This is a genomic window from Pseudonocardia terrae, assembly GCF_021343995.1.
Lineage (GTDB): Bacteria > Actinomycetota > Actinomycetes > Mycobacteriales > Pseudonocardiaceae > Pseudonocardia > Pseudonocardia terrae.
In genome coordinates this window covers 57108-111902 of record NZ_JAJTTE010000017.1, presented here as the reverse complement: position 1 = coordinate 111902, position 54795 = coordinate 57108, and the positions used below count along the sequence as shown (strand labels likewise).

Genomic DNA, 54795 nt, shown 5'->3' with positions numbered 1-54795 from the left:
TGACCGAGCTGCCGCTCGACGTCCCGGCCCCCGAGCCCGTCGCCCGGCACGCGCCGGACTCCGCGTTGCTGATCACGATCGGCTCCGCGAGCAAGGTGTTCTGGGGCGGGCTGCGGATCGGGTGGATCCGCACCTCGGCGTCGCTGGTGCGGCGGCTCGCCGCGCTGCGGCCGTCGATCGACCTCGGCGGGGCCGTGCTCGACCAGCTGGTGACGGCCCGCCTGCTGGGCGAGGTCGAGACCGTGGTGGCCGAGCGGCAGGAGAGCCTGCGGGCCGCCCGCGCGGACCTGCGCCGGCGACTGGCCGAGGACTTCCCCCAGTGGCGGCCCAACGACCCGACGGGCGGGCTCAGCCTGTGGGTGGACCTGGGCGAGCCGGTGTCGAGCCTGCTCACCGGGGCGGCCCGCCGACACGACGTCCTGCTGGCCGCCGGGCCCCGCTTCGGCGTCGACGGCGCGTTCGAGCGCTACATACGGCTGCCCTACACGCTCCGGCCCGAACGCGCCGCGGCCGCGCTCGAACGGCTGACCGCGGCCTGGCAGGGTCTGCGGCACCAGCCGGACGGCGCGGCGGCGGACCAGATCGCCGTGGCGTGAACGGGCCGGTGTCGTCCGGTGTCGTGTGGCCCGGGCCGCTGACCTGACGGCCGCGGACCCGTAGAGTCCTGAACGATCGATCGATGAGGAGGATGGAAGTGGGCACTCGCAGCGGACCCCTCGCGGGCGTACGGGTCGTCGAGCTCGCCGGTATCGGACCGGGGCCGCACGCGGCGATGATCCTCGGTGACCTGGGCGCCGAGGTGGTCCGGATCGACCGGCCGGGCGGGCTGAAGATCGGCGGCGACGCCGACCCCACCCTGCGCGGGCGGCGCCGGGTGGCCGCCGACCTCAAGACCCCCGAGGGTCGCGAGACCGTGCTGAAGCTCGTCGAGAAGGCCGACGTGCTGCTCGAGGGGTACCGCCCCGGCGTCACCGAGCGGCTGGGCGTCGGCCCCGCGGACTGTCACGCCCGCAACCCGAAGCTCGTCTACGGCCGGATGACGGGATGGGGCCAGGGCGGCCCGATGGCCGACCGCGCGGGCCACGACATCAACTACATCTCGCTCACCGGCGCGCTGCACGCCATCGGCCGCGGCAACGGCGAGCGCCCGGTGCCGCCGCTCAACCTGGTCGGCGACTTCGGCGGCGGCTCGATGCTGCTGGTCATCGGCGTGCTCGCGGCGCTGTACGAGGCGCGCGGGTCCGGGGAGGGCCAGGTCGTCGACACCGCCATGGTCGACGGCGCCAGCCTCCTGGTGCAGATGGTGTGGGGGATGCTCGGGCAGAAGTTCTGGCAGGACGCGCCGGCCAGCAACATGCTCGACGGCTACGCGCCCTTCTACGACACCTACACCTGCGCCGACGGGAAGTTCATGGCCGTCGGGGCGATCGAGCCGCAGTTCTACGCGGAGCTGCTCAAGGGCCTGGAGATCGACCCCTCCGACCTGCCGGCGCAGATGGACATCCCGTCCTGGCCGGCGATCAAGGCACGCTTCACCGAGGTCTTCAAGACCAGGACCCGCGACGAGTGGGCCGCCGTCTTCGACGGCACCGACGCGTGCACCACCCCGGTCCTCGCCTTCGGCGAGGTCGCGCAGCACCCGCACATGGCCGCGCGGAACACGATCGTCAGCCCGGAGGACACCCCGCAGGCCGCGCCCGCGCCCCGGTTCTCCCGCACGCCGACCGAGGTGCCGGGCCGCCCGGCCGAGCCGGAGTCCGTCGACCAGATCCTCACCGACTGGTCCTGACGGCCGGCAGGAACGACTGCGGGAACGACCGCGGTACGACGAAGGCCCCCTCCGGGATCCCGGAGGGGGCCTTCGTACGAGGGACGATCAGACGGTGTCGTCGACCAGCAGGTTGCGGGTGCGGTTCGGGTCGACCGGGATGCCCGGGCCCGTGGTCGTCGAGACGGTGATCTTCTTGATGTAGCGGCCCTTCGCGGCGGACGGCTTGGCCCGCAGGATCTCGTCGAGGGCGGCGCCGTAGTTCTCCACCAGCTTGTCGGTGTCGAACGAGGCCTTGCCGATGACGAGGTGCAGGTTGGCCTGCTTGTCCACCCGGAAGTTGATCTTGCCGCCCTTGATGTCGCTGACGGCCTTGGTGACGTCCGGGGTGACGGTGCCGGTCTTCGGGTTCGGCATCAGGCCACGCGGGCCGAGGATGCGGGCGATGCGGCCGACCTTCGCCATCTGGTCGGGGGTCGCGATCGCGGCGTCGAAGTCCAGCCAGCCGCCCTGGATCCGCTCGATCAGGTCCTCGGCGCCGACGACGTCGGCACCCGCGGCCTCGGCCTCGGCGGCCTTGTCGCCGACGGCGAAGACGATGACCCGGGCGGTCTTACCGGTCCCGTGGGGCAGGTTCACGGTCCCGCGGACCATCTGGTCGGCCTTGCGGGGGTCGACGCCCAGCCGCATGGCGACCTCGACGGTCGCGTCCATCTTGCTGCTCGCGGTCTCCTTGGCCAGCTTGGCGGCCTCGAGCGGCGAGTACAGGGCGTCGCGGTCGATCTTGGCCGCGGCCTGCTCGTAGATCTTGCTGCGCTTTGCCATCTCTGTCCTTCGAAGGTCAGTCCGTGGTAGGAGCCGCGCCCGGCTCTCCCACGCGTACTAGGGGGTCAGTTGACCGTGATGCCCATCGACCGGGCGGTGCCGGCGATGATCTTCACGGCACCGTCGAGGTCGTTGGCGTTGAGGTCGCGCATCTTCGTCTGCGCGATCTCCCGCACCTGGTCCATGGTCACCGAGGCGACCTTGGTGGTGTGCGGGGTGCCGGAGCCCTTCTCGACGCCGGCCGCCTTCAGCAGCAGCTTGGCCGCGGGCGGGGTCTTGAGCTCGAAGGTGAACGAGCGGTCCTCGTACACCGAGATCTCGACCGGCACCACGTCGCCGCGCTGGGCCTCGGTGGCGGCGTTGTAGGCCTTGCAGAACTCCATGATGTTGACGCCGTGCTGACCCAGCGCGGGGCCGACCGGCGGCGCCGGCGTGGCCGCGCCGGCCTTGATCTGGAGCTTGATGATCGCGGAGAGCTTCCGCTTCTTGGGTGGCATCCTTGGTTTCCTCGTGATCGTCCTACGCGCCGCGGACCTGCCCGCCGCGACGGAGTTCGTGCACCGTCAGATCTTGGAGACCTGACTGAAGGCCAGCTCGACGGGCGTCTCGCGGCCGAAGATGGACACGAGCACCTTCAGCTTCTGCGCGTCGACGTTGACCTCGTTGATCGTGGCCGGGAGGGTCGCGAACGGGCCGTCCATGACGGTGACCGACTCGCCGACCTCGAAGTCGACCTCGACCGTGGCCGCACCGCCGGTGCCGGCGGCCGCGCCGCCCGTGCCCGCCGCGGCGGCGGCCTTCTCCTTCGGCGCCTCCTGCTTCGGCAGCAGGAACTTCAGCACCTCGTCCAGGGTCAGCGGCGAGGGCCGCGACGTGGCCCCGACGAAGCCGGTGACGCCCGGGGTGTTGCGGACGGCGCCCCACGACTGGTCGTTGAGCTCCATCCGGACCAGGATGTAGCCGGGCAGCACCTTGCGCTGCACCTGCTTGCGCTGGCCGTTCTTGATCTCGGTGACCTCTTCGGTGGGTACCTCGACCTGGTAGATGTAGTCCTCGACGTCCAGGGTCTGCACCCGGGTCTCGAGGTTCTGCTTCACCTTGTTCTCGTAGCCCGCGTACGAGTGGACGACGTACCAGTCGCCGGGGGCGCGACGCAGCGCCTCCGTCATCTCCGCGACCGGGTCGACCTCCTCCTCGGCGGCGGTGTCGACGACCGCGTCGGCGCCGTCGGCGCCGGCCTCGAGGTCGCCGGGGTCGGCCTGCTCGTCGGCGCCCGCGACGGCCGCGGCGGCGCCGGCCCCGAGGTCGACGTCGGCCTCCTCCTCGAGGGCGTCCTCCGCCTCCTCGGCCCCGACCGCTTCGGCGGCGGTGTCGGTGTCGGCGGGGTCGATGGTGCTGTCCGAGCTGTCGGAGGCCTCGGCGCCGTAAGCCACCTCGACGTCGGTGTCCTGCACCGTCGTCTCGTCCTCGGCCGGCCGGCCGTCTGGGGAGGTCACGTGCTTCTCGCTTCCTTCGTCAGCGTCGTCGTGCTCGATCGGGGTCCCGGGTCTCGGGCTAGGCGCCGAACAGGGCGTTCACACCCAGGCCGAACACCCAGTCCAGGAGCGACACCAGCGCGATCATGAAGGCGACGAAGACGAGCACGACGATCGTGTAGGTCACCAGCTGCTTGCGCGTGGGCCAGATGACCTTGCGCAGCTCCGCCACGACCTCGCGGAGGAAGCGGACCAGCCTGGCGAACGGCGACGCCTTGCGCGGCGCACCGGCGCCCCGCGAGGGCGTCGGGCGGCCCTTGCCCGGCGTGGTGACCGCACCGGCCCCGGACGAGGACGGCGACGTGCGCCGCCCGCGGCGGTCCGCCGCGGACATCGGGCGCTCCCGCCCGGGCTCCCGCTCGTCGCTCACTCTCGTCCTCACCGGCGGGCAGACGCCCGCCCCTCGTCTCGTTCCTGCTGTCGTCCCAGGTGGCAGGGGTGACAGGACTTGAACCTGCAACCTGCGGTTTTGGAGACCGCTGCTCTGCCAGTTGAGCTACACCCCTACGCTGCCCCGGCCCGTCACGTCGGGGACCCGACGGGTTCGGAGCAGGCACACCGGAAGATCCGGTGCGCCCGGCGAACCGAGTGTACGGCACCCGTTCCGGGGCCCCGCACCCGCGGCCCCCCGGGGAGCCCGGGCGGGGTCCGCGGGGCCGAAACCCGCTCGCGCGAGGCGACCCGCAGTGCGCGAGGATGAGGGCCATGTCCGCACCGACAGCATCGACCACCGGGACGTCGCAGAAGCCCCGGATCTCGACCCGGATCGGGAACATCGCCGAGTCGGCCACGCTCGCCGTGGACGCGAAGGCCAAGGCGCTCAAGGCCGAGGGCCGCCCGGTGATCGGCTTCGGGGCGGGCGAGCCGGACTTCCCCACGCCGCAGCCGATCGTCGAGGCCGCCGTCGCCGCCGCGCAGGACCCGAAGAACCACCGCTACTCCCCCGCCGGCGGGCTCCCCGAGCTCAAGGCCGCGATCGTGGAGAAGACGAAGCGGGACTCGGGCTACGAGATCGCCGCGAACCAGGTCCTGGTGACCAACGGCGGCAAGCAGGCCGTGTACGAGACCTTCGCGACCCTGCTCGACCCGGGCGACGAGGTCATCCTGCCCGCGCCGTACTGGACCACGTACCCCGAGGCGATCGCGCTCGCCGGCGGCGTGACCAAGGTCGTCGTCACCGGCTCGGAGCAGGGCTACCTGCCGACCGTCGAGCAGCTCGAGGCCGCCCGCACGCCGGCCACCAAGGTGCTGCTGTGGTGCTCGCCGTCGAACCCGACCGGCGCCGTGGCCCCGCGCGAGCTCACCGAGGCCGTCGGCCGCTGGGCGCTCGAGAACGGCATCTGGGTCGTCACCGACGAGATCTACGAGCACCTGGTCTACGACGGCGCCGAGGCCGTCTCGCTGCCCGTCGCCGTGCCCGAGCTGGCGGACACCTGCGTGGTGCTCAACGGCGTGGCCAAGACCTACGCGATGACCGGCTGGCGGGTCGGCTGGATGGCCGGCCCCACGGACGTCGTCAAAGCGGCCACGAACCTGCAGTCACACCTGTCGTCGAACGTGGCGAACGTGTCGCAGCGCGCGGCGGTCGCGGCCCTCACCGGCCCGCTCGACGCCGTCGCCGACATGCGCACCGCCTTCGACCGCCGCCGCCGCACCATCGTCGAGCTGCTCTCGGCGATCCCGGGCGTGCAGTGCCCCACCCCGAGGGGCGCGTTCTACGTCTACCCGGACGTGCGCGAGCTGCTCGGCACGCAGATCCGCGGGCAGAAGGTCGAGACGAGCCTCGACCTCGCCGCCGTCGTGCTCGAGCACGCCGAGGTGGCCGTCGTGCCCGGCGAGGCCTTCGGCACCCCGGGCTACTTCCGGCTCTCCTACGCCCTCGGTGACGACGACCTGAAGACCGGCGTCGAGCGGATGGGCGCGCTGCTGCGCGAGGCCCGGTAGCGGTCTGGACACACACGAGGGGCGGGCGCCGGACCCGGCGCCCGCCCCTCCGTGTCTGGAGGACCTACTTGTCGAGGTCGGCCAGGGCGGCGAGCGCGGAGGCGCGCTGGAAGTACTTCCACTTCGCCAGGTCGCCGACCGACTTGATGCCGAGGGCCGCCAGCGCCTCGTCGTGCTTCTCGGTCAGACCCTCGAGGGCCGACGGCGGGGCCTTGAGGACCTCGGCGGCCGTCTTCTCCTCCCAGGCCTTGTCCACCAGCTTCCCGAACTTCACGTGGTGCTCCCTCCGTGTGGTACGGGCCCTCGCGGACCCGGGACGCAGGCAGCATCGACCCACTCGGCGATCACGGCAACCGGACACGCCCCGGGCTCAGCCGGGGAGGACGACCTCCGCGGTGGCCCTACCCAGCACCGACTTGCCGTCGAACACGGCCTTGACGTCGATCCGGGCGACGCGGACACCGTCCGACTCGGTGACGTCCCCGACCGTCCCCGTGATCTCCACGAGGGCGCCGGTGTCGTCGTCGGGCACCACGACGGGGCGGGTGAAGCGGGTGCCGTAGCTGCGCACGAGCGAGGCGTCGCCGACCCAGTCGGTGACGACCCGGCCGGCCACGGCCATCGTCAGCATCCCGTGCGCGATCACGCCCGGCAGCCCGGCGACGCCGGCGACGCGGTCGCTCCAGTGGATCGGGTTGAAGTCGCCGGAGGCACCGGCGTAGCGGACCAGGTCGGCCCGGGTGAGGTGCAGGCGCAGCGGCGGGAGCTCGTCGCCCTTCTGCGCCGCGGCGGGGTTCGACGGGGTGCTCATGCCTGGGTCACCAGCAGCGAGCTCGTGGTGGCGACGGGCGCACCCGCGGCGTCGGCGACCTCGCACCGCAGGGTCAGCATGTGGCTGCCCGCGCGCGTGCGCAGCTCGTCGACGTGGATCGTGGTGAACAGCTCGTCGCCGCCGTGGATCGGGCGGTGGAACGTGATGCGCTGGTCGCCGTGGACCATCCGCGTGTAGTCCCAGCCGAAATCGGGGTCCCGTAGGAACGCCTCGATCAGCGGCATGGTGAACGTCGTCGAGAACGTCGGCGGCGCGACCAGGTCGGGATGACCGGCCGCGCGCGCGACATCGAGATCACGGCTCAGCGGGGACGCGTCCCCGATCGCCACGGCGAACTCGCGGATCTTCTCCCGGCCGACCTGGAAGGGACCGGCGGCCGGGAGGGAACGGCCGACGAAGGACTCGTCGGGCACTGCCGTCAGCGGGTCTCGCGGTGGGCGCGGTGGGTGCCGCAATTCGGGCAGAACTTCTTGACCTCGAGCCGGTCGGGGTCGTTGCGCCGGTTCTTCTTGGTGATGTAGTTCCGGTGCTTGCACTGCTCGCACGCCAGCGTGATCTTCGGCCGGACGTCGGTGGCCTTCGCCATCGCGGGTGCCTCCTGCTTTTCCTGCTTCGAGCTCGGGATCGTGTGTGTAGCGGTGGCCGGACTTGAACCGGCGACACAGCGATTATGAGCCGCTTGCTCTACCGACTGAGCTACACCGCCTCGCGAAGCCGGTCACACCTACCTCGCTGGAGCCCCTTTACGGAATCGAACCGTAGACCTTCTCCTTACCATGGAGACGCTCTGCCGACTGAGCTAAAGGGGCGGCACGGCCCTCCGGGGACTTCCCCGTCGGACCTGGAGAACTCTACACAACCCTCTCCACGGGCCGCCAACCCGGGGGTCCCCCTCCCCGTTTCCGCAGCTCCACCGCCCGGGAGGGCCGGCCGGAGCGGGTGCGGCGCGCCCCCGAGCGACGACCACCGTCGGAGCGACCGTCGCCACACGAGGCCCGCCGCACCCCGCTGCCGCCGTGCCCAGCGGGCCCCGGATCACCAGGAGGACGTGGTGACGCCGGGCAGCATCCCGGCGTGGGCGAGCTCGCGGAGCGTCACCCGGGAGACGCCGAACTTCCGGAGGTACCCACGAGGGCGGCCGTCCGTCGAGTCCCGGTTGCGCACCCGGATGGCGCTGGCGTCGCGAGGCTGGCGGCGCAGCTCGCGCAGCGCCGCCGCCCGCTCGGCCGCCGGGGTGCCGGGCCGGGCGATGAGCCGCTTCAGCTCCCGGCGCCGCTCGGCGTAGCGGGCCACGACTTCCTTGCGGCGCTCGTTGCGGGCGATCTTCGCGGTCGTCGCCATCGGACCTTCTCCCCCCGCGCGCGGATGCGCGCCACCGCGGCCTCGACGCCGATCCGGTCGACGAGCCCGATCGCCCTGGCCGACAGCCGGAGCCGCACGTGCCGGTTCTCCGACGGCAGCCAGTAACGGCGCTCCTGCACGTTGGGGTCGAACCGACGCGGGCTACGCCGCTGCGAGTGCGAGATTCGCCGCCCGAAACCCGGCTCCCGGCCGGTCAGCTGACACCTGCGCGACACGGGCTCACCACCGCCCGGCGTGCGGGTACGACAACAGGACACGGCCCGGCCGTGCCGGCTGGGCCGAGGACCGGCTCCGCGTGGTCGGCATCAGCGCTCCTCGCGGAACTCGACGTGCCGGCGGACCACCGGGTCGTACTTGCGCAGCACGAGCCGGTCGGGGTCGTTGCGGCGGTTCTTGCGGGTCACGTAGGTCGTGCCCGTGCCGGCGGTCGATCGCATCTTCACCACGGGACGCACGGCGGCGGACTTGGCGGCCACGCCACCCTCCTCTCGTATCGGGAACGATTGTCATTTACGGTAATGCTCGCCGACCCCGACCCCTTCCCGAGGAGGGCGCATGCCCGGCACCGAACTGCTCGTGGCCACGGGCCTGAGCGCCGAGGGGGTGGAGCGCGTCCTCACCCGGCTGCGCACCGCCGACCCCGACGTCGTGGTCGTGCACCACGACCTGCGCGACATCGCCCGCGGGCGGCTGCACCGGCGGATCCGCGACCGCGACTCCGACACGTGGACCGAGGTGGAGCTGGCCCACGGCTGCGTGCCCTGCACGCTGCGCGAGGACCTCCTGCCCACGCTGCGCCGGCTCGCCGGCCGGGTCCGGCGCGTGGTGCTGCACCTCGACCCCGTCCTCGAGCCGGAGCAGGTGTGCTGGGCGCTGGCGCACGTCCTGGTCGACGGGGGCGGGGCCGACGGCCGCCCCGGCGTCGTGCTCACCGAGCTCGTCGACCTGCGCGGCGTGATCACGGCCGTCGACGCCGCCGGCTGGCTCGACGACGCCACCGGCGACGAGCCCGTCGCCGAGCGCGGCCTCGCCGACCTCCCGCACGACGAGCGCACGATCGCCCAGGTCGCCGTCGCGCAGGCGGAGTTCGCGGACCTCCTGGTGCACACGGGCACCGCCCCCGCCTGGGAGCTCGCCCGGGTCGACGCCGTTCTGGAGCGGCTCGCCCCCACCGCGCTGCGGTCCCGGCTCGCCGAGCTCGACGACGACGCGGTGCTCCTGCGCCGCACGCACGTGCAGGCCCGTCGCGGCCGACCCGACGACGTCCACGTCCCGCTGCTGCGCGGTGCCCCGCCGCTGACCACCGACTGCGGGGTGCGCCTGCTCGTCTTCTCCGCGCGCCGCCCGTTCCACCCCGCCCGCCTGCACGAGGCGATCGACCTGCTGCTCGACGGCGTCGTGCGGACCCGCGGGCGGATCTGGCTCGCCACCCGGCCCGACGACGTCCTGTGGCTGGAGTCCGCCGGCGGCGGCCTGCGGATCGGGCAGGCCGGGGAGTGGCTCGCCGGACAGGACCCCGAGGCCTGGGACGAGGTGTCCGACGAGCGCCGCGCCCTCGCGGCGCTCGGCTGGCACCCCCGCTTCGGGGACCGGGCGCAGGACGTCGTCGTGCTGGCCCACGCGCTCGACGCCGACGGTCTCGACGCGGTCGAGGCCGGCCTGCGGTCCGCCCTGCTCACCGACGCCGAGCTCGCCGCCGGCGAGGAGACGTGGCCGGCGCTGCCCGACCCCTTCGGGTTCTGGCACGCCGACCCCTGCGGCGCCCCCGAACCTGCAGGCCACGAGCCCGCCGGCCGGGACGGCGAGCGGTCCCGTCGGGAGGAGTCCTAGACGGGAGACCGGGGACTTCTGCACCCCGAGGGGTAAGGCGACCCCTCAGGTCGGGCGCGCGCCGGCGGCGTCGGGACCGCGTGACCGACCGATGTCCGGGGGCACCCCTCAGGCGGAGTGTCATCGTCATGCTCTTCCTGGAGACGATGGTCGACGAGCACCGCAGCGCCCTCCTCGCCGAGGCCGACCGCAGCCGGCTGGCGCGGCAGGCCCGGCGCGGGCGGAAGGGGCGGCGCGAGCCGCCACGGATCCCGGTGCCCCCGCCGGTGCCGCACGAGAAGTCGGCCGTCGCGGGGCGGTGCCGCGCGGCGTGAGGGGGAGGCCGGCGGAAGGCGCCCGGAACCGTCGGGGGTCCGTGCGAGCATGACGCCCGTGCCACGTCCGGGGGTGGGGATCGGTCTGGTCGGTCGGGGGGCCGAACGGGCCGTCCTCGCCGCTGCGCTCGATCGGGCGCGCTCGGGGCGGGGCACGGGCGTCCTGCTGTCCGGCGACGCCGGGGTGGGCAAGTCCCGGCTGATCGCCGAGCTGTCCGCGCAGGCGGGCGAGGCGGGCGCGCTCGTCCTCCTCGGGCGGTGCATCGACACCGCAGGTGTGGAGCTGCCCTACCTGCCCTTCACCGAGATCGTCGGCCGGCTGCTGGTCGAGCGTCCCGGCCTGGCCGAGCGGCATCCGGGGCTGCTGCGGCTCGTCCCCGGGGAGTCGACCCCGGAGCGGGGCGGGCGCGAGCTGGGGCAGCTGCAGGTCTTCGAGGCGCTGCTCTCGGCCCTCGACACGGCCTCGGGCGAGGGGCCGCCGGTGCTGCTGCTCCTCGAGGACCTGCACTGGGCGGACCGGTCGAGCCGCGACCTGCTCGTCTTCCTGCTCTCCCGGCTGGGCGCCGGGCGCCTGCTCGTGGTGGCCACCTACCGCGCGGACGACCTGCACCGCCGGCACCCGTTGCGCCCGGTGCTCGCCGAGCTGGTGCGGCTGCCCGCCGTCGAGCGGCTGGAGCTGGCGCCGCTGCCGCCGTCCGACGCGCTCGCCCTGGTCACGGCCCTCGCCGGCGATCTCGGGCTGCCGGAGCGCGCGCTGCACCGGCTGGCCCGGCGCAGCGAGGGCAACGCGTTCTTCGCCGAGGAGCTGGTCTCGGCCGCCGGGGGCGGCGCCGGGCTGCCCGAGGCACTCACGGACGTCCTGCTGGCCCGGTTCGAGCGACTGCCCGCGCCCGCCCGCCAGGTGCTGCGGGTCGCGTCGGTGGCCGGGCGCAGCGTCGCCGACGCCACGTTGGCCGAGGTCAGCGGCCTGGCCACCGCGGAGTTCGAGGAGGCCGTCCGGGAGGCCGTGGCCCATCACGTCCTGGTGCCGGACGAGCGGGGCGACCTCACCTTCCGGCACGCCCTGCTGCGCGAGGCGGTCTACGGCGACCTGCTGCCCGGCGAGCGGGCGCGGATCCACTCGCGGTACGCGGACCTGATCGCCGCGCGACTGGCGGAGCCGGCCCCGACCGGCCGGCCCGCACCCGTCGCAGCCTCCCCCGCGGCCGCCCTGGCCCACCACGCCCTCGCCGCCCACGACCTGCCCCGCGCGCTCGCCGCGTCCGTGCGCGCGGCCCGGGAGGCCGATCGTCTCGGGGCGCCCGCCGAGGTCCTGCGGCACGCCGAACGGGCCGTCGAGCTGTGGTCCGCAGTACCCGACGCGGCCGCGGTCGCGGGGGCGGACGAGATCACCGTCACGCTCTGGGCGGCCTGGTCGGCGAGCGCCACCGGCGACCCGGACCGCGGCATCGCGTTGAGCACCCGCGCCCTGGAGCTGGTCGACGCCGGCACGGACCGCGAGCGCGCCGCCGAGGTCCGGGTCCGGCACGCCATCCGGCAGCTCGAGCGCGCCGAGGCCGCCGTGCCCGCGGCCACCACGGCCCGGGAGGCGGTCGACCTCCTCCGGGACGGGCCGCCCACCGCCGACCTCGCCTGGGCCCACGCGATCCTGGCCCGCGCCCTCTGGCGCACGGACGACGTGCCGGGCGTGCGCGAGCACGGCGCGGCGGCCCTGCGGATCGCGCGGAAGGCGGCCGCGGCCCTGCGGGCGGGCACCGCCGAGCCGCACGGTGAGCACGCCGCCGCGGATCCGCGCACGGCGCTCGCGGAGGCGCTGCAGGACGTGGCGGCGGCCGAGGCGGACGCCCTGATCAGCCTGGCGGTCGCGGAGGAGTTCGAGGGTCGCGGCCCACGCAGCCGCGCGCTGCTGTCGGAGGCCCTGCCCCTGGCCCGCGGCTCCGGGAACATCGGCGTGGAGCTGCGGATCTTCTACAACCGCGGGATGTCGTTCCTGGAGGAGGGCTCGGCGGCGGCCGCGGCGGCGGAGTTCGCGGCCGGGGGCGCACGGGCCACCGAGACCGGCACCACCTGGAGCGGCTACGGCATGGACATGCGGGTCGCGCGGCTGATGAGCGAGTTCGTCGCCGGCGACTGGGACGCCGCCGAGCACACGGCCCGGCTCGGCGGGGCGATGGTGGCGCCGGTCGTCGCCGGGCGGCTCGCCGCGGCGGGCCTGCTGGTCGAGGTCGCCCGGGGCCGGCTCGAGGAGGCCGAGCGGCGCTGGGAGGAGCTCGACTCCCGCGACCAGGAGGACGACCAGGTGGTCCTCCTGCTGGGCGGGGCCGGCGTCGAGGCGGCGCTCTGGCGGGGCGCGCCGGAGGAGGCGCTGCGCCGGGCGGAGACCGCACTCGCCGACCTCGAGCGGCTCCTGCCGCACCACATCGCGGCGATCATGCTCGCCGCCCTCGGCCTCGCCGCCGTACCCGAGGGCGCGCACGAGCCTGCCGAACGACTCCTCGCGTGTGCGGAGGAGGCCGCCGAGAAGGGCATCCCCCGGTCGGGCTCGCTGGGCGTCGAGGGGCGGGCGTGGCTGGCCCGGGCGCGCGCGGAGCGGGAGCGCGTGCGGGGGCAGGCCGACGCCGCGACGTGGACGGGGGTGCTGGAGGCGTTCGGCTACGGCGAGCCGTACCGGGAGGCCGAGGCCCGGGTCCGGCGGGCCGAGGCGCACCTGACCGCGGCCGGCCGCACCGAGGACCGGGCGGCGGCCGCGCGGCGGCGGGAGGCGGCCGTCGCGGACCTCGACGCGGCGGTCGGGGTCGCCGGCCGGCTCGGCGCGGCGCCGCTGCGCGCGCGGGCCGCCGACGTCCGGGAGCGGGCGCGTGCCCGCCGGTCCCGCCCCGAGCCCGCGTCCGCGGGCGCCGGGCCACTCACCCCGCGGGAGCGGGCCGTGCTGGCGCTGGTGGCCGAGGGGCGCACGAACCGCCAGGTCGGCGAGGCCCTCTACATCAGCGAGAAGACGGTCAGCGTGCACCTCTCGCGGGTCATGGCGAAGCTCGGCGCCGCGGGACGCACGGACGCGGTGGCGATCGGGTACGAACGGGGCCTCATCCCTCCCCGATCTACCGTTCAGTAACTATGGTGGGCGAGGCGCCGGTCACCGCGGACCGGCAGGAGGGACCGTATGCATGTCCACTGACGCGACCACCACGGATCACGCGGCCCTCGACCCGGGACGCCCGGACCTCTCGGACGTCGAGGGGTTCTGGACCGTCCCCGTCGAGGAGCGCGCCGCCGCCTTCGCGTGGCTGCGCACCAACGAGCCGATCCCCTTCTACCCCGAGCCGGACTTCGGCCATCTGGAGCCGGGCCCGGGGTACTTCGCGCTGACCCGGCTCGACGACGTCGTCGAGGCCAGCCGGACCCCGCAGGTCTTCACCTCGGGCTCGGGCTCGACCTCGGTCGTCGACCAGCCGCCGGAGTTCGCCGAGTTCTTCGGCTCGATGATCAACATGGACGACCCGCGGCACGCCCGGCTGCGCCGGATCGTCTCGCGTGGCTTCACCCCGCGCCGGCTCGCCCAGCTCACCGAGGACGTGCAGCGGTCGGCGACCCGGATCGTCGACGACGTGATCGACCGCGGCGAGTGCGACGCGGTCACCGACATCTCCGCCCGGCTGCCGCTGAAGATCGTCTGCGACATGATGGGCATCCCCGAGAGTCAGCACCGCTTCGTGTTCGACCGCACGAACGTGATCCTCGGGGCGCAGGACCCGGAGTACGTGCCGGAGGGCACGGACGTCATCACCGCCCTGCTCACCGCGGGCGGCGAGCTCGCCGCGCTGATGAAGGAGCTCGGTGCGGCGCGGGAGAAGAACCCGACGGACGACGTGACGTCCGCCCTGGTCAACGCGGAGATCGACGGCGAGCGGCTGACCCCGGACGAGCTCGCCAGCTTCTTCGTCCTGCTGGTGGTCGCGGGCAACGAGACCACCCGCAACGCGATCAGCTGGGGCCTGAAGTTCCTCACCGACAACCCCGACCAGCGCGCGGCCTGGCTCGCCGACCTCGACGGCGTGACGCCCACGGCGATCGACGAGATCGTCCGACTCGCCTCGCCGGTGATCTACATGCGGCGCACGCTGGCGAAGGACGCGGTGCTCGGCGGCAAGGAGCTGGCCGCGGGCGACAAGGTGGCCCTGTTCTACTGGGCCGCGAACCGCGATCCCGCGCACTTCGCCGACCCGGACCGGTTCGACGTCCGGCGCTCGCCGAACCCGCACGTCGGCTTCGGCGGACCCGGCCCGCACTTCTGCCTCGGCGCCCACCTGGCCCGGCGGGAGATGGCGGTGATGTTCCGCGAGCTGCTCACCCGGGTGCCGGACATCCACGTCACGGGCGAGGCGGAGCGGCTGCGGTCGATGTTCATCAACGGCATCAAGCACCTGCACGTCGCCTTCACCGCCGGAGGGGCCCGGTGAACTACCCCGAGGTGCCCGTCGGCGCCGTGCTGGCCGGGTCCGCGCGCCGCTACGGCGACCGGGTGGCCGTGCACTACTACGGCCGCGACCTGACCTACGCCCAGCTGTTCGCCCGGGCCTCCGCCTTCGCGCACGCGCTGCGCGAGCAGGGCGTCGGCCGCGGCGACGTGGTCGCGATCCACCTGCCGAACTGCCCCCAGTACGCGATCGCCTACTACGGCATCCAGCTCGCCGGGGCGACGTTCACGCCGGCCAACCCGCTGCTGCCGCCCGCGGACCTCGCGGCCCAGCTGGCCGACGCCGGCGCGGCCGCGCTGGTGAGCTGGGAGGCCGCGTACCCCGCCTTCGCCGCGGTGCGCGACCAGACGCGGGTCAAGTTCGCGCTGGTCACGAACCGGGAGCAGGCCGTCGACCCCGCGGTGCGGCTGACCGCGCAGGGAGCGTCGGACTTCGAGGAGTTCCACGCGCAGGCGCCCACCGAGCCGCCGGCCGTGGAGATCGACGTCCACCGCGACCTCGCGCACCTGGCCTACACCGGCGGCACCACCGGGCGGTCGAAGGGCGTGCAGCTGCCGCACCGCAACGTGGTGGTCAACGTCCTGCAGTACGCCTGCGCGGGCTCCGGCGCCCGGCCCGAGCTCGACGCCCACGGCGGCCTCGTGCTCGCCGACCAGGGCCCGGCCGAGGAGTTCCCGGTGCGGTTCGGCACCGGCGTCGTCGTCAACATCACGCCCTGGTTCCACGCGATGGGCACGGTCGGCGGGCTCAACATCCCGCTGCTGTCCGGCACGAGCAGCGTGCTGCACGAGCGCTTCGACCCGGCCGCCTACCTGGCCGACGTCGAGCGGTTCGGAGCCACCTCGATGGGCGGCGCGCCGCCGCTGTACGCCGCACTGCTGCGCCACCCGGACTTCGCGACGCGGGACCTGTCGTCGGTCCGGGCGCTGAGCTCGGGCGCGGCCCCGCTGCCCGTCGAGCTGATCGAGGCGCTGCAGCGGCGGCTGGGCGAGGACCTCGTGATCGTGGAGGGCTACGGGCTCACCGAGGTCACGATGGGCGCCACCCAGAACCCGACCGCGCGTTCCGGGGTGCGCAAGGCCGGGAGTGTGGGCCGGCCCGTCGCCGACACCGAGGTCCGGATCGTCGACGAGCAGGGCCGGCCGGTCCCGCAGGGCACCGAGGGCGAGGTCTGCATCCGCGGCCCGCAGGTCATGGTGGGCTACAAGGACCGGCCCGAGGAGACCGCCGCGACGCTGCGGGAGGGCTGGCTGCACACCGGCGATGTCGGCGTCCTCGACGAGGACGGGTACCTGCGGATCGTCGACCGCAAGAAGGACATGCTGCTCTACAAGGGCTACAACGTGTACCCCCGGGAGCTGGAGGAGCTGCTGTTCCGGCAGCCGGGCGTGGTCGGCGCGGCCGTCGTCGGGCGGCCGGACGTGAGCGTCGGCGAGCTGCCGGTGGCCTTCGTGGTGGCGCCGGGCCGCACGGAGGCCCAGGCCACGGAGCTGATGGAGGCGGTGAACGCGCAGGTCCTGCCCTACAAGCGACTGCGCGAGATCCGGCTCGTCGACGAGATCCCGGTGTCGGCGGCGGGGAAGGTGCTCAAGCGGGAGCTGCGGCAGCGCCTGTGACCGTCTCCCCACCCGTGGGGCGGTCCGGCGGACGGTCGGCGGGCGAGCGGCCGAGCCTCCGACCGGCACACGTCGTCGACTCCGACGACCCCGATCGGGTGGGCCGGCCCGGGGTGGGCTAACGATGGCGGGTGACGACCCGATGAACCGGGCGTGACCGTGCCGCCGCCCGCCCCGGCCCGCTGCTCCGTGCCGGCCCCGCGCGGGGCCGCTCGGGACGCACGCACCGTCGTCCTTCCGGCGGTTCCGGGCCGGCACCCGCAGGGGCACGGTGGGGGACGCGGCGTGAGCCGCCGGGCGCAACCTGGCCGCCCGCACACCCCCGCCGGTCACCGGACGGACCGGTGCCCCGAGGCGGAGCGTGTCCCCGCGACGCCCGTTCCGGTGGAGCGGTTGCTGAAGCCGGTTCCGGCACCGAACGTCGCGCGGCGGGGTCGCCGGGTCTCCCCGGCGGTGCACGGCGCCGTCGCGGCGGCCTACTCGGTGACCGCCCGGGCGGGCAGCCTCACGACGCTCGCGGCCATGCTGGTGCTGGGCGGCGCCGTGGCCGCGTCGGCCGACGGCACGGTGCCCAGCGGCCCGGCCGCGACCACGGTGACGCTGCAGGACCCCGCGGGGACCCCGTAGGCCGTGCGCCGTGGCGTCAGGCCGCGACGCCGTCCTGGTTGAGGGGGGTCTTGAGGACGTGGTCGACCAGCCGCATCACGAGCTGACCGCCACCGAGCCGATAGCCGAACTCCTCCCACGTGAGGAGTTCACGGGAGAGCACTTCACCGACCGGGCCCGGGTAGAGCCGGGTGACCCGGAACGCGGCCGCGCGCAGCCGCATCTTCTCGTGATGGTCCATGGGGACGGGACTCATTCCACTCACCTCCGTGGAGGAAGGACTGCGGGCCGGGCGCGCGCTCAGCGCTGAGTCGCCATCCGTGGTGTCCCATCGTGACCCACTTCGTTGACCGGCAGGTGTCGTGGTACCCGAAGAGTGACGAGGCTCTCACTCTGAGCGCGCAAGCTGTCAGAACGCGACTACCCCACGCGCACATGATCATTCGACAGGTGGTCTACGCCACACCGATGATTCTGCTGCGGGCCCTACGGTTCCGGGCATGAGCACCCGCACGACCGACGTCCTGTGGAGCGACGTCGAGGACGTCTACGCCGCGATCCTCGCGCACCCGTTCGTCACCGGGCTGACCGACGGCACGCTCCCGCACTCGGCCTTCCGCCACTACATCGTCCAGGACGCGCACTATCTGCGCGGCTACGCCCGCGCGCTCGCGCTGTGTGCGGCCAAGGCGCCGGGCGAGGACGACCTCGCGATGTTCTGCGCGCACGCCGCCGGCGCGATCGCCGCCGAGCAGGAGCTGCACGCCGAGCTGCTCGGCAAGCTGGACCTGACCGCCGAGCAGGCGGCGGCGCTGCCGGTCGCACCGGCGACCCGGGCGTACGTCAGCTACCTGCTCGCCACGGCGTACTCCGGTTCCTACCCGGAGGCGGTCGCGGCCGTGCTCCCCTGCTACTGGATCTACGCGAAGGTCGGCGAGCACCTCGTGGAGGCCGGCTCCCCCGACCCGCTCTACGCCCGCTGGATCGCCACCTACGGCGGCGCGGAGTTCCAGGCCGTCGTCGACGCCGTGCTGGCCGCCACCGACCGGATCGGTGAGTCGGTCTCCGAGGCCGAGCTCGCCCGGATGCGGGCGCACTTCACCACGACCAGCCGGTACGAGTGGATGTTCTGGGACGGCGGCTACCGCGAGGAGGGCTGGCCCGTCTGAGTCCGTCGCGTGGGTGAGTGGTGCTCCGGCACCACTCACCAGCACGTCAGCATTAGCGCTGGTCGAACCGGTCCGGAATCAGCAGGTGCAGGACGAACCCCACGACCGCGACGACGATGGCGCCCCAGAAGCCGGGCCAGAAGCCCTCGACCACGAACGGCAGGCCGATCCGCGAGGCGAACGAGCCGACCAGCCAGAAGAGCAGGCCGTTGACGATCAGGCCGAACAGCCCGAGCGTGAGGATGTAGAGCGGGCAGCTCAGGATCTTGATCACGGGCTTGAGGAACGCGTTGACCAGGCCGAAGATCAGCGCGACCACGACCAGGGTGCCCACCCGGGAGCCCGTGGTGCGCCCGCCGAGCTCGATGCCGTCGACCAGCCAGGTGGCGACCCACAGCGCGACCGCGACGACGACCACCCGGACGACGAACGCGAGGACCCAGGAGCCCTCGCGCTCGTCGACCCAGCTCATGAGACGACCGCCTGGGACACCAGCACCCGCAGCTGCGGGCGGATCGGGTAGGCGCTCGACGGCATCAGCTGGGTCATGAAGACCACGCTCAGCTCCTCGACGGGGTCCAGGTAGAAGGCCGTGCTGGCCAGCCCGCCCCAGCCGTACTCGCCGAGCCCCTGCAGCTGCTTGCCCGCCGCCGGGTCGACGACGACCGAGAACCCGAGCCCGAAGCCCGTGCCCTGGTAGGTCGACTCCGCGAAGATCGGGCGGCCGATCGTCTCCAGGTCTGCTCCGCCGGGCAGGTGGTTGCGCGTGGCGTAGGCCAGCGTGCGCGGGCCGAGCAGGCGCACGTCGTCGAGCTCGCCGCCGCGGGCGAGCATCTGGGTGAAGCGGTGGTAGTCGTACAGCGTGGAGGCCAGCCCGCCACCGCCGGACAGGAAGGTCGGCTGCCGGGTGATCGCCTCGGCCATCGCCCCGCTGCGGACCAGCCCGCCGCCGGGCCTGGGCTGGTACAGCGTGGCCAGCCGGGCCAGGTTCTCCTCGCCGGAGACGTGGAAGCCGGTGTCGGTCATGCCGAGCGGGCCGAGGATCCGCTCCCGGAAGAACGCGTCGAGCGACATCCCGGAGGCGACCTCGACGACCCGGCCGAGCACGTCCGTCGAGACGCCGTAGTTCCACTCGGTACCCGGCTGGAACAGCAGCGGCAGGCTCGCCCAGGTGTCGCAGGCGGTCGCGAGGTCGTGCCCGCGCGGGGCGCCGAACTCGTGGCCCTTGCCGCGGTACATCTCGTCGACCGGGTGGGCGTGGTGGAAGCCGTAGGTGAGCCCGGACGTGTGGGTGAGCAGGTGCCACACCCGGATCGGCTCGGTGGTCGCCTCGGTGCCCGGGTTGAGCGCGGAGCCGGACCGGTAGACGCGGGTGTCGGCGAACGACGGGATGTACCGCGAGACCGGGTCGGTGAGCTCGAGCGCGCCCTCCTCCCACAGCATCAGCGCGGCGACGGAGGTGATCGGCTTGGTCATCGAGTAGATGCGCCAGATCGTGTCGTCGGTGACCGGGAGCCCGGCCTCGACGTCCCGCAGCCCGTGGTGCGCCACGTAGGCGACCTTGCCGCGGCGGGCCACGGCGACGGACCAGCCGGCGAGCTTGCCGGAGTCGACGTACTTCGCGAAGTGGGTCCCGATCCGGTCCAGCCGCTGCGCGTCGAGCCCGACCTCGCCCGGCTCGACCTCGGTCTTCAGAGCACTCACGATCTCGACACTACCGAGGATCACCGGGCGGGTGTGAGCACTGCGCGGCCTAGCCAGCGGCACGCCAGCAGCGCCAGCTCGAGGTCGATGCGGCCGTCGGTGAGCGGCCGGCCGCGCTCCCGCTCGGCCCGGCCCACCCGGTACCGCACGGAGTTCTTGTGCATCGTCAGCTGGTCGGCCGCGGTGGTGTAGCTGCCCCCGGCCGCGAGGAACACCCGCAGGGTCTCGCGCAGCCGCGCGCGCTGCGGGTCGTCGACCGCGAGCCCGCCCAGGGTGTCGGCCACCCAGGTGCGCGCCGCCTCGAGATCGGCGCAGAGCAGGGCGACGGCGCCGACGTCGGCGAAGGTCGTCAGCCGCCGGGCGTCGCCGGCCGCGGCGAGCGCCACGGTCTGCGCGCGGACGGCCTGGCGGTGGCTCTCCCGGAACCCGGCCACGCCGGTCCCGGGTTCGCCCACGGCGATCCGCACGGCCTGCGCGTTCTCCTCGGCGAGCGCCTCCACGGCCTTGGCCAGGTCCGCCACCGAGGAGTCCCGCCCGAGCGGGAGCCAGGCCCACGTCGTCGCGTGGTCGTAGGCCACGCACAGCGGCCTGCCGCGGCAGCCGATCCGCTCCGCCAGCGCGCCGACGAGCCGGACGACCGTCGCGCCCTCCCCCTCGCCGGACCAGGCCACGAGCGCGAGGTGCCGCCCGCGCAGCCCGTAGCCCAGGGTGGTCTCGAGCGCGTCGAGGTCGGCGGGGCCGTCGCCCTCGAGAAGCGCCCGCACCCGGCCGGCGCGCAGGGTGTCCCGGTTGGCGAGCCAGCGCTCGCGCTCCTCCTCGTAGACCTCGGCGACCTGCTGGCAGATCCAGTCGACGTAGCCGAAGGTGTCGCCGACCATCCGCCGCGCGACGCCGAGCGCCACGACCGGGTCCTCGCGGCGCCGGTCCAGCTCGGCGAACATCCAGCGCAGCAACCGGTCGTGGCCCACCCGGTAGGCGCGGAGCAGGGCGTTGACCGGGACCCCGCGCTGGGCGAGCCGGCGGGCGTACTCGAACGCGGCCGAGGGCGGTTCCATCCGCTCGGCCGGGATCTCGTGCGCGAGCATGTGCAGGATCGTCTCGACGTTGCCCTCCACCGAGGCGCCGAGCAGCTCGACGATCCGCGGATCGCCGTCGAGCTCCGCGATCTCGGTCGCCATCAGCTGGCGCAGGTCGAGCGCGATCTCGACGACGCGCCGCCCCAGGGCCACGGCGATCGCGCGGACGCAGCCGCCCACCTGGGCGAGCCCGGCCGGGGAGACGTCCGTCGTCGATGGCGGCACTCCCCCACAGTACGTTCTGCCGAACGTTTGACAAGCGCCCGTGGGAACGAGCCGGCCGGGCACGACGGCGGCGCCGTTGCCGCCGTCGCGCCCGGCCGGGGTCCGGACCGCCCCGCTCAGGGCGTGGGCACGAGGTCGTAGGCCTCGACGTCGAGCTCCCGGGTCGCCTCCCGGTAGTCCTCGACGCTGCCCTTCCAGTTGTTGGTGATGCGCCCGTCCGCCGTCTTGTACCAGCTGTTGCAGCTGCCGGCGAAGGAGCTGTCCCGCAGCTCGCGCTGCAGCTCGGCGTTGTACTCGTCCTGCGCGTCCCTGCGGACCGAGAGCGCCGCGCCCTTCTCCCTGCCGACCTCCAGGCCCTGCAGCACGTACTCGAACTGGCACTCGAGCATCGCGATGATCGAGTTGTGGCCGAGGTTCGTGTTCGGGCCGTAGAGCATGAACAGGTTCGGGAAGCCGGAGACGGTGACCCCGAGATAGGCCTCGGGCCCCTCCCGCCAGGCCTCGGCGAGCGGCAGGCCGTCCCGGCCGCGGACGTCGAGCGCACTGTTGAAGGACAGCGTCTCGAAGCCGGTGGCGTAGACGATCACGTCCACCTCGTGCAGCACGCCGTCGGCGGTCCGCACGCCGGTGGGCTCCACGCCATCGAGCTTCTCGGTCACCAGGCGTACGTTGTCGCGCACCAGCGCCGGGTAGAAGGTGTCGGCGATGATGATCCGCTTGCAGCCGATCGGGTAGTCCGGCCAGAGCTTGGCGCGCAGCTCCTCGTCGGGGACCTGGGCCTCCAGGTGGGCGCGGGCGGCGGCGGTGAACTCGGCGGCGACGTCCGTGCCCTGCTTCATCGCCCCCATCCAGCCCTCGTGCTCCCAGTAGAAGCCGTCCCGGCTCTCCTGGAGGAACTCGCGCTGCCGGTACCGCTCGCGCTCCTCCGGGCCGTACGGGCGGTCCTCGCGCGGCACCACGTAGTTCGGCGTCCGCTGGAACACGACCAGCTCCGCGGCGGCCTCGGCCACCTCGGGGATGAGCTGCGCCGCGCTGGCCCCGTTGCCGACGCACGCGACGCGCTTGCCCCGCAGGTCGACGTCGTGGTTCCAGCGCGCGGAGTGCCACGAGTCGCCACGGAAGGTCTCCCGGCCGGCGATGTCCCGGAAGGTGGGCCGGTTGAGCTGGCCCCACGCCGTGACCAGCGCCCGGGCGACGACGTCCTCGCCCTCGGCCACCGCGATCCGCCAGACGCCCTCGGCGTCGTCCCAGTGCGCGGAGGTCACCTCCGTGTTCAACCGGATCCTCGACGCGAGGCCGAGTCGGTCGACGAGCCGGTCGATGTGCGCCTTGATCTCCGGCTGGAACGCGAACACCCGGCTCCAGTCCGGCTGCTCGTCGAACGAGAACCAGTACAGGTGCGACTGCACGTCGCACGAGGCGCCCGGGTAGGTGTTGTCCCGCCAGGTGCCGCCCCAGTCGCCCGCCTTCTCGAGCACGACGAACGACTCCTCGCCGGACTGCTGCAGCCGCACCGCCATACCGAGGCCGCCGAGTCCCGCGCCCAGGACGGCGACCTCCACCCGCTGCGTCACGCGCCGGCCTTCCGCACCGCGTCGGCGATCTCGTCGATGATCCCGGCACCCGACGGCGTGGCGCCGAGGGTCCAGAGGAAGTCGTGCAGCATGCCGTCGAAGCGCTTCTGCGTGACGGGCACACCGGCCGCCTCGAGCTTGCGGGCGTAGTTCTCGCCCTCGTCGCGCAGCGGGTCGTACTCCGACGTCGCGACGTAGGCCGGCGGCAGACCGGACAGGTCCTCGCGGCGGCCGGGGCAGAGGTAGTCGAGGTCGTCGCTCTGCGCGCCCAGGTAGTGCGCCCAGAACCACTCCATCGCGCCGCGGGTGAGCAGGTAGCCGTCGGCGTTCTGCTCGTACGACGGGGTGGAGAAGTCGAAGTCGGTGACCGGGTAGAGCAGTACCTGGGCGGCGATGGCGGGACCGCTCCGGTCCTTGGCGGCCTGCGCCACCGACGCGGCGAGGTGGCCACCGGCGGAGTCGCCGGCCACGATCAGCCGGTCCGCGTCCGCGCCGAGCTCCCCGGCGTTCTCCGCGGCCCAGACGGTGGCCGCGTAGCAGTCGTCGAACGCGGCGGGGGCGATGTGCTCGGGGGCGAGCCGGTAGTCGACGGACACGATGACGGCACCGCTGCGGTTGGCGAGGGTGCGCAGCGGGCGGTCGACGATCTCCAGGTCGCCGATCACCCAGCCGCCACCGTGGAAGTAGACGACCAGCGGCTTCGGGCCGTCGCCCTCGGGGGTGTAGATCCGCACCGGGATCTGGCTGTCGGGGCCCGGGATGCGTCGGTCATCGACGGCGATCGGTTCCGGCTCGCCCTGCAGGTCGAGGAAGCCCTTCGTCGCGGCACGGGCCATCGGCACCGTCATCTGCGGGAACGGCGGCATGCCTTGCTCGACGAGGGCGTCGAGCAGGGCCTGGGCTTCGGGGTGGACGGGCAACGCTGCCTCCTGGGTCCGTTCGGACGGGCTCTCCGATGTCCCCTGCACGGTGACATCGGTCACGCGGATGACCTTCGTGTCCCGGGTACGAAACCCGCCGCCGTCTTCGTCCTCCCGGCACGGCGCGCGACCGTCGCGCCGCGGTCGATCGACGCTCAGCTCCCCTTCCGGCGGCCGAGCCCGGCGCGGTACGCCGCCAGCACCTCCCGTGTCTCGTCCTCCGCGAAGACGCCCGCGAACTCCTGCACGCTGCGGTCCGCGCCTGCGGCCAGCCCGGTGTTCTGCCAGGTCTCGAACAGCCGCTTCTGCGCCGCGAGCACCGTGGGGGTGTGCCCGGTGACCTTGGCGAGCAGCTCCTCGACGGCGCCCGCCAGCCCGGACGGCTCGACGACGGCGTTGCACAGGGCACCGAGGCGATCGACCGGGTAGAGGTCCCCGGTCAGGATGATCTCCTTCGCCAGGGCCAGCCCGACGTGCTGCTGCAGCAGGGCGGCGTCGACCACCGACGGGATGCCCAGCTTGACCTCGGGCAGCCCGAACGCGGCCCGGGTGGTCGCCACCCGCAGGTCGGCAGCCAGGGCGAGCTCGAACGCCGCCCCGATGCACGGCCCGTCGACGGCCACGAGCACCGGCACGGGCGCGATCCGCACGGCCCGCAGCAGGTCGCGCAGCCGCCCGATGAACGCCTCCGCGTCGGCCACCGACCCGAGCGCGAGGAACTCGTCGACGTGCATCCCGGCCGAGAACACGGGACCGGTGGCGTCGACCACGACGGCCCTGGTGTCCGGACCGAGCCGGCCGGGGTCGAAGGCCGCGTGCAGGTCGCGGACGTCGCCGGCGGTCAGGGCGTTGCGGGCCTCGGGACGGTCGAGGGTGACCCGGCGCACCGGGCCGTCGTCGGTGACGTTCATCCGGTCATCCTGACCGGCCCGCCCCGGCCGGGTCATGATGAGGTCATGGGGGACCTGCCCGACGGCGAACTCCAGGGCGACGCCGAGGTCCTGCACGCCCTGTTCCGCCGCCGGGACTCCGGCAGCCGCCCGGGGGCCCGCACGGACGGGCACCGGATCGCCCTCGTCGTCGGCGGCGGCGGGATGCGCGGCGCCTACGCGGGCGGCATGGTCTGGGCCCTCGAACAGGCGGGCCTGGCACCGGCCTTCGACGTCGCCTACGGCAGCTCCGCCGGCGCGTTCGTCGCCACCGCGCTGCTGCTCGGGCACGGCTACGAGGCCTCCCGGATCTTCCCCGACGACATGGCGACCCGCGCCTTCGTCGACCCGCGCCGGCTCCGCACGCGCCGGCCGATGGTCTCGCTGGACCACCTGATCGACGAGATCCTGGTGCACAGCAAGCCCACCGACTGGGAGGCGCTGCGCGACAGCCCGGCCCCGCTGCGGGTGCTGGTCACCGACGCCGACGACATGACCCCGCACGCGCTCGGCGGGTTCCCGACCGCCGCGGACTGGCGGCTGGCCATGCGCGCGACGGCCGCGATCCCGTACCTCACCGGGCCGCCCGTCGAGTTGGACGGGCGGCGCTGGATCGACGGCTCGATCGGCGACCCGCTGCCGGTGGCGCGGGCCCTGCGCGAGGGGGCCACGCACGTGCTGGTCCTGCTCACCCGGCCCGTCCCCGAGCTGCGCCGCTCCGACCCGACCGGCCGCACGCCGTGGTGGGCGCGGTCGATCGACCTGCTCGCCCCGGGGCTCGGCGCGATGACCCAGGACGTCCGCCGGCACGCCGACAGCCTCGACCTGCTCTCCGACGCCGCCCACCCCGACCGTTCCGGCTGCCACCTGTACGCCCTCTCGCCGGCCCGGTCCGCGGGCGTCCGCGGCCTGACGATCGACGTCCCGCGCGTGGAGCTGGCCTCGCGGCTCGGGCACGACTCCGCCGCGGCCGTACTGCGGTCGGTCGATCCCGGACTCGCCCTCGTCCACCAGCCCGACGCTCCGGACGCCACCGATGAGTTCCGCGGGCCCCCGCGGTCCACCCCTCGACGGGCCGGGAGCGACCGGCCCGCATGAGCCGTGGGGGGAGGCGGCATGGGGTGCACTTCGGGGCCACGCCGCTTCGACCGGCGGCGGATCGAGATCGGGCCGGGCGAGTCGCGCCCGCACGTGGAGGCGGAGTGGCGCGGTGTGCTCGTCGTCCTCGAGGCCGGGGAGATCGAGCTGCGCTGCCACGCGGGCGGCCACCGGCGCTTCGCCGCGGGCTCGGTGCTGTGGTTCACCGGGCTGAACCTGAGCTCGGTGCACAACCCGGGGGCGGTGCCGGCGGTGATCCTCGCCGTCTCCCGCGGAGGGCACTACCCGGACGGGTGCACCCGGGACACGGGTTCGTGACGTCGCGGGACCACCCCGGACGGGCGCCGGCTCAGCCGGGGCGCCGGGCCACCCGCTCCGCGAACGCCCGGACCCACCGCCGCTGCCAGGGCGTCTCGACGGCCCGCGGCCGGTAGTGCGCCCGGGCCCAGGCCACGGCCTCGGCCCCGGGGTGCCCGGCGAGCACGGCCATGCACGCGATCACCGTGCCCGTCCGGCCGGTCCCGCCCGTGCAGCTGACCTCGACCCGCAGGCCCGAGCGGGCGCGTTCGTAGGCGTCGACGATCGCCGCGGTGGCGCCGTCCCGGTCGCGGGGCACGCGGAAGTCCGGCCAGACGATCCAGGCCGCGGGCCAGTCCGGCTCGTCGTCGTGCCCGGGGCGGCCGAGGCAGAGGGAGAACTCGGGCAGCGGCCCGTCGGGCAGGGGGTCGCGGCGGCCCCGCCCGCGGACCGGGGTCCCGTCGGGGAGCAGGACCGCGCCGTCCAGCTGGGTCATTCCGTGATAATGCCCTCCCGTGCGATCGAGCGAGGCCCTGGTCGGGGCGCTGCGGGCGGCCGGGTGTGTGTTCGCCGAGGAGGAGGCCGAGGTCCTGGCCGGGTCCGCGGGGTCCCCGGAGGAGCTGGAGGACATGCTCGCCCGGCGCGTCGCGGGCGTCCCGCTGGAGCACGTCGTGGGCTGGGCAGAGTTCCGCGGGCTGCGGATCGTCGTCGACGAGGGGGTCTTCGTGCCGCGCCGGCGCACCGAGCTGCTGGTGGAGCAGGGCGTGGCGCTGGCCCCTCCGGATGCTGTGATCGTGGACCTCTGCTGCGGCTCGGGGGCGGTGGCGACCGCGCTGGCCGTCGAGCTGCCGGGGGCGGAGGTGCACGCGGCGGACGTCGACCCCGCGGCGGTGCGCTGTGCGCGGCGCAACCTGGAGCCCCGCGGCGGGCACGTGCACGAGGGCGACCTCGACGCGGCCCTGCCCACCGACCTGCGCGGCCGGGTCGACCTGCTGCTCGCCAACGCGCCCTACGTGCCGTCGGCCGAGGTCCCGCTCATGCCCTCGGAGGCCCGCGACCACGAGCCGCTCATCGCCCTGGACGGTGGCACCGACGGCCTCGACCTGCACCGGCGCATCGCCGCGCTCGCACCCCGCTGGCTGCGGCCCGGGGGGCTGCTGCTGATCGAGACCTCGCGACGGCAGGCACCCGGCACCGCGGCGGCGATGGTCGTGCACGGCATGGGCACCGCGATGACCCGCTCCGAGGAGCTCGACGCCACCGTCGTGGTCGGGATCAGCGCCGGGGCGTCTCGACCACGACGTTCGTCGACTTGATCACCGCGACGGCGAGCGAGCCGGGCTGCAGGCCGAGCTCCTCGACCGCCTCGCGGCTCATCAGCGACACCACCCGGTGCGGACCGCACTGCATCTCGACCTGGGCCATGACCTTGTCCGTGACGACCTCGGTCACCAGGCCGACCATCCGGTTGCGCGCGGAGGTGTGCACGTCCGAGGGGTCCGGGGCCGCGGTCGCGTGCTGACGGGTGAACGCCGCCAGCGAGGCCCCGTCGACGACCTTGCGCCGCGAGGCGTCGAGGTGCACCGGCAACGTGCCGGCCTCGATCCACCGGCGCACCGTGTCGTCACTGACCCCGAGCAGGCCCGCGACCTCCGAGATCCTGTACTCCGCCACGGCGCGGATGCTACGGCGACCCGGCCGCCGCGTCTGCGCCGGTCAGGCCACGAGCACCGCGCGGGCGGTCTCGCCGGACGCGGCCCCGCACCGCGCGAGCGCCGTGCCGTCGGCCGCCCAGACCCCCGATCGGCCCGCGGTCCGGTCGTAGCCGCCGCCGGTCGGGCCGGCGAAGCCGGCCACCACGACCGGCACGCCGTGGTCGCGGCCGATGCGCCGGGCCCTTTCCTCCTGCACCGCGGCGTCCTCCGGGATGTCGACGGCGCCCGCCACGTACGCGTCGATCCCGAGCGCGGCCGTGCGCGCCGCCTGCTCCGGCACCCCCATGTCCCGGCAGACCGCGAGCCCGAGCCGCCAGCCGTCGACCGCCACGACACCGGGCCCGGTCCCGGCGGTGAAGTGCGCGGGCTCCGCCCCGGCCAGGCACATCGTGCGGTAGGCGACCCACGCGCCCGTGCCGTCGACGGCGAGCACGCCGAGCGAGCGGCCGCCCCCGTCGAGGGGCGCGCCGCCGTCGAGGGGCGCGCCGCCGTCGAGGGGCACCGGGGCGCCGGCGAGGGGCACCGGGGCGCCGTCGAGGGGCACCGGGGCGCCGGCGAGGGCCAGGGCGCCGGTGTCGGCGCAGGCCTCGACCAACGGGGTGAGCCGTGGGTCGGCGGGATCGAGCACCGGGGCGTCGAGCTCGTAGCCGGTCAGCGACAGCTCGGGGAAGACGACCAGGCGTGCGCCGGCCCGGCGGACCGTGTCGGCGTGGGCACGGGCGTTGGCCGCGACGTCACGAGCGGTGCAGGGCGGCTGGGCGGCGACGACGGTCAGGGGCAGCCTCGGAGGCACGGACGCACGCTATCCGCTGGGAGGATCACGGCATGGGCCGGACCGAGGACCACCGCACGCGCTGGACCACGCGGCCGGAGGGGCCCGGCGACGGGCCGGCGGTGCGACGGGTGGTGCTGGCCGCGTTCGGCTCGCCCGGCGAGGCCGATCTCGTCGACGCCCTCCGGGTCGACTCCGCGTGGCTCGACGGGCTGTCGGTCGTCGCCGAGGCGCCGGACGGGGAAATCGTCGGACACGCCCTGCTGACCCGCTGCCACGTCGGCGGGGTGCCGGCGCTCTGCCTCGCCCCCTGCTCCGTGCTGCCCGCCCATCAACGCTCGGGCGCCGGGAGCGCCGCGATCCGGGCGGCGCTGGCCGCGGCGCGGGAGCGGGGCGAGCGGTTCGTGATCGTGCTCGGACACCCGGGCTACTATCCGCGCTTCGGCTTCGGCCGTGCCTCGGCGCACGGCATCCGGCTCGCCGCGGAGGTGCCGGAGGAGGCGCTCATGGCCCTCGCCCTCACCGACGACCCGCTGCCGGCGGGGACGGTCCGGTACGCGGCGCCGTTCGGGATCTGAGTCCGGTGGACGCCTGCGCCCACGGTCCGACGGATGTCCGGGCACAGCCGTCTTCGTCTCGACCGAGGCCGGGTGACCGGCGGACCGCCCGGGAAGGTGGGCGATCTCCTCGCGCCTGATCACACGAGAACGGCCCCTGACCCGCGTCTCCGCTGGTCAGGGGCCGTACCCCGAGGGTGTGGCAGGTGAAGGATTCGAACCTTCGTAGGCTAAGCCGACGGATTTACAGTCCGCTCCCTTTGGCCACTCGGGCAACCTGCCGGGGTGCCGTCGGCCTCGCCGACGTGCAGGGAGAAGGATACGACAGCGAGATCCGGTCCCCACGAGGGGGGCCGTCAGCGAGGAGGAGCCCATGGCCGACCCGTCGTTCGACGTGGTGAGCAAGGTCGATCGGCAGGAGGTCGACAACGCCCTCAACCAGGCCGCGAAGGAGCTCTCCCAGCGGTTCGACTTCCGGGGCACCGACACCTCGATCAGCTGGGCCGGCGAGGAGGCGATCACCCTCGAGTCCGGCACGGAGGAGCGACTCAAGGCGGCGGTCGACGTCTTCAAGGAGAAGCTGATCAAGCGGAACATCTCCCTGAAGGCCTTCGAGGTGGGCGAGCCCGCGCCGTCGGGCAAGATCTACAAGGTCACCGGCAAGATCCTCCAGGGCATCGCCTCGGACAAGGCCAAGGAGATCAGCAAGACCATCCGCGACGAGAAGCTCAAGGGCGTCCAGGCCCAGATCCAGGGCGACCAGCTGCGCGTCTCGGGAAAGAAGAAGGACGACCTGCAGGCCGTCATCGCGCTGCTGAAGGGCAAGGACTTCGGCATCGCCCTGCAGTTCACGAACTACCGGTGAGGCCGACCCGGCCTGACACCGCGCCCGGACGGGGTGTCAGGCCGGTGGCAGCACGCGCGCGCGGTTGGGACGGCTGCCTGCAGTCGTCCCGGTCCATGATCGTTCCGAGCGGGACGCGAGGGTTGTGGCGGCGACCCTCGAGTGACACTCGGATCGATCAGCCCGGCCGAGAGGAACTGCAGCGTCGTCCGGACAGCGCTCCTGTGACCCTCGGATGGATCAAGCGCCAGGACGGCCGAGGCGAGCTGCCCGCGATCGTCCCTGTTCTTGATCATTCCGGGTGGGACACGGAGGCCGTGAAAGCAACCCTCCGGTGACGCTCGCATCGATCAACTCGCCCGAGAGGAACCGCAGCGTCGCCCGGACAGCGCTCCTGTGACCTCGGATGGATCATGGGCCGGCGGGAGGCCGTGCCGGGGACCGCCCTCAGCTGGCTCGGCCCGGCAGGCGGTCGGGATCGGCACCCGGGCCGGGGTTGGCGACGATCTCGGCGATGTCCGGCGAGCCGCCGCACCCCTCGCAGGTGGCCGTGAGGTGGACCGCGCCGCCGCACTCGTCGTGGGTGAAGAGGACCGGGGGGCCGTCGGGGGCGGCCCAGCGGTCGCCCCACTCGGTCAGCGCCACGATCACCGCACCCAGCTCGCGGCCCTTGCGGGTGAGCACGTAGCCCTCCGTGCGCTCCTCCATCAGCCCGGCGGCCACGAAGCCCTCGAGGCGCTTGGCGAGGACGTTCGGCGCGATGCCGAGCCGGCGCTCGAAGTCCGAGAAGCGGGTCATGTCGGCGAACACGGCGTTCCGGATGATCAGCAGGCTCCAGCGCTCACCCACCAGCTCGAGGGCGCGCGCCGCCGAACAGTTCTCCCGCTCGTACAGACGTCCCAGCACGGGCCCAGGATAAGCCCCATCCGCTTGCGTGATGCAAGTCTCATCGCTACCGTACTTGCATCACGCAAGCCGATCCGAAGGGGACGAGGACGATGGCACTTCCGCAGGTGGTCTCGCGAGACGAGTGGATGGCCGCACGCCGGGCCCTGCTGTTGCGCGAGAAGGAACTGACGAGGGCGCGGGACGTGCTCGCCGCGGACCGGCGGCGGCTGCCGATGGTGCGGGTCGAGCGCGATTACCGCTTCACCGGGCCGGACGGCGAGGTCGGGCTGCTCGACCTGTTCGCGGGCCGGAGCCAGCTGATCCTGCAGCACTTCATGTACGACCCGGCCTGGGACGAGCCCTGCCGCAGCTGCAGCGCCATGGCCGCCGAGACGGGCGAGGGGGTGCGCGAGCACCTCGGGCGGCGGGACACGGCCTTCGCCGCGGTGTCGCGGGCGCCGTACCCGACGTTGCAGGCCGTCCGCGAGGCCCGGAGCTGGACCTTCCCCTGGTACTCGTCCGAGGGCAGCACCTTCAACTACGACTTCCACGCGACGCTCGACCCGGCCGTCGTGCCCGCGAACTACAACTTCCGGGACGCCGGGGAACTGTCGGCCGCCGGCCTCGACTGGATGGTCGACTACGTCGGCGAGCAGCCGGCGATCAGCACGTTCCTCCGCGACGGCGAGCAGGTCTTCCACACCTGGTCGGCCTACGGCCGCGGCGTCGAGGAGATGATGCACGGCTACCACCTGCTCGACCTGACCCCGCTGGGGCGCCAGGAGGAGTGGGAGGAGCCGAAGGGCCGGGCCCCGGTCGTGCACGTGGCCGACCCGGGTTACACGGACTGAGTCGATTCCGTTCACAGCCGAAAGGTCTCGTCTGGGGCCGAAGGTCGGATCAGGGCCGTTCGACCGGTACCGCGGGCCGTCCGGGCGTTCCTAGGCTCGCCCGGTGCGTCTCCTGGAGCGCGACCATCCGCTGGCGGTCGTGCGCGACCGGGCGGCCGGTGCGGCCGAGGGCGGCGGCCGGCTGGTGCTGCTCGCCGGCGAGGCCGGGATCGGCAAGACGGTCCTGCTGCGTGCCCTCGCCGACGAGCTCCCCCGGGAGCAGGTGCTGTGGGGGATGTGCGACGCGCTGTCCACCCCGCGGCCGCTCGGCCCGCTCCGCGACGTCGCGCACGGGCTCGGGCCGGCCGTGAGCGGGCTGCTCACCGACGGGGCACCGCCGCACGAGGTGTTCGCGGCGGTGCTCGAGGCGCTGCGGGCCCGCCCGCGGACGCTGGTGATCGAGGACATGCACTGGGCGGACGAGGCGACCGCGGACCTCGTCCGCTACCTCGGCCGTCGCATCTCGGCGCTGCCCGTGCTCCTGGTGCTCTCCTACCGCGACGGGCTCGCCGCCGATCACCCACTGGTTCCGGTGATCGGCGACCTGGTCTCCCTGCCGGACGCCCGCCGCGTCCAGCTGGCACCGCTCAGCCGGGCTGCGGTCGCGCAGCTGTGCGACGGCAGCGGGCTCGACGCCGCCGAGGTGCACCGGCGCACGGCCGGCAACCCGTTCTTCGTCAGCCAGATCGTGGCGCAGCCGGAGTCACGGCTGCCGGCGAGCGTCCGGGAGGCCGTGCTCGCCCGGGCGGCGGTCCTCGACCCGGACCGGCGCCGCTGGCTCGAGCTGATCTCGTGCACGCCGGAGCCGGTCGGCGCCGCGCTGCTGGCCGCCCTCGGCGTGCCACCCGCGACCGTGGACGCGCTCGTCGGCACCGGGCTCGTCGACCGCCACGGCGACGGGCTGGCCTTCCGGCACGAGATCGCCCGATCCGCGGTGCTCGACGCCGCGCCCGGCCCGGCCACGGAGCGGCACGTCACGATGATCGCCGCACTGGAGGCGACCGGCGGCGACGCCAGCGTCCTCGCCCATCACGCCGCCGCGGCCGGCGACGTCCCGCGGGTCCTGCGCCACGCACGGGCGGCCGCGGCCGATGCGGCCCGCTCCGGCGCCCACCGGCAGGCCGTCGAGCTGTACCGGCTCGCGCTCGCCGCCACCGGACACGACGGCGCCGACGGCACCGGACCCGGCACCGGGAACGGCGCCGGACGCGGGCTCGGACACGAGGCCGGACACGAGACCGGACACGAGGCCGTCGACACGGGACCGGCGACCCGCGCGGAGCTGCTGGAGGCCCTCGGCACCGAGCTCTACCTCACCGACCGGCTCGCGGAGGCGATCGACGTGCTCACCCGCGCCGTCGCGCTCCGCCGCGAGCTCGGCGACGCGATCGCCGTCGGCACCGGGCACCGCATCATCTCGGACTACGCCTGGTACCACGGCGACGGCGCCACCGCGGCCGAGCACGACCGCGCCGCGCGCGAGATCCTGGCCGCCGCGGACGCCCCGCGGGAGTGGGGGTTCGCGCTGGCCAACCACGCCTACCTGGCCGCCCATCGCGGCGACGGGTCCGGGGCCGCCCGGGCCGGCGAGGACGCGCAACGGATCGCCGGCGAGCTCCAGGACCCCGCCCTGCACGGCACGGCCGCGATCGGACTCTCCATCGTCCGCCTGCTCGCCGGCGACGTCACCGCTCGCACCGACCTCCTCGACGCGAGCGTCACGGGCGTGACCCGGAAGCTCGACGAGCTCGCGACCGCACCCGTGAGCAACCTCGCGCACCTCGACGTCGAGCAGGGCCGGTTCACCGAGGCCGACGCGGTGCTCGCGGAGGCCCTCGCGCTCAGCGAGCGGCTGGACGTGCAGATCTGCACGATGTGGCAACGCGGGGTCCGGGCCCGGCTGCGGCTGCTGCAGGGCCGCTGGGCGGAGGCCGAGGAGGATGCGCGCGCCGTCCTCGACCGGGGCGAGATGCCGCTCGGCCGGCTGTGGCCGCGGCTCGTGCTCGGGGTGCTGGCCGCACGCCGTTCCGCGCCCCCGGAGAACCCGGACCTCGACATCGGGTGGCGGATCGCGACGGGCCTCGACGCGCCCGCCGTCCTCGCCGCGGCCGTGGCGGCGCTCGCCGAGCAGGCCTGGCTGCTGCGCCGGCCCGATCCCCGGCTGGACGGACCGGTCGTCGCCCGGCTGCTCACCACGGAGTTCAGCGGCAGGCGGCAGACGCTCGGGCCGCTCCGGCGCTGGGCGGCACGGCTGGCCGCGGCGGACCTCCCGCCCCTGCCACCCCTGCCCGACGACGTGGAGGACCGACCCGACGAGGGCGACCGCCCGTACGAGCGCGCCCTCGCCCTCTGGGACACCGGCGCCCCGGCGGACCTCCTCACCGCCCTTCCCGTGCTCGACGAGCTGGGCGCGGCCGCCGTCGCGGCCCGATTCCGCGCCCGGCTGCGCGCGCTCGGGGTCGTGGGGATCCCCCGCGGCCCGGCCCCCGCCACGCGGGCGAACCCGGCCGGCCTCACCGCCCGTCAGCTCGACGTGCTGGGGCTGCTCGCCGAGGGGCTGAGCAACGCCGACATCGCCGCGCGGCTGGTGATCTCGCCGAGGACCGCCGACCATCACGTGTCGGCGGTCCTGGCGAAGCTGGGGGTGCGCTCCCGCGGCGAGGCGGCCGCGGCCGCCCACCGGATGGGTGTCCGCGCCTGATGTCAGGTGTCGGCGGTGTGCGGCCCGAACTCGGACGCCACCTCGACGACCAGGTCGGCGGGGAAGCCACCGCGGCGGGCGTGCTCGCGAACGGTCTCGGGGTCGTCGGTCTCGTGCAGGCAGTAGATCTTGTCGCCGGCCACGTAGCTGCGGTGCCAGGTGTAGGCCACCCCGAGGCCCTCCACCACGCAGTTGGAGGTGCAGGCGATCTCGCGGAGCTGCTCGGGGGTGAGCCCGGCCGCGCCGGGGACGGTGCGCTCGATCAGGAAGGTGGGCATGTCGTGTCTCCTCGTCCTCGGCGGCGGGACCGCCCCGCCGACCAGGAGAAACGGTAGGGACGCCGGCTGGTGCGCCGCGTCGGCGGAACCACCTATCCCGCGCCCACGGCTCCCCATCCCGGGCTCAGGCGCCGCCCAGCGGCGCGTCGCCGTCGAGCCCGGTCAGGGCGAGGACCCGGGCCACCGGCCCCGTCCCCGGCCGCTCGACCCGGAGCAGCAGGCCGCGGGCGCGGACGTCGGCGGCGAGGTCGACGAGCATGCCGATGCCCGCGCTGGGCAGGTACCCGACGCCGGTGAGGTCGAGAACCACCGCCTCGGCGGGGCCGGACGGGGCGAGGGCGGCCTCGAGCGGCTCGCGGACGTGGCCGATCCCGTCGAGGTCGAGGTCGCCGTGCAGGGCGAGCACCAGCCCGGTCCCGTCCCGGCGGACCGTCACCCCCGCCGGGGCGTGGGCGGCCGGGGCCGCGGCCGACGGCGCCACCGGCACGGGTTCGGAGGTCCGCTCGGCCGGCGGCAGCCGGAACGTCACCAGCGTGCCCTCCTCCGTCCGGCCGATCTCGACGTCGTCGGCGAGCGCCCGGATGAGGTCGAGGCCGCGCCCGCGGAAGCCCTTGTCGGCCGGCTCCGGCCGCCAGTGGCCGTGGTCGCGCACCGCGACCCGGATCCCGCCGTCCGCCTCGAGGTCCAGCGCGATGTCGAAGCCCTCGCTGCCCTCGGGTGCGCTGCTCCGGTAGGCATGGTCGACGGCGTTGGCGGCGGCCTCGCCGAGGGCGAGCTGCAGGTCCTCCAGCTGGAGCTTCGGCAGCGCCGCCTCCTCGGCCCAGCTCCGGACGTCGCCGCGCATCCCGCGCAGCACCTGGGGTGCCGCGGGGTAGCGGGCCTCCAGCGGGGCGGGCAGCAGCCGCACCGCGACGACCGCGATGTCGTCCGCGTGCCCGTGCCGCTCGACGACCTCCGCCAGCACGTGGTCCACCAGCTCGTCGGGGCTCTCGCCCGCCCGGCGCGCGGCCGCCTCCGCCAACCGTGCCAGGCCGTCGTCGACCACCTCGCCGCGCCGTTCGACCAGCCCGTCCGTGTAGAGCAGCAGCGTCGTGCCCGGGCGGATGGTCGTCCCGCCCTCGGTGAACGGCGAACGGCCGGGCAGCCCGAGCACCGGGCCGAGGGTGTCGTCGAGGTACCGCGCGCCCTCCCGATCGACCAGCAGCGGCGGCAGGTGCCCGGCCCGGGCCCAGCGGAGCGTGCCGGAGGCGCGGTCGAGCAGCATGCAGGCCGCGGTCGACGCGCGGGCGCCGGGGATCCAGGAGACGTGGGCGTCGAGGATCTCGAGCGCGGCGGCCGGCGAGTGTCCCTGGCGGAGGGCGCCGGAGAGCGCCACCCGCAGCTGTCCCATCACCGCGGCGGCGGCCGGCCCCTGCCCGACGACGTCGCCGACGGACAGGGCGATCCGGTCGTCGTCGACGGCGAAGACGTCGTACCAGTCGCCGCCGGCCTGGACCCCGGCCGCGCCGGGCCGGTACCGGGTCGCGGTGCGGAGCCGGGCGAAGGGCCGCGGCTCCGGCGGCAGCAGGCTGCGCTGCAGGACGGCCGCGATCTCGTGCTCGGCCTCGTGCAGCCGGGCCCGGTCGAGCGCCTGCGCGCACTGCTCGGCCACGGTCAGCAGCGCGGCGCGGGCCTCGTCGGAGAGCTCCGGGCCGCCGTCGGGGAACCGCAGGCCGAGCACGCCGAGCGGGGTCCCGCCGAGCGAGAGCGGCACGGCGACCTGGTCCGGCAGCTCGCCGCCGCCCTCGTCGAGCCGACGGTCCGACCAGGCGTGCGAGGACCGGGTCCCGACCCACACCGGCTCGCCCGTGCGGGCGGCGTAGGCCAGCGGCCGGGGGACGTCCGCGGCCAGCCAGCGGACCGGGTTGGGCGGGAAGGCGGCGAGCACCTCAAGCTGGTCGCCGCGACGCACCGCGACGACGGCGGACGACGCCCCGATCTCCTCGGCGTGGCCCAGGATCACCTCCGCGACCTCGGCCGGCCGCGCCGAGCCGGACAGCGCCGAGACGACCCGGCTGAACTTCTCGGCGGCCAGCCGCGCGTCGCTCTCGGCGGCGAGCAGCTCGGCCCGCTGCAGTGCCAGCGCGCTCTGCTCGGCGAGCGAGACCGCGGCCGCCCGCTCGGTCGCCGCCAGCCGCCGCGGCTCGACGAACCCGAGCGCCACGACGCCGATGCAGCGCCCCGCCACCAGCAACGGGACGACCGCCGCGCCCGAGTAGCCGTACTCCTCGCGGATGAGCCGGTGCAGGTGCGGGTAGTCGCGGTCCCAGTCCTCGGCGGCCTCCACCCACACGGGCGTCCCGCGACGCACCGCGTCGGTGACGGGCGCGTTCGCCTCCTCGGGCACGCTCGCCCAGTCCCGCTGTACCGCGGGCGGCCACCCGACGGAGTGCAGCAGCTCCAGCGTGCCCGAGCCGCGGATCTCCCACAGCGCCACCGACGACGTCTTGAGCAGCTGCGCGAACTGCGCGACCGCCGTCTGCGCCACGCGGCCAGGGGTCGCCGCGGCCGACAGCGCGGCGGTCGCCTCCTGCAGCAGCGTCAGCCGGTGGCTGGTGTCCTGCTCGCTCTCGAACAGCTGCGCGTTGTCGATCGCGGTGGCCGCGCGCCGCCCGATCTCCTCCAGCAGGGCCAGGTCCAGCGCGTCCTGCGGCGCCGAGGCCCCCGTGCGCGCGGTCGCCAGCACCCCGCCGACCCGGCCGCGGGCCGCCAGCGGGACGAGCGAGACGCTCCGCAGGTCGAGCCGGCGCCGCACGTCCTGCTGCTCCGGGTCGGCCGAGGCACCCACGATGTAGCTCTCGTCGACGGACGCGGTGGCGGGGCGGCCGTCGGCGAGCACCTCGTCGGCCCACGGGGAGGCGGCGTCGAGCCGGGCGAGGTCGGCCTCGTGCGCCGCGTCCCGTGCCGCGAGCGCGACCACCCGGGGAACGCCCGTCTCGTCGACGACGATCAGCCGGACCAGGTCGGCGACCCCCTCGTCGACCAGCACCCGGGCGAGCACCCGCCGTCGGCCGGCGACCGTGGCTTCCCGCTCCAGGGCGCCGCCCAGCACACCGAGGACGCGCTGGCGCTCCTGCTCCCGGTACCGGTCGTCGATGTCGAGGCAGCCGCCGACGTACCCGCGCTCCTCCGCCGCCGGGTTCAGCGGGGCGCCCCGGTCGAGCACCCAGCGGTAGCTGCCGTCGGCGCGGCGCAGCCGGTACTCGACCTCGAACACGCCGCCCGCCGCGGCGGCGCGGCGTTCGTCGTAGCCGGCCAGGTCGTCGGGGTGGATCCGGGCGCGCCAGCCGGTGCCGAGGTCCACGTCGCCGCCGCCGGTGTACTCCCGCCAGGCCTTGTTGACGAAGAGCCGGCCTCCGTCGGCGCCGTCCGCCCAGATCAGGGCCGGTGTGGCGTCCGCGAGCGCCCGGAAGCGGCGCTCCGCATCGGCACGCGCCCGGCCGAGCCGCAGGTGCCCGTCGACGCGGGCGAGCAGCTCGCGGGCCGCGAAGGGTTTGGTCAGGTAGTCGTCGGCGCCGAACGCGAGCCCCTCGACGGCAGCCTCCTGCCCCGCCCGCGCCGACAGCAGCAGCACCGGGACGCGCGCGGTGCGCGGGTCGGCGCGCAACGCGTGGAGCAGGGCCATCCCGTCGAGCTCGGGCATCATCACGTCGGACACGACGAGGTCCGGCGGGTCCGCGAGCACCGCCTCGAGCGCGGCCCGGCCGTCCGCCACGACCTCCACCGCGTACCGCGACGCGAGCAGCCGGTGCAGGTAGTCCCGCATGTCGGCGTTGTCGTCGGCGACGAGCACCCGGCCGCCCACCACGGTCGGGGCCGGCACCGAGCCGTCGACCGGCTCCTCGGTGTCGTTCGGCAGCCAGCGCAGGGCCTCGGCGACGAACGGCTCGACGGACGACGAGGCGGGCCACGAAATGTGCTGCGATTCCTCGGGCGCCGCCACCCGCTCCACGGGCAGGTGTGCCGTGCCGAGCGGAACGGTGACGGTGAACGTGGTGCCGACGTCGGGGGTGCTCTCCGCGCCGACCGTGCCGCCGTGCAGCGCGGCCAGCTCCCGCACCATCGCCAGCCCGATCCCGCTGCCCTCGGCGGACCGCGACCGCGTGCCGGTGATCCGGTGGAAGCGCTCGAACAGCCGGGCCATCTCGGCCGCCGGGATGCCGACGCCCGTGTCCGTCACGGTGAGCTCGGCGGCGCCGTCGACCTCCCGCAGCCGGACCGTGATCACGCCCTCGAACGTGAACTTCAGCGCGTTCGACAGCAGGTTGAGGACGACCTTCTCCCAGCTGTCCCGGTCGACGTGCACCGGCCGGGACAGCGGCGGGCAGTCGATCACGAGCTCGAGCCCGGCGTGCTCGATCGCGGAGCGGAACGCCCCGGCCAGCTCGGCGGTGAACACCGCGAGGTCCAGCGGCTCGAAGCGGGCCTCGATCCGGCCGGCCTGCAGCCGCGAGTAGTCGAGCAGGCTGTTCACCAGCCTGCCCAGCCGCAGCCCGTTGCGGTGGATCACGTCGAGCTCGGTGCGCAGCCGCTCCGGGCCGATCCCGTCCGTCGCCCGCAGCTCCTCGACCGGCCCCATGATCAGCGTGAGCGGTGTGCGGAACTCGTGGCTGACGTTGGAGAAGAAGTCCGTCTTCGCGCGGTCGAGCTCGGCCAGCGCCTCGGCCCGGTGCCGCTCGGTCTCGTACGCGCGGGCGTTGAGCAGGCCCGAGGCGATCTGCGCGACCAGCAGCTCGACGAACCCGCGGTACCCCTCGTCGTAGCGGCGGTAGGGGTTGAGGCCCACGACCACGAAGCCGGTCACGTCCTCGGCCCCGAGCGGCACGACCACGGCCTCGGTCGGCGGCCGGTCCCACTCCCCGGTGGGCAGCCTCGCGAACCGCGCGCCGAGGTCGTCGACCACCGCGGTGCGGCCCGCCCGCGCCTCCTGGAGCGGCCACGGACCGTCCGGCCCGGTCCGCTCCGGCGCCGCGGGGGCGCCGACCTCGATCCCGGCCGCGCACGCGAGCCGGGCCCCGCCCTCGTCGTCGAACAGGTAGACGAGGGAGAACGGCAGGTCGCGGGTGCTGGTGCCGAGCAGGTCGCAGGCGGCGTCGAGCACCGCACGCTCGGTGCGTGCGGTGGTGACGGCGGCGGACAGCGCACGCAGGGTCGACATCCGGCGCTCGCCGAGGACCCGGTCGGTGTTCTCGGTGACGACGCAGAGGAAGCCCGGGATCTCCCCGCTGTCGTCGGCGAGCGGGCTGTAGGAGAACGTGTGGTAGGTCTCCTCCGGGTAGCCGGAGCGCTCCAGGATCAGCAGCAGGTCCTCGTCCCAGGTCGCCTCGCCGGTCTCCAGCACGGAGACGATGCGCGGGCCGATGTCCTCCCAGATCTCGGCCCACACCTCGCGGGCGGGCCGCCCGATCGCCCACGGGTGCTTGGCCCGCAGCGTGTCCCGCTGGTAGGCGTCGTTGTAGAAGAAGGCGAGCTCGGGGCCCCAGCCCATCCACATCGAGAACCGGGAGCCGAGCAGGATCCGCACGACGTTGCGCAGCGCCGAGGGCCAGGTGTCCGGCGTGCCGACCGACGTCGCGGCCCAGTCCCAGCCCGCCATGATCCGGCCGAGCTCGCCGCCGCGCACGAAGATGCTCTCCTGCGCGGCCTGCGGGCGCAGGGTCTCGCCGGGGCGGGTCATCGACTGCTCCGTTCCGACGTCGATCCGTTCCGGAGTCGCAGCGTAACCGGATCCGACGACCGCGGCGCAGGCCTCACGCCCGTCTCCGACGGGGCCGGGTCGAAGTTTCGCGGCCGGACGCATGGAACGCCCCGGAACGGGTACCTGCCCTCGCCGGTCGACCCCAGTCGCCGGTCGGACGAGGCAGGTCAGGGAGCAGGTGACGCCGTGCCGGACGGTGACGAGTGGCGGGCCATCGCGGCGCTCGCGGGCAGGAGCGGGAAGGTCGACCCCCGGGGCGAGCTCGCCGGCGCGGCCGTGATCCTCGTGGTGGCCGTGGCGCTCGCGGTCGCGGGGCTGCTGTCCTTGAACCTCGGGCTCCTGGTCGGGGCCGTGATCGTGGGCACCGCGGGCGCGATCTGGTGGGGCGAGGCGCGCCGGAAGCAGGCCAAGGAGCGGGCAAGGAGGCATCCGTGACCGAATCGCACGACGACCGGACGCCCGGGGACGACCCGGTGCGCCCGTTCCCCGAGCAGGAGGACCCGGAGGCGCTGGACTCCGACCCGGCCGAGGTGCCGCGCCCCGGCGCCCCGAGCATGCCGATGGAGCCCGGTGAGGAGCACGGCCGGGAGCACGGCGAGGACTGACCCGCGACCGCCGGACGAGGTGTTCCCGGCGCGCTCCCGGGTACGTCGCCGCCGTCACCGACGCCGGAGGAGTGCCCGAATGACCACGAGCAGCAGGACCGCGACGCCGATGCGCCGGATCGTGGCCGGCGTTCTCGCCGGGGTCGCCGCGCTCGCCCTGGCCGGCTGCGTGGGCGGGTCCCGCAGCGGCAGCGACCAGCCGGGCGTGGACAACACCGTGACCGCGGCGCCCAACCAACCGCTCAAGACCTCGATCAGCTCGTCGTCGGAGAAGGACCTGGCCGCGGCCCTGCGCACGAACGGGGTCGACGACCCGGAGAACTGGGCCCACATCCTGGTGCAGTACAAGCCCTACCCCGCCGGGGCCGAGGGGACGCAGAAGATCCAGCAGGTGCTGCAGCAGTTCAAGGCCTCCCCGGAGGTGGCGGCGAAGATCACGAACGCAGTCCAGCCCTGACCCGGCTCAGGACGGCCCGGCGGTCATCCGCACCGTGAAGCCCCCGGCCCCGCGGTGCAGGGTCACCTCCCGGTCCAGCTGGTGGGCCATCCAGAGGCCCAGTCCCGCCGTTGCGCTGCCCTTGGCCGGCAGCAGCCCCGCGTAGGGGTCGCTCGGCCCGGGGCCCGTGTCGGTCACCGTGACCACGGTCCGTTCGCCGGTCCACAGCGCGACCCGCACCGGCGGGACGCCATGCACCCAGGCGTTGTCCACGACCTCGCTCAGCGCCAGGACCAGGTCCTCCAGCTCGTCGCGGTCCAGCAGGGGCGCGGTGCCGAGCAGGGCGTGCCGGGCCGCGGCCGGGCTCGGGTCGTCGAGGACGAGGACGGCCGGCCCCGGCTCGGCGGGCAGCGGCGCTCGCATGCGTTCGGTCAGCACCTCCTCGGGATCGACGAAGCCCGGGTTGGGCCGGCGCGTGCCGTCCGGCCCGACCAGGTGGGGGTGGGTGCGGACGACGTCGTCGATGATCGCCCGCGGGGTCACCCGGGTGTCGTAGGAACACAACGACCAGACCGGGAGGGCGGCGAAGGCCTGGTTGACCGCCGCCTCGTAGCGCACCCACCCGCTCCACGCCGCGACGTGATGGGGCACGTTCCCGACCAGGCGGACCTGCGGCACCCCGGCCCGGAACGCCTCGGCGAACTGCTCCCGGTACGTCCGGATGGCCGACGCGGGGGTTCGGTACTGCTCGGCCCGGGACAGCCAGCTCACCCCGGCGCCACGCGGCAGGGCGCGCCGCAGCAGGGCCGACTCGTGCTCGGCCAGCGCGACGATCGTGGGCTCGCCGGCCGCCACGCCCTCCCGCACGAAGGGCGCGACCACCGCCAGGAACTCCTCGTCGGCGCCGTGCAGGACCACCTCGTGGTGGTACCGGTCCGTTCCCGACGCCGGCCCGGCCCTCATGTGGTCGTACCGATGGTGTCGACGGTCGTACCGACGGTGTCGACGCGGATGCGGGCGAGCCCGAGCAGCGCGGCCATCCGCCCGACGACGGCCGGGGCGTCGCGCAGGGCGACGACGGCCTCCTCGCGGTGGCCCAGCTCGTCGAGCAGGAGGAGCCCGCGGTGGTCGAGGAAGCCGAGCTCCGCGGCGTCGACGACCAGCTCGTCGCCACGGGGGGCGAGCTCGGCGCGGTCGAGCGTGCGGGCGAGCAGCTCGCGAGCGGTGCGGTCGATCTCCCCGCCGAGCACGGCGTCGACCCCGTCGCGGGCGAAGAAGCGGAACGGGGTGGCCCCCGGACTGGCGGCCGGGTGCACGCAGGCGAGCTCGGCGAGGGCCGCCACGCCCAGGACCTCGCGGTCGTAGGCGCAGACCGCGGAGAAGGGGTGCCGGGTCATGAAGCGATCGATGCGCTGCTCGTAGCGGGCGAACGCGTCCCGCTGCGCGGTGGTGCGCACCAGCGTGGTGATCTCGGCGGCCACGCGCAGGCCGGTGAACCCGTCGGCCACGGCGGCGTTGGTCGCGGCCGCGTAGGTGCGGACCTGGGCCTCGGGCTCGACGACCGCGTCGGCGCCGTACACCGACCGCACCGCGACGACCTCGACGGCACCCGGCCGCACCCCGGCCCCGAGCTCCGCGGCGACCCCGGCCAGCTCCGCGGCCGAGGCTGCATGCCTCCCCGGGTACGACTGCCCCTCCTGCGCGGTACCCGTTGCGCCGCGGACCACACGGCGGGCCGTAGGGCTCGACAACCGGAACGTAGTTCCGTATGTTCGGCGGAACGATGTTCCGGATCCGCTCGCTTCGGGCGGACCTCCCTCGGGAAGGGGCGAGCCATGAAGTACTGCACTCTCTGTTGCGGCGATGAGGAGCGACGTCGATGAGCGCGAGTGTCGGGATCGCGACCGCCCCGATGCAGGTCGGCTACCAGGACGTCCTGCGGGTGTGGCGCGAGGCCGACGCGATCCCCGAGATCGAGCACGCCTGGCTGTTCGACCACCTCCTGCCGATCGGCGGCGACCCGGACGGCCCGATCTTCGAGGGGTGGACGCTGCTCGCGGCGCTCGCCGCGCAGACCCGGCGGCTGCGTCTCGGGCTGCTGGTGACCAGCAACCGCTTCCGGCCGCCCGCGATGCTGGCGAAGATCGCGACGACGGTCGACGTCGTCTCCGACGGGCGGCTGGACTTCGGGATCGGCGTCGGGTCCCGCCCCGGCCATCCCCTGGCCCGGCGCGAGTACGAGGCCCATGGCCTGCCCTTCCACGACACCGCCCACGCCGTCGGCAGTCTCGCGGAGGCGTGCACGGTGATCCGGCGGTTGTGGACCGAGGACGAGCCGTTCGACTTCGACGGCAGCTACGTGCAGCTGCGCGGGGCCTTCGGCAACCCGAAACCGGTGCAGCGTCCCCATCCGCCGATCATGATCGGCGGGCGCGCGGCTGCGACGCTGCGCGTGGTGGCCGAGCACGCCGACCTGTGGAACATCCCGGGCGGCGACATCGCCGACTGCGCGCGCCGCAGCGCGCTGCTGGACCGGTACTGCGCGGAGATCGGCCGGGACCCCGCCTCGATCGTCCGCTCGATCCACCTGCCGGTCTCCTACGAGCGGCCGGACACCACCCGGAAGGCGATCGACGAGGCGCTCGACGCCGGCTTCGGGCACGTCGTCCTCGGCCTGCCCAACCCCTACCCGGACGGCGTCGCCCGCTGGGTCGCGGACGAGATCATCCGCCCGTCGGCCCGGTAGCCCGGTCGCGACGCCGGCGCAGCTGCGCGGCCTGGGTCGGGTCCTGTGGGAGGGCGAGGGCGGCGTCGTAGGCCGCGTGGGCCGCGGCGTGATCGCCCAGCCGGCCGAGGAGCTCGGCCCGGGCGGCGTGCCGCAGGGGGTAGCGCTCCAACCCCGCGACGGCGTCGACCGCGGCCAGGCCGGCGGCGGGCCCGTCCCGCTCGGCCAGGGCGGCCGCCCGGTTCAGCCGGACGACCGGCGTGTCCTCGACCTCCACCAGCACGTCGTACCAGGAGACCACCGCCGCCCAGTCCGTGTCCGCCCAGGTCGGGGCGAGGGCGTGGCAGGCCGCGATCGCGGCCTGCACCACGTAGGGATCGGGCCGGTCCGGGCTGCGGCGCAGGCCCTCCCCGACCAGCAGCACGCCCTCCTCGATCAGGTCCCGGCGCCACCGGGAACGGTCCTGGTCGGCGAGCAGCACGGGCAGGCCGGCGGTGTCGCGCCGGGCCTCCCGGCGCGAGTCCGTGAGCAACTCGAGGGCGAGCAGGCCGAGCACGGACGCCTCCCCCGGCATCAGCTCGCGCAGCAGCCGGGTGAGCCGGACCGCCTCCTCGACGAGGGTGGGGCGGACCTCGCCGACCGGGTCGTATCCCTCGGTGAACAGCAGGTAGACGGTGGCGAGCACGCCGCGCAGCCGGTCGGGCAGCTCGTGGTCGTCGGGGACGCGGTACGGGATCGCGGCCTTCGCGATCTTCTGCCGCGCCCTGGTCAGCCGCTTCGCCATCGTCTCCTCGGGCACGAGCAGCGCCTGCCCGACCTCGGCGACCGACAGCCCGCACAGCGTGCGGAGGGCCAGCGCCACCTGTGTCTCGTGCGCGAGCGCGGGGTGGCAGCAGACGAAGATCAGCCGGAGCAGGTCGTCGCGCACGATCTCGGGCGGGGGCGGGTCCTCGGGCACCACGGCGAGTGCCTCCTTCCCCGGCCGCACGGCCTCCCGGCGGAGCAGGTCGATCGCGCGGCGCCTGGCCGTCAGGGTGAGCCAGGCCCGGGGCTGCTCGGGCACGCCGTCGCGCGGCCAGGTCTCCAGGGCGCGCAGCACCGCGTCCTGCACCGCGTCCTCGGCGAGCGGGAGGTCGCCGAGCTGCCGGACGAGCGTGGCCAGCACCCGGCGGCCCTCGTCGCGCACGAGGCGGACGAGGACCGCGCGGGCCGGCCCGTCGGTCACCCGCCCTGCGACCCGAAGTCGATCACCGGTCGCACCTCGACCGCGCCGTCCCACGAGCCGGGGATCTGCGCGGCCCACTTGACCGCCTCGTCGAGGTCGGCGCACTCGAACAGGTAGAAGCCGGTCAGGGCCTCCTTGGTCTCGGCGTAGGGCCCGTCCGTCGTGAGGACGTCGCCGCCCTTGCCGCCCTGCACGCGCACCGTGGTCGCGGTGCCGGTCTGGTAGAGCGCGGCGCCGCCGCGGATCACGGCGGCCGCCACCTGCCCGAACTCGCCGTACTCCTTCATGACGTCCGCGAACTCCGGTCGGGTCCAGTCGACGTCGGCGTTGTAGATGAGGGCTGCGTACTGAGGCATCGGATCCTCCTGGATCTCCTCGCGCCGGCGGGATCCGGCGTCACCCGAGGGACGAACAGGGGACCGCCCGCCGGGACAGTCGCTCCCGGAATTCTTCCGCCGACTTCCGGGCCCCACCAGACCCTCGCCCCCCGACGCCCTTTCGTGACGCGTTCCTCCGCCCCGGCAGCGCGAGTCGGCACTTCCCGTAGCGCGAGTCGGCAGTTCGGGTAGCGCGAGTCGGCAGTTCGGGTAGCGCAAGGCGACAGTTCCGGCAGCGCAAGGCGACAGTTCCGGCAGCGCGAGTCGGCAGTTCGGGCAGCGCGAATCGGCAGTTCCTGTCGGGCCGCCGGCCGTGATCAGCCGTGACGGCCGCTCAGCCGACGTGCCCGGTCACCGTGATGCTGTCGACCTCCAGCTCCGGCGCCGTGGTGCTGCCGCCGAGGGCGGTGTCGTAGCTCGCCGCACCCTCGACGGTCACCTCGGCCGTGAAGAGGTCGCCCTCGACGACCGGGTCGAGGTCGCGCCCGCTGCCGGTCAGGATCGTGTTCGTCCCGGAGATCGAGTCCTCCTGCGGGACCGCGTCGACCTCGGCGCGGAAGCGCTTCGTGCCGGTCGTGCTGTCGAACTGCGTGACCAGGCCGTGGACCACCACCCGCTCGCCCGAGTGCGCCTCCGGGTCCTTCGCGATCAACGCCCAGTCCCGGGCGGTCAAGGACCGCGCCGGCTCCTCGACGAACGGCGACGGCGCCGACCCGAGGTTCACGACGACCCCCACCGCCACCACGACGAGCAGCCCGAGGACGGCGACGGCCAGGACGATCGTGCGGCCGCGGCGGCGCGGACGGGCAGGGGTGGGCTCGGTCGAGAAGGTCATGGCGGCTCCGGGCGGTCTCGAGGGCTGCGCCTCACCCATCGGCCGGACGGAGCAGGGCATTACACCCGAATCCGAACTCCGACCCGAATGCGCCTGAACCGGCCCTACTTCGCCCCGAACTCCGCCTTCACCTCGGCCCGCCAGGCCGTGTAGTCCTCGCCGCCCGCGAGCCCGAGGGCGCCGATGCAGTCGCCGCAGCGGCCGACGATCCGCAGCAGGGCGACCTGCCCGCACCGGACGCAGGTCTGCGGGAGGGCGGTGGAGGTGTCGTCGTCTGCCACGCGACGAGTCTGCCGCATCGGCCCGCCTGCGGATCACCCGCAGGGCGGCGCGCTCAGCGGAAGATCATGCAGCTGGAGCTGCCCTCGGCGAGCAGGCGGCCCGTGGCGTCGCGCAGGTCGGCGCGGGCGAGGGCGGTGCTGCGGCCGCCGTGCACGACCCACCCCGTCGCACGGACGAGCCCGGTGTCGGTGGTGATGCGGCGCAGGAACTTCACGTCCAGGTCGAGGCTGGTGTAGCCGACGTCGGCGGGGAGCGTGGTGTGCACCGCGCAGCCCAGCGCGGAGTCCAGGAGGGTCGCGTAGACGCCGCCGTGGACCGAGCCGAGCGGGTTGTAGTGGTGGTCGCCGGGCTGCATCGTGAACACGGCGCGACCCTCCCCGACCGACTCCAGCTCGAAGCCCAGCAGGCCGGCGATCGGCGGCGCGGGCAGCTCGCCGGTCAGCACCGCCCGCATGACGGACAGTCCGTCCATCCCGGCGGCCGCGGCCATGCCGGCCGGGTCCTCCCAGCGGTGGGTGCGTTCGTTCAGGGCGGGCTGGACGTCCGTCATCGGCTCCTCCTCGGTCGTGTCCCTCCACCATAGCTGGATAGCGCAGAGAAACCTAGGCGCCGACCGGCTCCTCCCGCCGGCGGCAGGCCTGGGCGTACGCGACCGGCGTCAACCCGATCGCCGCACCGAAGTCCCGGATGAAGTGCGACTGGTCGAAGTACCCGAGCTCCGCGGCCACCTCCGCCCAGGGCCGGTCCTGCTCCTCGGCCAGCCGCGCCGCGGCCTCGTGCAACCGGTAGCGGCGCAGCACGAACTTCGGACTCACCCCGACGTACCGCGCGAACAGCCGTTGCAGGGTCCGGGCCGGGATGCCGAACCGCTCGACGATGTCCTCGACGCGCGCCACCTCCCGGGCGCGCAGCAACGCCGCGACGATCCGCCCGACGAGCTCGACCTGCGGATCCGGCTCCGGCCACCGCGAGCGCAGGAACCCCTCCATCTGCGCGATCAGCTCGGGCACGGGCCCCGTCATGCGCGCGGCCAGCTCGTCGGCCGGCGGACCCCACAGCCGGGCAGCGGGCAGCGTGACGTCCGTGATCGTGGAGACCGGGCGCCCGAGGAAGGGCAGGAACGCACCCGGACGGAACTTCGTGCCGAAGACCCGGCCCTCGTCGGTGTAGGCGTAGGTGAACCGCTCCCGGCCCACCCCGGCGACCGCGAGCATCCCGCGGTCGAGCACCACGTTGACGCACGGCTGCGGCAGCAGCGTGACCGACGCCCGCCGCCCCGGCGGCAGCCCCCACGTGACCACCCAGTGCCGCTCGACCAGCTCGGCGAGGTCCGGCGACGGCGGGTACCGGTCGAGCCGGAAGTCGACGTCCCGCACGCCCAGGATGCCGTACTCGCTGGTGGTCGACTGCACGCGCACAGCATGCCGCGACCCCCCGACAGAATTGCGCGACCCAGCGGAAGTGACAGGAGTCACACCGCGCGGTTCACTGTCGTCCATGACCACCTACGCGGACCGCCCCTGGCTCGCCCGGTACGACGAGGGCGTCCCGGCCGACGTCGAGCCGGAGTTCCCCTCCGCCCTCGCGATGTGGCGGGCGACCGCGAAGGCGAGCCCCGAACGCCCGTTCCTCCACTACTTCCACACCAGCCACACCGGCGGCGAGGTCGACGCGGACTCCGACGCGCTCGCGGCCGGCCTGGTCGCGCTCGGCCTCGAACCGGGCGACCGCGTGGCCGTGTACCTGCAGAACGTGCCCCAGTGGGCCGTCGTGATGCTCGGCGTGTGGAAGGCCGGCGGGATCGTCGTCCCGGTCAACCCGATGCTGCGCGAGCGTGAGCTGCAGGTGATCCTCGCCGACTCGGGCGCCTCGGTCCTCGTCGCACTGGAGTCGTTGCACCCCGTGGCGTTGCAGGTCCAGCCGTCCACCGCGGTCCGCACCCTGGTGACCACCTCGGAGCTCGACCCCCTCGGCGACGACGTCGTCCCCGGCCTGCTGGCGGGCAGCTGTCGCCAGCGCCCCGCCAGCGCCGTCGACCTGCGGGACCTGATCGCGCAGCACGCGGGCGACCCGCCGCCCGCGGTACCCGAGCCGGGCCCCGACGACGTCGCGTTCCTCACCTACACGTCGGGCACGACCGGCCCGCCGAAGGGCGCGACCAACACGCACCGCAACGTCGTCTTCAACGCCATGACCTACCGGGACTGGATCCATCTCGGTCCCGACGACGTGATCCTCGGCGTGGCCCCGCTCTTCCACATCACCGGACTGATCGGCCACCTCGCCGTCGCGGCGCTGACCGGCGCGCCCGTGGTGCTGGCCTTCCGGTTCGACGCCGGCACCGTGCTCGAGCTGGTCGAACACTGGCGGGCGACCTTCGTCGTCGGCGCGATCCCCGTGTTCATCGCGATGATGGAGCACCCGGACGCGACGGCCCGCGACCTCTCCTCGCTGACGAAGGTCTACAGCGGCGGCGCGCCCGTCGCCCCGGCGGTCGTGGAGGCCTTCGAGCGCAAGGTCGGCCCGTACATCCACAACGCCTACGGCCTCACCGAGACCACCTCGCCGAGCCACGTCGGGCCGTTCGGCGCCCGCGCGCCCGTTGACCCGACCTCGGGCGCGCTGTCGGTGGGGGTCCCGGTCGCGAACACCGTGGTCCGGGTGATCGACGACGACGGCCGCGAGCTGCCCGTCGGCGAGGTCGGCGAGATCGTGATCCGGGGCCCGCAGGTGGTGCCCGGCTACTGGAACAAGCCGGAGGAGACCGCGCACGCGCTGCCGGACGGCGAGCTGCGCACCGGCGACGTCGGCTTCATGGACGCCGACGGCTGGTTCTACCTCGTCGACCGCAAGAAGGACCAGATCAACGCGGGCGGCTACAAGATCTGGCCGCGCGAGGTCGAGGACGTGCTGTACGGGCATCCGGCGATCCGGGAGGCGGCGGTGGTCGGGGTGCCGGACGCCTACCGCGGCGAGACCGTGAAGGCCGTCGTGTCGCTCAAGGCCGGCGCTGAGCTGCAGCCCGACGAGCTGATCGCGTTCGCCCGGGAACGCATGGCCGCCTACAAGTACCCGCGGATCGTGGAGGTCGTCAACGAGCTCCCGAAGACGGTGAGCGGCAAGATCCTGCGCCGCGAGCTGCGTTGACCCGCTGTGCGCGGTGGGTCGGCCGACCGCGCACGGTCAGCGCCGGGCCATCTCCTGCAGCCGCCGGATGCGGTCCTCGATCGGCGGGTGCGTGGAGAACCACTTCGCCATCTGGTCGCCGGGCCGGAACGGGCTCGCGATCATCAGGTGCGACTGCGACACGAGCTGCGGTTCGGGCGGCAGCGGCGCGAGCGCGGTGCCGTACTCGAGCTTGTGCAGCGCCGACGCGAGCGCGAGCGGATCCCCCGTCAGCTCCGCGCCCGACGCGTCGGCCTGGTACTCCCGCGACCGGCTCACGGCCATCTGCACGACGCCCGCCGCGATCGGGCCGAGCAGCGCGATCAGGATGGCGGCCAACGGGTTCGCCCGGTCCTCGTCGCCCCCGCCGAAGAGCCCGGCGAACAACGCCATGTTGGCCAGGAAGCTGATCATCGACGCCATCGCACCGGCGACGCACGAGATCAGGATGTCGCGGTTGTAGACGTGGCTGAGCTCGTGCCCCAGCACCGCGCGGAGCTCGCGCTCGTCGAGCAGCTCGAGCAGGCCGGTGGTGGCACAGACCGCGGCGTTGCGCGGGTTGCGGCCGGTGGCGAAGGCGTTGGGCGCGTTGGTCGGGCTGATGTAGAGCTGCGGCATCGGCTGCCGCGCGCGCTGGCTCAGCTCGCGCACGATCCGGTACAGGCCCGGTGCCTCCGCCTCGGTGACCGGCCGCGCGTGCATGGCCCGCAGCGCGAGCTTGGCGGAGTTGAAGTAGGCGTAGCCGTTCATGGCGAGGGCGACGAGCAGGGCGATGATCAGCCCGGTCCGGCCCGCCACCAGGCCCCCGACGACCAGGACGAGCGCGCTCATCCCGCCCAGCAGGACCGCCGTCTTCAGCCCGTTCAGGTGACCGTGCACCGCCTCGCCGCTCCTTCCGCTGGTATCTGTCGGGTCAACGACCGGCCGGGAGGCGGTGTTCCGGTCGGACCCGCTTCACAGCGGACTCACGGGTTCACGGCGCGCACGGCGGTCCCGTCGAAGTGGTCGCGGCGGATGTCGATGAACAGCCCGCGGCCCTCGGCGGCGACCGGCCCGTCGGGCCCGTCGAGCCGGGCCGTGCCCGTCGTCCAGGTCTTGCGGCCCTCGCGCTCCTCGACCCGCGCCCAGAGGTACAGCTGCGTGCCGACGGGGATCGGCGTGCGGTAGCTCGTGGTCAGTTCCGCGGTCACGGCCGGGCGGCCGAAGAAGGCCTGCAGCGCACCCATGGTCTCGTCGAGCGCCGCGGCCACGACACCCCCGTGGACCAGTCCGGGCCCGCCCTGTTGCCAGTGCCGCACGTCGAGCACCGAGGTGACGGTCAGGTCGTCGCCCGCGACGAAGGTCAGGTGCAGCCCGGGCTCGACGTCACCGCAGCCGAGGCACCCCTCGTGGTGGCGGCGCACCTTCTCCCCGGGCAGGGGGGCGCGGTCGTGCGGTGTCGGGCGGTCGTTCACGGTCACCGGCGGACGGTAACCCGGCGGGATGTCAGGATCACCCCATGACCACCGAAGTCCGCACGACGGTCGAGGACGGCGTCGCGCTGCTCACACTCTCCAACCCGGCTCGCCGCAACGCGATGAACCTCGAGCTGTCCGAGAAGCTCGTCGCCGCGCTCGACGCGGCGGTCGCCGACCCCGCGGTGGGCGCCGTGGTGATCACGGGCGAGCCGCCCGCCTTCTGCGCCGGCGGCGACCTGTCCGAGCTGCAGGGGGCCGACCCCGCGCGGCTCAAGACCGTCTACTCCGGGTTCCTCGCCGTGGCGGAGTGCCCGCTGCCGACCGTGGCCGCGGTCAACGGCGCGGCCGTCGGCGCGGGCCTGAACCTGGCCCTGGCGTGTGATCTGCGTCTCGCCGGGCCCGGTGCGAAGTTCGACGCCCGGTTCATGCAGCTCGGCCTGCACCCCGGCGGCGGCTACACCTGGATGGTCGACCGTGCGCTCGGCACCCAGGGCGCCAAGGCCCTGACCCTGTTCTGCGACGTCCTCGACGCGGTCGAGGCCGAGCGCGTCGGCCTGGTCTGGCGCCGGTACGACGACGACGCCGCGCTCCTCGCCGGGGCCAAGGAGCTGGCCGGTCGGGCCGCCGCCGCACCGCGGTCGCTGATCGAGACCACCAAGGCCACCATGCGCATCACCTCGGGGGCGATCTCGCACGCCGAGGCGGCGGAGATCGAGGTCAGGGCACAGGCCGCATCCGTACACTCGGAGGAGTTCCGGGAGCGCGTCACGGCGCTCCAGGCACGCATCAGCAAGCGGTAGGGGCGGCCGCATCCTGGCGCCGTTCCGCCCGGACGAACGGAGACCATGTGACGTCGCACTGGGGCCGGGGACACCGCGCGCTACCGGGCGTTAATCTCGTCCGGACATTTGTGTTCCCGAGCCGAACCGGGGAATGACCTCGACATGACGTCCAACGAGACCGCCGTCACGCCGTCCGGCGGCGAGCACGATGTCATCACGAAGGACCGGGTGGTCATCCGGTTCGCGGGTGACTCCGGCGACGGGATGCAGCTCACCGGTGACCGGTTCACCTCGGAGACCGCGACCTTCGGCAACGACCTGTCGACCCTGCCGAACTTCCCGGCCGAGATCCGCGCGCCCGCCGGCACCCTGCCCGGCGTGTCGTCGTTCCAGCTGCACTTCGCCAACTACGACATCCTGACCCCGGGTGACCGGCCGGACGTGCTGGTGGCGATGAACCCGGCTGCGTTGAAGGCGAACATCGGCGACCTGCCGCACGGCGCGGTGCTGATCGTGAACACCGACGAGTTCACGAAGCGCAACCTGACCAAGGTCGGCTACGAGCAGAGTCCCCTCGAGGACGACTCGCTGGCCGATTTCCAGGTCCACGAGGTCGCCATGGCCACCCTGACTCGGGGTGCGCTGGAGGAGACCGGGCTGTCGAAGAAGGACGCCGAGCGGGCGAAGAACATGTTCGCCCTGGGCCTGCTGTCGTGGATGTATCACCGCCCGCACGAGGGCACCGAGCGGTTCCTGCGGGAGAAGTTCGCCCGCCGCCCCGAGCTGGCCGAGGCCAACATCCTGGCCTTCCGGGCCGGGCACGCCTACGGCGAGACCACCGAGGCGTTCGCGGTCACCTACGAGGTCGCCCCGGCCAAGCTCGAGCCGGGCACCTACCGGCAGATCACCGGCAACACCGCGATGGCCTACGGCCTGGTCGCGGCCGGGCAGACCACCGGGCTGCCGGTGTTCCTCGGCAGCTACCCGATCACCCCGGCCTCGGACATCCTGCACGAACTCTCGAAGCACAAGGCCTTCGGCGTCACCACCTTCCAGGCCGAGGACGAGATCGCCGGCGTCGGCGCCGCCCTCGGCGCCAGCTTCGGCGGCGCGCTGGGGGTGACCACCACCTCCGGTCCGGGGATCTCGCTGAAGTCGGAGACCATTGGTTTGGCGGTGGCGCTGGAGCTGCCGCTGCTGGTGATCGACGTGCAGCGCGGCGGGCCCTCGACGGGTCTGCCGACCAAGACCGAGCAGGCCGACCTGCTGCAGGCGATGTACGGGCGCAACGGCGAGGCCCCGCTGCCGATCATCGCGCCGCGCTCGCCCGGGGACTGTTTCCACGCCGCGGTCGAGGCCGCCGCGATCAGCGTCCGCTACCGCACCCCGGTGATCGTGCTGTCCGACGGGGCACTGGCCAACGGCTCCGAGCCGTGGAAGGTCCCGGACGCCTCGACCCTGGAGTCGGTGGACCCGGAGTTCGCGACCGAGCCGAACGCCCCGGACGGGTCCGGGGAGTTCTGGCCGTATCTGCGCGACTCGGAGACCCTGGCCCGGCCGTGGGCGATCCCGGGCACTCCGGGGCTGGAGCACCGGGTGGGTGGGCTGGAGAAGGCCGACGGGCGCGGGTCGATCTCCTACGACCCGGACAACCACGACCGGATGGTCCGGCTGCGCGAAGCCAAGATCGACGGCATCGAGGTGCCCGACCTGACCGTCGAGGACCCCTCCGGGGAGGCCGACGTGCTCGTCCTGGGCTGGGGCTCGACCTACGGGCCGATCGTCGCCGGGGCGCGCCGCGTGCGGAACCTGGGCCACAAGATCGCCACCGCGCACCTGCGGCACCTCAACCCCATGCCGGCCAACCTCGGCGAGGTCCTCGCGTCCTACCGCACCGTGCTGGTGCCGGAGATGAACCTCGGCCAGCTCGCGCTGCTGCTGCGCGGCAAGTACCTCGTGGACGCGAAGTCCTACACCAAGGTGTCCGGGCTGCCGTTCAAGGCCGAGGAGCTGCAGGACGTGTTCCTCGACTACCTGACCGGCACCCACCCCAACACCACCGGCACGAGCACAGACGCCACCGCCGGCACGAACGGCTCCGGCAACGGGGCCTCTCTGGGAGTCCAGGCATGAGTACCGCCGACGTACTTCTTCCCGCGGAGGCGAAATGAGCACCGCCGACGTACTTCTTCCCGCGGAGGCGAAATGAGCACCGACCTGGGTCTGCCGTCGATCGGCGGCGGGCTGGACCTCGTCCCGACCACCGACGCCAAGCAGACCGCCAAGGACTACACCTCCGACCAGGAGGTCCGCTGGTGCCCCGGCTGCGGCGACTACGCCGTGCTCGCCGCGGTGCGCCAGTTCCTCCCCACCCTGGGCATCAAGCGCGAGAACACCGTGTTCGTCTCCGGGATCGGCTGCTCGA

59 protein-coding genes and 4 tRNA genes (2 of these 63 running past the window's edge) are annotated in these 54795 nt (G+C 74.2%); 25 read left to right on the top strand and 38 right to left on the bottom strand.

The window, feature by feature from the left end:
• A protein-coding gene (yczR, locus tag LWC33_RS13895) for a MocR-like transcription factor YczR (RefSeq protein ID WP_233304775.1) crosses the window boundary here: on the top strand, window positions 1-596 show its 3' end. Its footprint begins 883 nt before the window's first position; 596 of the gene's 1479 nt are visible here — the last part of the coding sequence; its start codon lies beyond the left edge, outside the window; the stop codon is at window positions 594-596.
• Window positions 597-694: 98 nt separating this feature from the next.
• On the top strand, window positions 695-1789 hold the full coding sequence (locus tag LWC33_RS13890) for a CaiB/BaiF CoA transferase family protein (protein WP_233304774.1): 1095 nt from the start codon (window positions 695-697) through the stop codon (window positions 1787-1789).
• 87 nt (window positions 1790-1876) lie between these two features.
• On the opposite strand, the gene rplA is transcribed toward LWC33_RS13890, so the two are convergent.
• The 5 genes from rplA to LWC33_RS13865 all read right to left on the bottom strand — a co-directional run bounded on the left by rplA (window position 1877) and on the right by LWC33_RS13865 (window position 4634).
• Window positions 1877-2593, bottom strand: a complete 717-nt coding sequence (gene rplA / locus LWC33_RS13885) for a 50S ribosomal protein L1 (protein WP_233304773.1) — start codon at window positions 2591-2593, stop codon at window positions 1877-1879.
• Between the two features lie 65 nt (window positions 2594-2658).
• Window positions 2659-3090: a 50S ribosomal protein L11 gene (rplK, locus tag LWC33_RS13880; RefSeq protein ID WP_233304772.1), complete on the bottom strand. Its 432-nt coding sequence runs from the start codon at window positions 3088-3090 to the stop codon at window positions 2659-2661.
• 66 nt (window positions 3091-3156) lie between these two features.
• The gene (nusG, locus tag LWC33_RS13875; protein ID WP_233304771.1) at window positions 3157-4089 is read right to left on the bottom strand and encodes a transcription termination/antitermination protein NusG; all 933 of its coding nucleotides are present in this window, start codon (window positions 4087-4089) and stop codon (window positions 3157-3159) included.
• A gap of 58 nt (window positions 4090-4147) precedes the next feature.
• A complete protein-coding gene (secE, locus tag LWC33_RS13870; RefSeq protein WP_233304770.1) occupies window positions 4148-4498 on the bottom strand; it encodes a preprotein translocase subunit SecE in 351 nt (116 codons plus the stop codon).
• Window positions 4499-4558: 60 nt separating this feature from the next.
• Window positions 4559-4634: transfer RNA gene (locus LWC33_RS13865), tRNA-Trp, on the bottom strand.
• Window positions 4635-4833: 199 nt separating this feature from the next.
• On the opposite strand from LWC33_RS13865, the gene LWC33_RS13860 reads away from it, so the two are divergent.
• Window positions 4834-6072: a pyridoxal phosphate-dependent aminotransferase gene (locus tag LWC33_RS13860; protein WP_233304769.1), complete on the top strand. Its 1239-nt coding sequence runs from the start codon at window positions 4834-4836 to the stop codon at window positions 6070-6072.
• Between the two features lie 64 nt (window positions 6073-6136).
• Here LWC33_RS13860 and LWC33_RS13855 read toward each other — a convergent pair whose 3' ends face one another.
• From LWC33_RS13855 to rpmG (LWC33_RS13815), 9 genes are all read right to left on the bottom strand, one after another.
• Window positions 6137-6346 carry a hypothetical protein gene (locus tag LWC33_RS13855; protein WP_037046063.1) on the bottom strand — a complete coding sequence of 70 codons (210 nt, stop codon included), beginning with the start codon at window positions 6344-6346 and terminating at the stop codon, window positions 6137-6139.
• A 96-nt stretch (window positions 6347-6442) separates the two neighbouring features.
• Window positions 6443-6883 (bottom strand): MaoC family dehydratase, encoded by a 441-nt coding sequence (locus LWC33_RS13850; protein ID WP_233304768.1) that lies wholly within the window; start codon window positions 6881-6883, stop codon window positions 6443-6445.
• Entirely contained in the window at window positions 6880-7317 is a 438-nt protein-coding gene (locus tag LWC33_RS13845) for an FAS1-like dehydratase domain-containing protein (RefSeq protein WP_233304767.1), read from the bottom strand. The genes LWC33_RS13850 and LWC33_RS13845 overlap by 4 nt, the downstream gene beginning before the upstream one ends.
• Window positions 7318-7322: 5 nt before the next feature.
• Entirely contained in the window at window positions 7323-7490 is a 168-nt protein-coding gene (gene rpmG, locus LWC33_RS13840) for a 50S ribosomal protein L33 (protein ID WP_037046058.1), read from the bottom strand.
• Window positions 7491-7537: 47 nt separating this feature from the next.
• A tRNA-Met gene (locus tag LWC33_RS13835) sits at window positions 7538-7610 on the bottom strand.
• A gap of 27 nt (window positions 7611-7637) precedes the next feature.
• A tRNA-Thr gene (locus tag LWC33_RS13830) sits at window positions 7638-7713 on the bottom strand.
• A 226-nt stretch (window positions 7714-7939) separates the two neighbouring features.
• Window positions 7940-8245: a 30S ribosomal protein S14 gene (gene rpsN / locus LWC33_RS13825; protein ID WP_233304766.1), complete on the bottom strand. Its 306-nt coding sequence runs from the start codon at window positions 8243-8245 to the stop codon at window positions 7940-7942.
• A complete protein-coding gene (gene rpmB, locus LWC33_RS13820) occupies window positions 8164-8481 on the bottom strand; it encodes a 50S ribosomal protein L28 (protein ID WP_308190943.1) in 318 nt (105 codons plus the stop codon). Before rpmB ends, rpsN begins: the two co-directional genes overlap by 82 nt.
• A 90-nt stretch (window positions 8482-8571) precedes the next feature.
• A complete protein-coding gene (gene rpmG, locus LWC33_RS13815; protein ID WP_269323010.1) occupies window positions 8572-8721 on the bottom strand; it encodes a 50S ribosomal protein L33 in 150 nt (49 codons plus the stop codon).
• A gap of 100 nt (window positions 8722-8821) precedes the next feature.
• On the opposite strand from rpmG (LWC33_RS13815), the gene mrf reads away from it, so the two are divergent.
• The 6 genes from mrf (at window position 8822) to LWC33_RS13785 (ending at window position 17128) form a co-directional block, all read left to right on the top strand.
• Window positions 8822-10096 carry a ribosome hibernation factor-recruiting GTPase MRF gene (gene mrf / locus LWC33_RS13810; protein ID WP_233304765.1) on the top strand — a complete coding sequence of 425 codons (1275 nt, stop codon included), beginning with the start codon at window positions 8822-8824 and terminating at the stop codon, window positions 10094-10096.
• A gap of 128 nt (window positions 10097-10224) precedes the next feature.
• Window positions 10225-10410: a hypothetical protein gene (locus LWC33_RS13805; RefSeq protein WP_233304764.1), complete on the top strand. Its 186-nt coding sequence runs from the start codon at window positions 10225-10227 to the stop codon at window positions 10408-10410.
• 58 nt (window positions 10411-10468) lie between these two features.
• On the top strand, window positions 10469-13522 hold the full coding sequence (locus LWC33_RS13800; protein ID WP_443719702.1) for a helix-turn-helix transcriptional regulator: 3054 nt from the start codon (window positions 10469-10471) through the stop codon (window positions 13520-13522).
• A 52-nt stretch (window positions 13523-13574) separates the two neighbouring features.
• Window positions 13575-14867 carry a cytochrome P450 gene (locus LWC33_RS13795; protein ID WP_233304762.1) on the top strand — a complete coding sequence of 431 codons (1293 nt, stop codon included), beginning with the start codon at window positions 13575-13577 and terminating at the stop codon, window positions 14865-14867.
• The gene (locus LWC33_RS13790; protein WP_233304761.1) at window positions 14864-16501 is read left to right on the top strand and encodes a class I adenylate-forming enzyme family protein; all 1638 of its coding nucleotides are present in this window, start codon (window positions 14864-14866) and stop codon (window positions 16499-16501) included. The genes LWC33_RS13795 and LWC33_RS13790 overlap by 4 nt, the downstream gene beginning before the upstream one ends.
• A gap of 384 nt (window positions 16502-16885) precedes the next feature.
• On the top strand, window positions 16886-17128 hold the full coding sequence (locus LWC33_RS13785; RefSeq protein WP_233304760.1) for a hypothetical protein: 243 nt from the start codon (window positions 16886-16888) through the stop codon (window positions 17126-17128).
• Between the two features lie 16 nt (window positions 17129-17144).
• Here LWC33_RS13785 and LWC33_RS13780 read toward each other — a convergent pair whose 3' ends face one another.
• A complete protein-coding gene (locus tag LWC33_RS13780; RefSeq protein WP_037046035.1) occupies window positions 17145-17363 on the bottom strand; it encodes a hypothetical protein in 219 nt (72 codons plus the stop codon).
• A 244-nt stretch (window positions 17364-17607) separates the two neighbouring features.
• On the opposite strand from LWC33_RS13780, the gene tenA reads away from it, so the two are divergent.
• Window positions 17608-18276, top strand: a complete 669-nt coding sequence (gene tenA, locus LWC33_RS13775) for a thiaminase II (protein WP_233304759.1) — start codon at window positions 17608-17610, stop codon at window positions 18274-18276.
• A gap of 52 nt (window positions 18277-18328) precedes the next feature.
• Here tenA and LWC33_RS13770 read toward each other — a convergent pair whose 3' ends face one another.
• The 6 genes from LWC33_RS13770 to LWC33_RS13745 form a co-directional block, all read right to left on the bottom strand.
• Window positions 18329-18748 carry a phage holin family protein gene (locus LWC33_RS13770; RefSeq protein WP_233304758.1) on the bottom strand — a complete coding sequence of 140 codons (420 nt, stop codon included), beginning with the start codon at window positions 18746-18748 and terminating at the stop codon, window positions 18329-18331.
• A complete protein-coding gene (locus tag LWC33_RS13765) occupies window positions 18745-19980 on the bottom strand; it encodes a serine hydrolase domain-containing protein (protein ID WP_233304757.1) in 1236 nt (411 codons plus the stop codon). Before LWC33_RS13765 ends, LWC33_RS13770 begins: the two co-directional genes overlap by 4 nt.
• A gap of 20 nt (window positions 19981-20000) precedes the next feature.
• Window positions 20001-21281, bottom strand: coding sequence for a PucR family transcriptional regulator (locus LWC33_RS13760; RefSeq protein WP_233304756.1), 1281 nt, complete (start codon window positions 21279-21281; stop codon window positions 20001-20003).
• Between the two features lie 116 nt (window positions 21282-21397).
• Window positions 21398-22855 carry a flavin-containing monooxygenase gene (locus LWC33_RS13755; protein ID WP_233304755.1) on the bottom strand — a complete coding sequence of 486 codons (1458 nt, stop codon included), beginning with the start codon at window positions 22853-22855 and terminating at the stop codon, window positions 21398-21400.
• Window positions 22852-23838 carry a LipP1 family hormone-sensitive lipase gene (gene lipP1 / locus LWC33_RS13750; RefSeq protein ID WP_233304754.1) on the bottom strand — a complete coding sequence of 329 codons (987 nt, stop codon included), beginning with the start codon at window positions 23836-23838 and terminating at the stop codon, window positions 22852-22854. Before lipP1 ends, LWC33_RS13755 begins: the two co-directional genes overlap by 4 nt.
• 92 nt (window positions 23839-23930) lie before the next feature.
• Entirely contained in the window at window positions 23931-24686 is a 756-nt protein-coding gene (locus tag LWC33_RS13745; RefSeq protein WP_233304753.1) for an enoyl-CoA hydratase/isomerase family protein, read from the bottom strand.
• A 45-nt stretch (window positions 24687-24731) separates the two neighbouring features.
• On the opposite strand from LWC33_RS13745, the gene LWC33_RS13740 reads away from it, so the two are divergent.
• Both LWC33_RS13740 and LWC33_RS13735 read left to right on the top strand, forming a co-directional pair.
• On the top strand, window positions 24732-25802 hold the full coding sequence (locus tag LWC33_RS13740; protein WP_233304752.1) for a patatin-like phospholipase family protein: 1071 nt from the start codon (window positions 24732-24734) through the stop codon (window positions 25800-25802).
• 18 nt (window positions 25803-25820) lie between these two features.
• Window positions 25821-26120, top strand: a complete 300-nt coding sequence (locus LWC33_RS13735) for a hypothetical protein (RefSeq protein ID WP_233304751.1) — start codon at window positions 25821-25823, stop codon at window positions 26118-26120.
• A gap of 31 nt (window positions 26121-26151) precedes the next feature.
• Here the strand turns inward: LWC33_RS13735 and LWC33_RS13730 are convergent, their stop codons facing one another.
• Complete coding sequence (locus LWC33_RS13730; protein WP_233304750.1) at window positions 26152-26595, bottom strand: protein-tyrosine phosphatase family protein; 444 nt, start codon at window positions 26593-26595, stop codon at window positions 26152-26154.
• Window positions 26596-26614: 19 nt separating this feature from the next.
• Here LWC33_RS13730 and LWC33_RS13725 point away from each other — a divergent pair, with 19 nt between their 5' ends.
• Window positions 26615-27415, top strand: a complete 801-nt coding sequence (locus LWC33_RS13725) for a putative protein N(5)-glutamine methyltransferase (RefSeq protein ID WP_233304749.1) — start codon at window positions 26615-26617, stop codon at window positions 27413-27415.
• Here the strand turns inward: LWC33_RS13725 and LWC33_RS13720 are convergent.
• Together LWC33_RS13720 and LWC33_RS13715 are read right to left on the bottom strand one after the other, a co-directional pair.
• Complete coding sequence (locus LWC33_RS13720) at window positions 27375-27773, bottom strand: TOBE domain-containing protein (RefSeq protein ID WP_233304748.1); 399 nt, start codon at window positions 27771-27773, stop codon at window positions 27375-27377. The two genes, LWC33_RS13725 and LWC33_RS13720, sit on opposite strands and share 41 nt — an antisense overlap.
• Before the next feature lie 42 nt (window positions 27774-27815).
• The gene (locus LWC33_RS13715; protein ID WP_233304747.1) at window positions 27816-28607 is read right to left on the bottom strand and encodes a carbon-nitrogen hydrolase family protein; all 792 of its coding nucleotides are present in this window, start codon (window positions 28605-28607) and stop codon (window positions 27816-27818) included.
• A gap of 32 nt (window positions 28608-28639) precedes the next feature.
• On the opposite strand from LWC33_RS13715, the gene LWC33_RS13710 reads away from it, so the two are divergent.
• Window positions 28640-29164, top strand: coding sequence for a GNAT family N-acetyltransferase (locus LWC33_RS13710; protein WP_233304746.1), 525 nt, complete (start codon window positions 28640-28642; stop codon window positions 29162-29164).
• Window positions 29165-29343: 179 nt separating this feature from the next.
• Here LWC33_RS13710 and LWC33_RS13705 read toward each other — a convergent pair.
• Window positions 29344-29425 (bottom strand) — tRNA-Tyr (locus tag LWC33_RS13705).
• A gap of 91 nt (window positions 29426-29516) precedes the next feature.
• On the opposite strand from LWC33_RS13705, the gene LWC33_RS13700 reads away from it, so the two are divergent.
• Window positions 29517-30008: a YajQ family cyclic di-GMP-binding protein gene (locus LWC33_RS13700; RefSeq protein WP_233304745.1), complete on the top strand. Its 492-nt coding sequence runs from the start codon at window positions 29517-29519 to the stop codon at window positions 30006-30008.
• A 426-nt stretch (window positions 30009-30434) separates the two neighbouring features.
• On the opposite strand, the gene LWC33_RS13695 is transcribed toward LWC33_RS13700, so the two are convergent.
• Entirely contained in the window at window positions 30435-30893 is a 459-nt protein-coding gene (locus LWC33_RS13695; RefSeq protein ID WP_233304744.1) for a winged helix-turn-helix transcriptional regulator, read from the bottom strand.
• Window positions 30894-30985: 92 nt separating this feature from the next.
• Here LWC33_RS13695 and LWC33_RS13690 point away from each other — a divergent pair, with 92 nt between their 5' ends.
• The gene (locus tag LWC33_RS13690) at window positions 30986-31726 is read left to right on the top strand and encodes a DUF899 domain-containing protein (protein WP_233304743.1); all 741 of its coding nucleotides are present in this window, start codon (window positions 30986-30988) and stop codon (window positions 31724-31726) included.
• A 103-nt stretch (window positions 31727-31829) separates the two neighbouring features.
• Entirely contained in the window at window positions 31830-34466 is a 2637-nt protein-coding gene (locus tag LWC33_RS13685) for an AAA family ATPase (protein ID WP_233304742.1), read from the top strand.
• A 2-nt stretch (window positions 34467-34468) separates the two neighbouring features.
• Here LWC33_RS13685 and LWC33_RS13680 read toward each other — a convergent pair whose 3' ends face one another.
• Both LWC33_RS13680 and LWC33_RS13675 read right to left on the bottom strand, forming a co-directional pair.
• Window positions 34469-34744 carry a DUF4242 domain-containing protein gene (locus LWC33_RS13680; protein WP_233304741.1) on the bottom strand — a complete coding sequence of 92 codons (276 nt, stop codon included), beginning with the start codon at window positions 34742-34744 and terminating at the stop codon, window positions 34469-34471.
• Window positions 34745-34868: 124 nt separating this feature from the next.
• On the bottom strand, window positions 34869-40460 hold the full coding sequence (locus LWC33_RS13675; RefSeq protein WP_233304740.1) for a SpoIIE family protein phosphatase: 5592 nt from the start codon (window positions 40458-40460) through the stop codon (window positions 34869-34871).
• Window positions 40461-40667: 207 nt separating this feature from the next.
• On the opposite strand from LWC33_RS13675, the gene LWC33_RS13670 reads away from it, so the two are divergent.
• The 3 genes from LWC33_RS13670 to LWC33_RS13660 all read left to right on the top strand — a co-directional run bounded on the left by LWC33_RS13670 (window position 40668) and on the right by LWC33_RS13660 (window position 41543).
• Window positions 40668-40916: a hypothetical protein gene (locus LWC33_RS13670; RefSeq protein WP_233304739.1), complete on the top strand. Its 249-nt coding sequence runs from the start codon at window positions 40668-40670 to the stop codon at window positions 40914-40916.
• Entirely contained in the window at window positions 40913-41086 is a 174-nt protein-coding gene (locus LWC33_RS13665; RefSeq protein ID WP_233304738.1) for a hypothetical protein, read from the top strand. Before LWC33_RS13670 ends, LWC33_RS13665 begins: the two co-directional genes overlap by 4 nt.
• Before the next feature lie 79 nt (window positions 41087-41165).
• A complete protein-coding gene (locus tag LWC33_RS13660) occupies window positions 41166-41543 on the top strand; it encodes a hypothetical protein (RefSeq protein WP_233304737.1) in 378 nt (125 codons plus the stop codon).
• Window positions 41544-41549: 6 nt separating this feature from the next.
• On the opposite strand, the gene LWC33_RS13655 is transcribed toward LWC33_RS13660, so the two are convergent.
• Together LWC33_RS13655 and LWC33_RS13650 are read right to left on the bottom strand one after the other, a co-directional pair.
• Window positions 41550-42485 (bottom strand): anti-sigma factor RsbA family regulatory protein, encoded by a 936-nt coding sequence (locus tag LWC33_RS13655; RefSeq protein ID WP_233304736.1) that lies wholly within the window; start codon window positions 42483-42485, stop codon window positions 41550-41552.
• A complete protein-coding gene (locus tag LWC33_RS13650; RefSeq protein WP_233304735.1) occupies window positions 42482-43249 on the bottom strand; it encodes an MEDS domain-containing protein in 768 nt (255 codons plus the stop codon). Before LWC33_RS13650 ends, LWC33_RS13655 begins: the two co-directional genes overlap by 4 nt.
• Before the next feature lie 152 nt (window positions 43250-43401).
• Between LWC33_RS13650 and LWC33_RS13645 the strand changes: the two genes are divergently transcribed.
• Window positions 43402-44268 (top strand): LLM class flavin-dependent oxidoreductase, encoded by an 867-nt coding sequence (locus tag LWC33_RS13645; protein WP_233304734.1) that lies wholly within the window; start codon window positions 43402-43404, stop codon window positions 44266-44268.
• Here LWC33_RS13645 and LWC33_RS13640 read toward each other — a convergent pair.
• The 6 genes from LWC33_RS13640 to LWC33_RS35990 form a co-directional block, all read right to left on the bottom strand.
• A complete protein-coding gene (locus LWC33_RS13640; protein ID WP_233304733.1) occupies window positions 44246-45472 on the bottom strand; it encodes an RNA polymerase sigma factor in 1227 nt (408 codons plus the stop codon). The genes LWC33_RS13645 and LWC33_RS13640 overlap by 23 nt on opposite strands.
• Window positions 45469-45828, bottom strand: a complete 360-nt coding sequence (locus LWC33_RS13635) for a YciI family protein (RefSeq protein ID WP_233304732.1) — start codon at window positions 45826-45828, stop codon at window positions 45469-45471. Before LWC33_RS13635 ends, LWC33_RS13640 begins: the two co-directional genes overlap by 4 nt.
• A 355-nt stretch (window positions 45829-46183) precedes the next feature.
• The gene (locus tag LWC33_RS13630) at window positions 46184-46684 is read right to left on the bottom strand and encodes a hypothetical protein (protein ID WP_233304731.1); all 501 of its coding nucleotides are present in this window, start codon (window positions 46682-46684) and stop codon (window positions 46184-46186) included.
• A 104-nt stretch (window positions 46685-46788) separates the two neighbouring features.
• On the bottom strand, window positions 46789-46965 hold the full coding sequence (locus tag LWC33_RS13625; RefSeq protein ID WP_233304730.1) for a hypothetical protein: 177 nt from the start codon (window positions 46963-46965) through the stop codon (window positions 46789-46791).
• 53 nt (window positions 46966-47018) lie between these two features.
• The gene (locus LWC33_RS13620; RefSeq protein ID WP_233304729.1) at window positions 47019-47516 is read right to left on the bottom strand and encodes a PaaI family thioesterase; all 498 of its coding nucleotides are present in this window, start codon (window positions 47514-47516) and stop codon (window positions 47019-47021) included.
• A 52-nt stretch (window positions 47517-47568) separates the two neighbouring features.
• Window positions 47569-48378, bottom strand: coding sequence for a helix-turn-helix domain-containing protein (locus LWC33_RS35990; RefSeq protein ID WP_233304728.1), 810 nt, complete (start codon window positions 48376-48378; stop codon window positions 47569-47571).
• 85 nt (window positions 48379-48463) lie between these two features.
• Here LWC33_RS35990 and LWC33_RS13610 point away from each other — a divergent pair, with 85 nt between their 5' ends.
• On the top strand, window positions 48464-50113 hold the full coding sequence (locus LWC33_RS13610) for a class I adenylate-forming enzyme family protein (protein WP_233304727.1): 1650 nt from the start codon (window positions 48464-48466) through the stop codon (window positions 50111-50113).
• 36 nt (window positions 50114-50149) lie between these two features.
• Here LWC33_RS13610 and htpX read toward each other — a convergent pair whose 3' ends face one another.
• Both htpX and LWC33_RS35985 read right to left on the bottom strand, forming a co-directional pair.
• Window positions 50150-51010, bottom strand: coding sequence for a zinc metalloprotease HtpX (htpX, locus tag LWC33_RS13605; RefSeq protein ID WP_233304726.1), 861 nt, complete (start codon window positions 51008-51010; stop codon window positions 50150-50152).
• Window positions 51011-51096: 86 nt separating this feature from the next.
• Entirely contained in the window at window positions 51097-51591 is a 495-nt protein-coding gene (locus tag LWC33_RS35985; RefSeq protein WP_233304725.1) for a PaaI family thioesterase, read from the bottom strand.
• A 38-nt stretch (window positions 51592-51629) separates the two neighbouring features.
• On the opposite strand from LWC33_RS35985, the gene LWC33_RS13595 reads away from it, so the two are divergent.
• From LWC33_RS13595 to LWC33_RS13585, 3 genes are all read left to right on the top strand, one after another.
• Entirely contained in the window at window positions 51630-52388 is a 759-nt protein-coding gene (locus tag LWC33_RS13595; protein ID WP_233304724.1) for an enoyl-CoA hydratase, read from the top strand.
• Between the two features lie 144 nt (window positions 52389-52532).
• A complete protein-coding gene (locus LWC33_RS13590) occupies window positions 52533-54503 on the top strand; it encodes a 2-oxoacid:acceptor oxidoreductase subunit alpha (protein WP_233304723.1) in 1971 nt (656 codons plus the stop codon).
• A 72-nt stretch (window positions 54504-54575) separates the two neighbouring features.
• A protein-coding gene (locus LWC33_RS13585) for a 2-oxoacid:ferredoxin oxidoreductase subunit beta (RefSeq protein WP_233304722.1) crosses the window boundary here: on the top strand, window positions 54576-54795 show its start. The gene runs 845 nt beyond the window's last position; only the first 220 of its 1065 coding nucleotides appear in the window; its start codon is at window positions 54576-54578; its stop codon lies off the right edge, out of view.

Coding starts and splice junctions, on each gene's coding strand:
- LWC33_RS13680 (WP_233304741.1), bottom strand. CDS start 34,744: ATGCCCACCTTCCTGATCGAGCGCACCGTCCCCGGCGCGGCCGGGCTC.
- rpsN (WP_233304766.1), bottom strand. CDS start 8,245: ATGGCGACGACCGCGAAGATCGCCCGCAACGAGCGCCGCAAGGAAGTC.
- LWC33_RS13700 (WP_233304745.1), top strand. CDS start 29,517: ATGGCCGACCCGTCGTTCGACGTGGTGAGCAAGGTCGATCGGCAGGAG.
- LWC33_RS13710 (WP_233304746.1), top strand. CDS start 28,640: ATGGGCCGGACCGAGGACCACCGCACGCGCTGGACCACGCGGCCGGAG.
- mrf (WP_233304765.1), top strand. CDS start 8,822: ATGCCCGGCACCGAACTGCTCGTGGCCACGGGCCTGAGCGCCGAGGGG.
- LWC33_RS13590 (WP_233304723.1), top strand. CDS start 52,533: ATGACGTCCAACGAGACCGCCGTCACGCCGTCCGGCGGCGAGCACGAT.
- LWC33_RS13630 (WP_233304731.1), bottom strand. CDS start 46,684: ATGACCTTCTCGACCGAGCCCACCCCTGCCCGTCCGCGCCGCCGCGGC.
- LWC33_RS13635 (WP_233304732.1), bottom strand. CDS start 45,828: ATGCCTCAGTACGCAGCCCTCATCTACAACGCCGACGTCGACTGGACC.
- LWC33_RS13795 (WP_233304762.1), top strand. CDS start 13,575: ATGTCCACTGACGCGACCACCACGGATCACGCGGCCCTCGACCCGGGA.
- LWC33_RS13745 (WP_233304753.1), bottom strand. CDS start 24,686: ATGAACGTCACCGACGACGGCCCGGTGCGCCGGGTCACCCTCGACCGT.
- rplK (WP_233304772.1), bottom strand. CDS start 3,090: ATGCCACCCAAGAAGCGGAAGCTCTCCGCGATCATCAAGCTCCAGATC.
- LWC33_RS13740 (WP_233304752.1), top strand. CDS start 24,732: ATGGGGGACCTGCCCGACGGCGAACTCCAGGGCGACGCCGAGGTCCTG.
- rpmG (WP_037046058.1), bottom strand. CDS start 7,490: ATGGCGAAGGCCACCGACGTCCGGCCGAAGATCACGCTGGCGTGCGAG.
- rplA (WP_233304773.1), bottom strand. CDS start 2,593: ATGGCAAAGCGCAGCAAGATCTACGAGCAGGCCGCGGCCAAGATCGAC.
- LWC33_RS13770 (WP_233304758.1), bottom strand. CDS start 18,748: ATGAGCTGGGTCGACGAGCGCGAGGGCTCCTGGGTCCTCGCGTTCGTC.
- LWC33_RS13780 (WP_037046035.1), bottom strand. CDS start 17,363: ATGAGTCCCGTCCCCATGGACCATCACGAGAAGATGCGGCTGCGCGCG.
- LWC33_RS13655 (WP_233304736.1), bottom strand. CDS start 42,485: ATGAGGGCCGGGCCGGCGTCGGGAACGGACCGGTACCACCACGAGGTG.
- LWC33_RS13860 (WP_233304769.1), top strand. CDS start 4,834: ATGTCCGCACCGACAGCATCGACCACCGGGACGTCGCAGAAGCCCCGG.
- LWC33_RS13645 (WP_233304734.1), top strand. CDS start 43,402: ATGAGCGCGAGTGTCGGGATCGCGACCGCCCCGATGCAGGTCGGCTAC.
- LWC33_RS13595 (WP_233304724.1), top strand. CDS start 51,630: ATGACCACCGAAGTCCGCACGACGGTCGAGGACGGCGTCGCGCTGCTC.
- LWC33_RS13805 (WP_233304764.1), top strand. CDS start 10,225: ATGCTCTTCCTGGAGACGATGGTCGACGAGCACCGCAGCGCCCTCCTC.
- LWC33_RS13735 (WP_233304751.1), top strand. CDS start 25,821: ATGGGGTGCACTTCGGGGCCACGCCGCTTCGACCGGCGGCGGATCGAG.
- LWC33_RS13730 (WP_233304750.1), bottom strand. CDS start 26,595: ATGACCCAGCTGGACGGCGCGGTCCTGCTCCCCGACGGGACCCCGGTC.
- LWC33_RS13660 (WP_233304737.1), top strand. CDS start 41,166: ATGACCACGAGCAGCAGGACCGCGACGCCGATGCGCCGGATCGTGGCC.
- tenA (WP_233304759.1), top strand. CDS start 17,608: ATGAGCACCCGCACGACCGACGTCCTGTGGAGCGACGTCGAGGACGTC.
- LWC33_RS13690 (WP_233304743.1), top strand. CDS start 30,986: ATGGCACTTCCGCAGGTGGTCTCGCGAGACGAGTGGATGGCCGCACGC.
- LWC33_RS13620 (WP_233304729.1), bottom strand. CDS start 47,516: ATGACGGACGTCCAGCCCGCCCTGAACGAACGCACCCACCGCTGGGAG.
- LWC33_RS13610 (WP_233304727.1), top strand. CDS start 48,464: ATGACCACCTACGCGGACCGCCCCTGGCTCGCCCGGTACGACGAGGGC.
- LWC33_RS13850 (WP_233304768.1), bottom strand. CDS start 6,883: ATGAGCACCCCGTCGAACCCCGCCGCGGCGCAGAAGGGCGACGAGCTC.
- LWC33_RS13675 (WP_233304740.1), bottom strand. CDS start 40,460: ATGACCCGCCCCGGCGAGACCCTGCGCCCGCAGGCCGCGCAGGAGAGC.